Origin of the sequence: Paenarthrobacter sp. NPDC089307, from assembly GCF_040685055.1 — a bacterium.
Classification (GTDB): domain Bacteria; phylum Actinomycetota; class Actinomycetes; order Actinomycetales; family Micrococcaceae; genus Arthrobacter.
In genome coordinates this window covers 284674-340845 of record NZ_JBFBHE010000007.1, presented here as the reverse complement: position 1 = coordinate 340845, position 56172 = coordinate 284674, and the positions used below count along the sequence as shown (strand labels likewise).

The following is a 56172-nucleotide window of genomic DNA, read 5'->3' as shown; positions in this document are numbered from 1 at the left end:
CTCGGAGCAGACGGCTTCGGCTTCTCCGACACCCGCCAAGCCGCCCGCCGCTACTTCAAAAACGACACCCACTCCATCGTCGCCAAAACCCTGCAGATGCTGGCGGCGAGGGGCGAGGTCGAGGAGGGCGCGCCGTCGTACGCCATTGACCGCTACAAGCTGCTCGATGTCAACGCCGGCACCACCGGCGGAGCAGGCGGAGACGCCTGACAGGTCCTGACAACGAAATTGGCGGCAATGTTCTTCATGAACATTGCCGCCAATTGTCGTTTTACCCGGTCAATCCGGGAAGAGGGCATCAGGTGCCCAGGTTCCTCCGGTCGACCACGAATCCTGTTGCCGCGTTTTCGCGAACTGCGTTGATGCCGGCAACTACTGCCTTCAGGTTTGGAAATTGTGGTGACACTGCCACAACAGTGCCATCTTCTGCGGTGAGCCGGAACCGGAATGAGTTGGTGCCTGCCTTGAGAATCTCGAAACTGCCCGCCATGTCCCCTGTTCTTTCACGCGTCGTTGCGTCGTCGAGCTGACTTCATAACTCCCTCATCGACCCTAACGGCCATTTCGTGGGGCTAACAGCCCTACTCAGCAGTAGTTTGAAACCGATATAGGTAGATCAAATGGAAAGCCGCCAAGGAGCTAGAGACCGCATGCACCCCCGCGCGTATGGTGAGGATATGACTCAATCCGGCCCGCCCACCACGGGCGTCCTGCTCGCTGCGGGCGCCGGCACCCGCCTGGGGCGTGGCCCGAAGGCGCTGCTGCCCTTCCGCGGCCGCACGCTGGTGGAAGTTCTGGCCGACACACTGTTCGACGGCGGTTGCAGCGAGGTGGTGGTGGTCCTCGGTGCCGAAGCCGACCGTGTCCGCAGCACCACGGAGCTGGGCACGCACATGGTGGTGGAGAACCCTGGCTGGGCCAAGGGCATGGCTGGCTCGTTCCGCGCGGGTATCGACGCCGCCGCCCCCGGCAACAGCATCATGGTGGCCTTGGTTGACCAGCCCGGATTGACTCCGACGGCGGTGAGCAGGTTGCTGGGCAGCCACCGTTCCGGCCGGGTCACCGCAGCTGCTTACCCTGATGAGTCAGGCCGGCTGAAGCGTCGGCACCCGGTGATTTTCGACGTCGGCCTCCGCGGTGAAGCGGCGGCCGCCGCCCAAGGCGACACGGGCGCGCGCTCGTTCCTCAAAGCGCATCCGGGGTTGGTGGACCTGGTGGACTGCAGTGATCTGTGCTCGGGCGAAGACCTGGATACCAAGGATCAGCTGCATCTTCTGGATGGGTAGCAGCCGGTAGATTAGGGGCCATGATCCGCATCGAGACTGACGATCCCGCACGCCCTGACGTCCACGCTCTTCTGAGTGAGCACTTGGCCGACATGTTCGCCACGTCTCCGGCGGAGAGTGTCCATGCTTTGGACCACTCGGCCTTGTCCCACGAATCGATCACGTTCTGGACTGCCCGGGAGGACGGCGTCTTGCTGGGATGCGGAGCGCTGAAGATGCTCTCCAGCGGGCATGCCGAGATTAAGTCCATGCGCACAACGGCGAGTGCCCGGGGGCGTGGAGTGGCCACCCGGATGCTGGAGCACATTGTGGCCGAGGCAGGACGGCGGGGTTACGAACGGCTCAGCCTGGAAACCGGCACTGAGGACTACTTCGCCCCGGCCAGGCGTTTGTACGCGCGGCACGGATTCACGGAGTGCCCGCCGTTCGCGGACTACGCGCTGGACCCGAACAGCGTATTCATGGAACTCACCCTCGCACCCAAGTAGGGGACAGCAAACGTCGCTATGAGGGCTCATAGCGACGTTTGCTGTCCCCTAGTTGGGTTAAACGGGGGCTGTGGTGCGGTCGCGCAGGGCCAGGTAGATCTTGTCCCGGGCGATGGGCAGCTCAGCAAAGCGGACGCCCGTTGCGTTGCGGATCGCGTTGGCCAGCGCGGGGGCCACCGGGTTGAACGGACTCTCACTCATGGACTTGGCGCCCAGCGGCCCCGTGGAGTCGTTGGTCTTTGCGAAATAGACCTCACTCCGGGGCACGTCGGCAAACGACGGGATGTGGTACTGCCGCAGGATGTCCGTGGTGACCCGGCCAGCGTCGTCAACTTTCACTTCCTCGTACAGCACCGCTCCGAGCGCCTGCGCAATGCCGCCCTCGATCTGGCCTCGGCATTGGCGCGGGTTGACCACCACACCGGCGTCGGCAGCCTGGACACTTTGCAGGATCCGCAGCTCGCCCGTTCCCGTATTAACAGCCACACGGAAACCGTGGACGTTGAAGGCAACCGAGCGCGGCGTCCCACCCCAGTTCCCATCGGTGGCGAGCCGAACGCCCTGCAGGCGCGCGGCGTCGACGATTTCCTGCAGCGGAACCACGCGGACGCCACAGTCCACAGCGCCGTCCACCAGGCGGCAGTCGGACAACGCTGCCCCGGTCAGGGACGCTGCAACGGTCTGGATGCGGGTGGCGAGTTCAAGCGCGGCGCCCAGTGTCGCCTTGCCGGCCACCACGGTTCCTGCCGAACCGAATGCGCCGGTGTCGTGCTCCACCAGATCCGTGTCCGACTGCCGCACTGTCACCTTGGACGCCGACGTTGCAAGCGCTGTGGCCGCCAACTGCGCGTGGACGGTAGTGGTGCCGTTCCCGAATTCCGCAGTACCGACGTCGACGGCGAACCTTCCGTCCGCTTCCAAGCCCACCCGGGTATGGGCGAAGTGGCCGCGCGGCGGGACGGTGTCGATCATGGACAGGGCCGAGCCCTCCCCGACCACCCACTCGGGCCCGAGGTCATCGAGCCCGGCGGCACGGTACCGTTCCTTGCCGCGGTCCAAAGCGTCCCGCACCAACGCCACGCACTGGTCCAGGCCGTAGCTTCCGTAGTGGACGTCTTCCTCGGGCTCGGGAGTGGTGGAGAGCATGTGATCGCCGGGCCGGACCATGTTTTTGAGCCGGAACTCCAAAGGGTCCATGCCGATCCCGATAGCCAACTCATCGATGGCGGACTCGATCGCGAAAATCATCTGGCTCAGCCCATAGCCCCGGAACGCACCGGCCGGAACAGTGTTGGTGTACACCGCGTGGGCGTCCACTTTCTTGTTCACGCACTTGTAAACGGCCAGGGACTCGCCGCAGCCGTGGAACATCACCCCAGGGGCGTGGTTACCGTAGGCCCCCGTGTTAGTGAGGACATGCAGCTGCAGCGCTGTGAGCGAGCCGTCACGGCTGGCACCGGCCTTCAGGTGGATGGTGAACGGGTGCCGCGTGGTGGTGGCAGTGAATTGTTCGGTCCGGGTGAACTCCAGCTGGACGGGCCGGCGGAGCGCCAAGGCGGCCAGGGCCACGAGGTCCTCCGTGAGGACTTCCTGCTTGCCGCCGAACCCACCGCCCACGCGCCCGGCGACCACGCGGATGGTCTCCGGCGCCAGGTTGAACAATCGGCTCAACGTCCTCTTGACCAGGAAGGGAACCTGCGTGGAAGAGCGCACCATCAGGCGTCCATCCTCGTCCACCCAGGCAATGGAGGCGTGCGTTTCCATGGCCACGTGCTGCACACGCTGGGTTTGGTACGTGTGCTCGTGGATGAAATCGGCGGCCGCGAATCCCTCCTCTACACTGCCGAGTTCGGCGTGAACCTCAGCCACAACGTTCTGCAGGGGCCTGGAGATGCGGGAGAAGACACCGTCCTTTTCGCCGTGGATCGCCGGAGCGCCGGGCAGGATGGCCTCCTGCGGAGTGAACACCGGTTCCAGCAGTTCGTACTGCACCTCCAGTGCGCGGGCCCCGGCCTCTGCCGCGCCCACCGATTCGGCAACGACGGCGGCAACCCGCTGGCCGATGAAGCGCACCACGTTGTCCAGGACACGCGTGTCATCGGGATCGTCAGTGAAGTTTTCGTGTTGCGCAGTGGAGAAGAGTTGCTGCGGAGCGTCCTCGTGGGTGAAGACCGCCACCACGCCTGGAATCGCCAACGCCGGGGCTTTGTCGATGGAGACGATCCGGGCATGGGGGTGCGGCGAACGCAGGAGCTTCATGTGCAACAACCCGGGGAGTTGCCCGGCCGGGACGTCGAGTGAGTAGCGGGCGGTCCCTGTGACCACTGCCTGGCCCGCAGGTGCGGGGACGTCGTCGCCAAGCTGGCCCGGCGTGGCGGGAACAGCGGCGGGTGGCTGTGCCCCCGAAACGTCGGCTCCGGCGTCGTGCGTGTGATCGCTGCCGTGGCCGCAGACGGCGTCCGCGATTGCGCGGTAGCCGGTGCATCGGCAGAGGTTTCCCTTGAGGTTGCGGGGCAGGTTGGCGCGCTGTTCGTCGTCGAACGTTGCTGCCGTCATCATCATCCCGGCGCTGCAGAAGCCGCACTGGAAGCCTTGCGCTTCGAGGAACTGTTCCTGCACAGGGTGCAGGCCTTCCCCGGACGCGAGGCCTTCGATGGTGGTGACTGCCTTGCCCTCGGCACGGACGGCCGGGTAGATGCAGCTGTGGACGGGCGTGCCGTCCACGTGGACCGTGCAGGCGCCGCAGTCGCCGCCATCGCAGCCCTTTTTGACGCCGAAGTTGCCCTGCTCCCGAAGGAACGTGCGCAGGCACTGGCCGGGTCGGGGTGTGGCCTGCGAAGCAGCGCCGTTGATCTCAATTGCCATGGGAGGCCTCCTTGTGGGTGCCTGGTGTTTCGGGTTGCGTGGACGGCTGGGGCGATGTGGCGTGCGGCGGCCAGAAATCGCCGGACACTGTGATCGACTCATCCAGCAGCTCGGCCCTGATCTCTTCGGCGAGCTTGAAGGTCATGTCGCGGCGCCATGCCGGAAGGCCGTGGATGTCGTCGTGGTACAGCGGCCAGGGGATGGAACGCTCGACGGCGTCGGCCAGCGCTGCTGCGTCGGGAACCTGATCAGCGGGGAACCTGAGCTGTACCGGCCTTTTGGTGGAGGCGGTGACTGTGATGACCAGCCCAAAAACGGGATCGAGCCTGCCGATCAGCAGCACTCCGGAACGGCCGAGGTTGCTGAGCGACAAACGCCGGAACGCCACACGGGCGGAGAGTGCTTCGGCAGGAAGTTGGATGCTGCGGAGCAACTCGCCCGGCGCCAGGACTGTCTGCATGTCGCCCACCACGACGTCGGCCACTGGAACCGTGCGGCTGCTGCCGTCAGGGCTGAGGATGGTGGCCACGCCGTCGAGTCCCGCGCAGAGGGACGTCATGGGGCCAGCCGGCAGTCCCGTGCAGATGTTGCCGCCCACGGTGGACATGTTCCAGATCTTGAACGAGGCCACGAACGAGTCGCAGCACGGCCGGATCAGGGCCAGCCCGGGCCACTCGCGATGCGCTGCCTCGGTGGAAACGGGCAGCGCATAGAGCTCTGCCACAGTGCAGGTGGAGGCCAGTTCGATGCCGTCATCAGTGATGGTGATGGATGGCCAGTCCGCCTGGCCGAGGTCCAGCAGCCGCTTGAGCACGCTACTTCCGTAGGAGAAAAGGACCGTACCACCGGCGAGCCAGGCATCGCCGTCGCGCCATTGTGAAGGGTCCGTGGTGGGCACCACGGCCTCGATGGTGTTCATGTCCATGGGTCCTCCTGAGTGAGGTGTTGAGGTACTGGGTGAGTCGGAGCCGGGTGTATGGGACCCGCGCCGTCCTTGAGGGAAGGAAACCCGGTCTTGTTCTGGCCGGCCCCACGTTCCGCGATGATTTCGGCCGTGACGGAGACGGCGACTTCGGCTGGCGTCACGGCTCCAAGGTCCAGCCCGATGGGTGAATGCAGCCGGTTCAAGGACTCCGCGGGAGTCCCTGCCTGGAGCAACGCATCCACACGTTGCCTGTGGCTTCGGCGCGAACCCATGGCACCGACATACGCCAGGTTCAGCCGCAGCGCGGTTTGGAGCAAGGGGATGTCGAATTTGGGGTCGTGGGTGAGGACGCACACCACGGTGCGGGAGTCGATACGGCCGCCCGCGGCCTCGGATTCGAGGTACCGGTGTGGCCAGTCGGTCACCAGCTGATCGGCGCCGGCGAACCGGGTCTGGGAAGCGAATGCGGGCCGTGCATCGCAGAGGGTGACGTTGTAGCCAAGGAGCTGGCCGGCCGGCAACAGGGCTGCGCCGAAGTCATTGGCCCCAAAGACAAGCATCCGAGCCGCCGGCAAGCGACTTTCCACGAACAGCGTGATGGGCTGCGGTTCTTCCTCTTCCCGGGGTGGGGCTGCCAGTCTCTCGGTGGTGACCCAACCGTCGATGCAACCCTCCGGAGGGGCCAGCCGGACCAAGCCTGCACGGCCACCCTGGAGCAGGGGCTCCACTTGGGCAGCTGCCGCAAAGAGTGTGGAGGGATGGTCGCCCAGCAGTTTCGCCAATTCCGGTGATTCCATGGCCCGGAACCGCATGGGATCATCAACCACCATCACCCCTCCCCCGGCGTCGAGCCGACGAATCAACGCCGCAGGACGTTGCGCCCCGGCAAACACTGACAGTTCGGGAGAATCCGCGCCGAAAGGCTGGATGTGGACTTCCAGCTCGCCGCCGCACGTAAGTCCGACGGCGAACGCGTCCTCGGCACTGTAGCCGTAGGACTCAATGCGCGGACCGCCGTCGCGCATGGCTTCCAAGGCGGCCTCCACTACGGCGCCCTCGACGCAACCTCCGGACAAACTGCCCAGGATGTCGCCGTTTTCGGAGACCATCATGGAGGTCCCCAGAGGCCGCGGCACCGAGCCGCCGCTCCCTACGATCGTGGCCACGGCCAATCGTTGGCCGGAAACCGCAGGCCGCCAGCTGCCCAGTGAAGGCATCAGATCCAGCATGGCAACACGTCCTTTTTCCAGGTGTCCCGGCCGGGATGGCCCGGCCGGAGCAGTGCGCGATCTTGCCTCATATTCTCATTACCTGAGGTTGTTGAGGGGTAGTCGCGGCTATTCGATAAGAGTTCATAGGAACGGGGGCAAGGGCTTCATCTCCCTGCCCCCGTTCCCTGACGGAGCGTCGGCGACCAGCCGCCGCCCGCCGTCGTGCCTGTTCACCAGGGACGACGACGGCGGACGCCTATTCGTGCGGTGGGTACCGACGGACCGTCGATCGGAGTGCCGGATGGGACCCGCCGGCGCGGGGTTGGCTCCCGGTCAGACGCCCATCAGGGCGTTGATCGGGCCGCGGGCGAAGTAGATGATGAAGCCTGCCGTGACCACCCACATCAAGGGGTGGACCTTCTTGGCTTTGCCGGACGCCGCGCTGATCACCGCAAAGGAGATGAAGCCGACGCCGATTCCGTTGGCGATGGAGTACGTCAGCGGCATGGTCACGATGGTGAGGAACGCAGGGAGCGCGATGGAGAACTTGGTGAACTTGATCTCGCGGATCTGCGCCATCATCATCGCACCCACCACAACCAAGGCTGCTGCAGCTACTTCAAGCGGAACCACCGACGTGAGCGGCGTGAAGAACATCGAACCCAGGAACAGCAGGCCGGTCACCACCGAGGCCAGGCCGGTCCGTGCGCCCTCGCCGATGCCCGCCGCTGAGTCGATGTACACAGTGTTGGATGAACCGGACGTTGCCCCGCCCACCACCGCGCCCATGCCTTCAACAATGAAGGCCGACTTCAGCTTGGGGAACGTGCCGTCCTTGTGGGCCACGCCTGCGCTCTTGGCCAGGCCGGTCATGGTGCCCATGGCGTCGAAGAAGTTGGTGAACACCAGGGTGAAGACCAGCATGGTGGCAGCGAGGCCGCCGATCCTTGCAAAGGCACCGAAGAGGTCGAATTGGCCAACAAGGCTGAGATCCGGGACGGACACCAACTGGCTGGACAAGATGGGGACGTTCAGGTGCCAACCGCCGGGGTTGGTGGCGCTGCCCGGTCCGATGTGGAAGATAGCCTCGACAACTGCGGCGAGGACAGTCGTGGCGACGATGCCGATAAGCAGGCCGCCCTGGATTTTGCGTGCCACGAGGATACCCATGGCCAGCAAACCAACAATGAAGACGAGGGTGGGGATGGACGTGATGGAGCCGTCGTTGCCCAACTGAACCGGTGGGCCGCCCGCAGTGGGACGGACGAAGCCCGAATCTACAAAGCCAATGAAGGCAATGAACAGGCCGATGCCAACGGTGATGGCGGCCTTGAGTTCCTTGGGGACCGCCTTGAAGATCGCTGTCCGGGCACCCGTGGCACCGAAGAGGACGATCAGGATGCCGTTGATGACCACCAGGCCCATGGCTTCCGGCCACGTGACTTCCTGGATGACTGCTACAGCCAGGAAGGAGTTGATGCCGAGGCCGGCGGCGAGGCCGAAGGGCAGGTTGGCGATCAGGCCGAAAACTATGGTCATGACGCCGGCGGTCAAGCCCGTGACAGCGCCAACCTGTGCTGCTGAGAGCCACCCGCCTGCCACATCCGTGGGGGCGTTCTCTGCCGAGAAGCCACCCAGGATCAGCGGGTTCAGGATGACGATGTACGCCATGGTGAAGAACGTGACCAGGCCGCCCCGGAATTCCCGGGCCAGCGTGGATCCGCGCTTGGAGATCTGGAAGAACTTGTCCAGGAAGGAGTTCGACACCGGTGGCTTGCTGTTGCCGGTTGCCGTGTGCTTTGCCGCTGTGGGCTCTGCGCTGTTGTCTCCGTTGGGGAGGAGCGCAGCCTGCTTCTCAGCGGCTGTCTGCTTTTCAGCGCTATCTTGCATGTCTGCGGTATCCAGGATTTCCATGTCAGCCACCGGGCCCTAGTAGTCAATCCTGGAATCAAGCGTGTTCCATGTGTTGAACGGCTGGAGGGCCTCCGGAGCCTGGGGGTCGCCCAGTTCCAGCTTGGCTACCGGCATCAGCGCGTCCCGGTTGTCGTTCTCGAAGTACTCGTAGAAGACAGCGTCATCGAAGCCAACGGATGCGGCGTCGTGGCGGTCTGCGGCAAAGAACACGCGGTCTACGCGTGCCCAGAGTGCGGAAGCCAGGCACATGGGGCACGGCTCGCAGCTGGTGTAGAGGGTTGCTCCGCTCAGATCGAAGGTTCCCAGTTCGCGGCAGGCGTTACGGATGGCCGTGACTTCTGCGTGGGCGGTGGGATCGTTCGTGGCGGTGACGCGGTTGACGCCTTCGAAGGCTCGCCCATCCGCGGTGACAATGACGGCCCCGAACGGGCCCCCACTGTTAAGGACATTGGCTGTAGCCAGCTCAATGGATGTGGCCAGGAATTGCTCGGCCGTGACGGTTGTACTCATGTTGCGACTTCCTTAGTGCTGTGGAAGCCGGGTGACCTGTTTGGGGGCGCTACAGAGAGGAGCTCCAGTTAGCTTGGTTACCAGGCTTCAGCATGTGCGATGAAGGTTAAGTTGCGCCTGGTAGATAGCTTCCCGAGGTCCGGGTGCCCGCCTTTGGCAGTTAGAGCGTAGCACCACGTTTGTGAGCCGCGCCATAGTTTTTTGAAAACTTTATTTCGTCATGTGAAATTACTTAATCGGGCCGCGTGCTGCCCGAATGTGACCGCCCACGGGCGTTGACTGCCGCCGTCGGGCCTCTTACGCTTTTCTGACCGGCCGCTTTGGCCGCCGGAACCTGGATCAGCAGACAGGGCCTAACTGAGCTGGAACGCATACATGCCGACCAGACAAGGAACCGTCCATGCTTTGGATCAAAAACCCATTGGGTATCTTCACCGGGAACGACCTCGACGCCGGAAACGGCCTGGTAGTTTCCGACCACGGAACGATCGTGGAACTCGTGCCCGCCGGGGCGCAGCCCTCCGTGCCGTGTTCCGTGTTCGATGCCTCCGCCCACGTGGTGCTTCCCGGGCTGATCAACACGCACCACCACTTCTACCAAACCCTCACCCGCGCCTGGGGGCCGGTGGCCAATGTGCCATTGTTCCCCTGGCTGCAGAACCTCTACCCGGTGTGGGCCCGGCTCACTCCCCGCAGCCTCGAGCTCGCAGTGCAGGTCGCACTGGCGGAGCTGCTGCTGTCCGGCTGCACCACCGCCGCCGACCACCACTACCTCTTCCCCGACGGCATGGAAGACGCGATTGATATCGAGGTCTCCGCCGTACGCTCCATGGGAATGCGGGCCACGTTGACCCGCGGGTCCATGACCCTGGGAGAGGACGACGGCGGGCTGCCGCCCAGGACCACGGTCCAGTCGCCCGAGGCGATCCTCGCGGACAGCGAACGGCTGATTCGTTCGTATCACGAGACCGGTGACGGGGCCGTTGTGCAGATCGCCCTGGCTCCGTGCTCGCCCTTCTCCGTGACCAAGGAGATCATGGCAGAATCCGCCGTCATGGCCGAGCGGTATGACGTCCGGCTGCACACCCATCTTGCCGAAACCATCGACGAGGAAGACTTCTGCCGGTCCATGTTCGGCCTGCGGACCGTTGATTACCTGGAATCGGTTGGTTGGCTGGGAAACCGTACCTGGCTTGGCCACGGCATCCACTTCAACGACGAGGAGATCGCCAGGCTGGGAGCCGCGGGCACCGCCGTCGCGCATTGCCCGACATCGAACATGCGGCTCGCCTCCGGGACCGCGCGCGTCCTGGAACTTGAGGCAGCGGGCGTGCCGGTGGGGCTGGGAGTTGACGGATCGGCGTCGAACGATGCCTCCAACATGATCCTTGAGGCACGGCAGGCCCTGTACCTGCAACGGCTCCGGTACGGGGCTTCCGTGCCCGTATCCCGGGCGCTTGGCTGGGCTACACGTGGGTCTGCCGCAGTGCTTGGGCGTTCGGACATCGGGCAATTGGCCCCCGGTCTTCAGGCGGATCTGGCCATGTTCAAGCTGGACTCACTGCGGTTCTCCGGAAGCCACGACCCCGTAGCCGCCCTGCTGCTGTGCGGGGCAGACCGGGCCGATCGCGTGATGGTGGGCGGGCAGTGGCGCGTTGTTGACGGGGCGATTCCGGATCTTGACGTGGCAGGGCTCATCGCGGAGCACTCGGCGGCGGCGCGGAAGCTCGTGTCCGGGTAGCTTGTGGTTTCTCCGGGCCTGGCTGGCTGGCCCGTTTCGTGGCTTCGCTGCGCACCATGCCATGCGCGCGGCACAGCGCGCAGCGATCCAACGAAACGGGCTCTCCCAGCCTCCGGTCCCGCGCGTCATTCTCCAGCAATGACGCGGAATACCCTTCGGCTAGATGGTGATTTTGTAGACGTGGTGCGTGTATTCGTTGGCAAACGAATCAGTAAACGCGCCGTTTTGGACGGCAATAGTCCTGTTCTCACCGACGACTTCCACCTGCGTGCCGGTAATCCCGGCCGGAAGGGTGAAGGTCCTGGATCCCGTGGTGCCATCCTTGCCCATGGCGAAGATGTACGCTGATCCATCGTTGGCCTTCAGCATGGAATCAATGCCGTCACCAAAGTTCCATACATACGACTGCGTGTTGATCACTGGCGCCAGGGCCTTGATCTCGTTGTTCACCGCACCGGCTGCCGCCACCTGGTCCTTGAGGCACGGAGTGGCTTTCAGCCGTGCATCCGCGAAGGCATCCCCGCTGATGCAGTCATTGATGTTCTGCTGATCCGGCGACTGACTGAACCATACAATCCCCCGGGCCTCGTGAATGATGCTCGCCCATACCTGGGCCTTGGTTTGCTCGGGAGTGAGTTGCCTGTAACCGCCCGTTGAGCCACCCGTCGACACCACGGTTGGAAGGGCCCAGATGGGAGCCTGGACATTGCGGGCCGCATTGACCTCCTCCTGCAGGGAAATGATCTTTCCGTAGCTCGACGCCGTCCGGCAGTTCGCCGTCACGATCGGGGACTGCCCCGCCGGCGTGCGCCACCGGAGTTGGTTGTCACCCCAGTCGCACTGGGGTACGGCGTAGAAGTACTGATCCACGCTATTGACGTTGGCCGTGTTGTAGTAATCCGTGCTGAAACCCATGGACCGGTCGTAGGTGAGAATTCCGGACGTCCAGTTGGAGTACGTGAACCGTCCGGTTTTTGCGGGGTCGAACTGCGCCGCAAGCTCCCGCATGTGCGCCAGGCCCGATGCCGTATCGAAGCGTCCGTCAACTTCATCGTCCAGGAGTGTTCCCACTTGGTTGGCCCAATTCGCGGGAGCATCACTGGGCGAGAACAAGGTGAACATGCCGTTTGCTGTGATGCCCGCCGAGGGTGTTGCGGGGTTGCCTTGGGCGTAGGTGTTGATCCCGAGAGCCTTGTCATACTTCAGCTGCGCATCGCTTCCGGGCGCGCCATACCAAACCACGATGGGCAGGAACGCGGGATCGTCCCAGCCGGCGGCGTCAGCCTTCGGGAACTTCTTCCAATAGCTGGGACCGCCATCCCAGGGGACCCTGGCCAGGTTGGCGAGGGTGCCGGTGGTTGGGGGCGTGGTGGGGGTCGGGGTTGGGGTTGGGGTGGCCGTCGGGGTTGGGGGCGTGGTGGGGGTCGGCTCCGAAGTGGGCTCCGCCGTCGCGGTGGCCGTCGGGGTCGTGGTAACCGTCGGCTCCGAAGTAGGCTCCGCCGTCGCGGTGGCCGTCGGTGTTGGGGTCGCGGTAACCGTCGGCTCCGAAGTGGGCTCCGCCGTCGCGGTGGCCGTCGGTGTTGGGGTCGCGGTAACCGTCGGCTCCGAGGTGGGCTCCGCCGTCGACGTCGCGGTTGGGCTTTCGGTGGGCTGCGGTGTCCCGGGGTCCGTGCAGCCGGCCAAGGCCAACGCGAACACCGCCCCCAGCGTAACGAAGGTGCGTTTCATGACATTGTTTTCCTTTGGGGAGGCAGCCTGAATGCTGCTGCTGCGGCGCCAGACCCCCAGTTCCGGCTTTTCTTTCACCTGCCGCGGCAAGTGTTATCCGCCGGGCTTCCATGTCCCGGCATGGCTCGATGACGAGCGCCAATCAATGCTTGGCATGCTGCGGTGCGACGCCTGCGGACATTCGTCCGGCGCCATCGAGCCAGCAAGTGCGGCCCACGTGGGGGTCGCGTCGACCTTTAAGACCCGAAGGGTGGCCGTCGGCCCAGCTTACGTGACATACGCCACACTCCGGCTGAATGTGACGTCGCCCCATTTCGGCCATTTCGTTGCTTTGCTGCGCAGTGCGCCGCGCGCCCGGTACGTTCCGCAGCAAGGCCACGAACCGGGTTTGTCCACATAGGGGAACGGGGACCTGTTTGTCTCCACCCACGCATTCGAGGCTGTTTTGATGACGAAGAAATCCCCTCCCAAGCTTCCCGATGGCCCGAATCTCTGGCGAACCGACCAACTACACCAAGCCGGCTTCAACGACAGGAAGATTGCCGCGTTAGTTCGCAGTGGCGAGCTGATCAGGCTACGCCGCGGCTGCTACGTCCGCGGAAGCAAGTGGACCGCCCAAAATCCCTACGTCCGCAGCCTGCAACTGATTGCCGCGCATGCGCATGGAACACTCACGACGTCGGCACGCGGCTTTGTCTACAGCCACACCTCCGCGGCGCGACTGCATGGGTTGTTCCTGTTGGGCGTTGATGACCGCGTGCACGTCACCACTCCAACAACGGCATCGCGCTCTTCCCATGGGGCTGATGTTGTTGCGCATACGCGTGAGCTGGAACCCGGCGACGTCCAAACAAGGCGCGGAATGCTGTGCACGTCCCTTGAACGAACGGTTGTAGACAGTTGCCTCATGCTGAATGACAGGCAATCCCTGGTCCTGATGGATCACGCCCTCCGATTAGGCGCTGATAGGGCGCAACTCCAGCGGATGTGCGAGCTCCTCAAGGGACGCAACGGAGTGATCGCCCTTCGCAAGGCGCTGGAGAACGCTGATCCGAGGTCGGAATCACCCGGCGAGACGCTCGCCCGTGAGTTGCTTAAGCGACTCCGGATCGGAATGCCGGATCTGCAGGTCGAGGTTTCATCCGCGGAGGGGAAGCACCGGATGGACATGGCTTGGCGCGCAAAGAAGGTTGCACTTGAGTTCGATGGAAAGGCCAAATACTTCGATTACGCACCCACGGCGGAGGTGCTCTACCAGGAGCGGCAGCGAGAGAAGGCCCTGACCGAGCTGGGCTGGACGTTCATTCGCATCCAATGGCGGGATCTCTTCAGGGAGAAGGAATTCAAAATGCGGGTGCTACGTGTGTTGAACCGATGACATGGAGGCCCATTTCGTGGGCTTACTGCGGATTCGATGCTGCGCGTGGCACGGTGCGCAGCGGGGCAACGAATCGGCCGGCGGGCGCGGCGGGGCGGGGCGGGCGCGGGAGACAGGGCCGGCGCCGCGCGGGAGAGGGACCGGGGGGCGGGTGCAACAAAGCGGGCGACACCTCCCCAGGTGCCGCCCGCCCTTGGCTCTGTTGCGCAGAGTCCGCGCCCCTGTTGCAGATCAGGGGCGCTGCCGACCGAACACCGGAAGCGCGCGGAGCCACCGGGAGAACCCGCCGGCTTTGCGGTCGCAGTCGGCCGGAATGTAGAAGTCCGGATCCGTGGCACCGAAAGGCAGGTACAGTTCCTGGCCCGGTGCGGGGAATTCCACGACGCTGTTCGTATCCTTCGAGTCCATCTGTTCCTCCTCTTTCTTGCGCACAGTTTCCGCTCTTCGGAAAACTTTTATTGTTATGTGGAAAGTCTATGCAGCGGAGAAACGAACCGTCAAGACCCCTTTGCGGCCGGACGGAGTATCCCCGGTCACATTCGGGTAGTTCATAACGATCACCGAAAACCCATATACACAACTCGAAACCATGCGCTACTCTCGAATGAGTTCGTGGCGTAGGTCACGTAACCTGAGAGCAGCAGGCAGGGTCGTAATGAGCTGGCATCCATGGATGCCGGCTCTTTTTTGTTGGGTCGGCTCCACCAGAAACGCAGTGGAAACACGCGCTTAATTTCATTGATGGAACGTAGGTTCCACCTCACAGAAGTTGGGATATGACCATGAGCAACAACATCGTCCTCGGCGAAAACCAGTACGGCAAAGCAGAAGTCCGCGTCGTCAAGGTCACTCGGGATACAGACCGCCACCACATCGAAGACCTGAATGTCACCTCGCAGCTGCGTGGCGACTTCCAGGCAGCACACCTCGAAGGCGATAACGGCCACGTGGTCGCCACCGATACGCAGAAGAACACTGTCTACGCATTCGCACGTGAGGGCATCGGCTCGCCCGAAGCTTTCCTCCTGCGCCTTGCCGATCACTTCACCGGTGGGTTCGACTGGGTAACTGGCGGCCGCTGGGAAGCCGAGGCCTACAGCTGGGACCGCATCCAGGCCCACGGCGAGGGACATGACCACAGCTTCGTCCGCAACGGACAAGAGGTGCGTACCGCCGTCGTCGTCCGTGATGGCGCAACCACCCACGTAATTTCCGGCCTCAAGGACCTGACGGTCCTCAAAACCACGCAGTCCGGCTTCGTCGGCTATCCGCGCGACAAGTACACCACCCTGCCGGAGACCACCGACCGCATCCTGGCCACCGACGTATCCGCCCGCTGGCGCTACAACACCAACCTGGACGTGGCCGGCACGGACTTCAACAAGAGCTACGACGACATCAAGGCGCTCCTGCTGGAAGGCTTCACCGAGAACTACTCCCACGCCTTGCAGCAGACGCTGTTCGACATGGGCAAGAAAGTCCTGGAAGCACACAGCGAAGTGGCCGAGATCAAGTTCTCCATGCCCAACAAGCACCACTTCCTGGTTGACCTGAGCCCGTTCGGCCTGGACAACCCCAACGAGGTCTTCTTCGCTGCCGACCGCCCGTACGGCCTCATCGAAGCAACTGTCCAGCGCGAGAACATCGAGGCTGCACCGGTTGCCTGGAGCGGCATCGCCGGCTTCTGCTAAACCACAGCACTCACATCACATCGGAGTTTGTGTACAGGTTCTGCCCTCAAGGGCCCCCTTTAAGGGCATTACCTGTACACAAACCCGACCCTCCAACCCCAAAGATTTTGTTAGCCAGACACAGTTAGCCAGACGAAGACGTCTGCCATGAACCCAGAAAGTCTGCCATGAACATCAAGAAGAAATCCCGCCCTGCGAATACCACCTCGTCCCAGTCGCACCGCCCGGAGCGGCCTGAGGACAAGCGCCTATCCATCGGCAGCACGTTCGCGTACGGCTTCCAGCACGTCCTCACCATGTACGGCGGAATCATTGCGCCGCCGCTGATCATCGGTGCAGCCGCAGGCATGTCCTCCCAGGACATCGGCCTCCTGATCGCCGCCTGTTTGTTCGTCGGCGGCCTGGCTACCATCCTCCAGACGGTCGGCATCCCGTGGTTCGGTTCGCAGCTGCCGCTGGTGCAGGGTGTGTCCTTCGCCGGGGTCTCCACCATGGTGGCGATCGTCCAAGGCGGTGGCGGGATCCAGGCAGTGTTCGGTTCGGTGATCGTGGCCTCACTGATTGGCCTGGCAATCACTCCCCTGTTCTCCAAGATCATCAAGTTCTTCCCGCCGGTTGTCACGGGCACGGTCATCACCACCATCGGCCTCACGCTGATGCCGGTGGCCGCGAACTGGGCCATGGGTGGCAACGCCAAGGCCGACAACTACGGCAGCATGGCCAACATCGGCCTCGCAGCGGCGACGATGGGCGTAGTCCTGCTCCTGAGCAAGGTTGGCAACGCCGCCATTTCCCGGCTCTCGATCCTGCTGGCCATGATCATCGGCACCATCATCGCGCTCATTGCGGGCATGGCTGACTTCTCCAAGGTGGGCCAGGGCGATGTTGTCGCTTTCCCCACGCCCTTCGCATTCGGCGCCCCGACCTTTGAAATTGCCGCGATCATCTCCATGCTGATCGTCATCCTGGTTACGCTGACGGAGACCTCCGCGGACATCATTGCCGTGGGCGAGATCGTGGATACCAAGGTTGATTCCCGCCGCATCGGCGACGGCCTCCGCGCAGACATGCTCTCCAGCGCCATCTCCCCGCTGTTCAACTCCTTCACTCAAAGCGCCTTCGCCCAGAACGTCGGCCTCGTGGCCATCACGGGCATCAAGAGCCGTTTCGTGGTCAGCGCCGGCGGGCTCATCCTGGTGATCCTCGGCCTCCTGCCGATCCTGGGCCGGGTTGTCGCAGCGGTTCCGACGCCCGTATTGGGTGGTGCCGGCGTCGTACTGTTCGGTACGGTGGCCGCCAGCGGCATCCGGACCTTGGCCAAGGTTGAGTACAAGAACAACATGAACCTGATCATCGTGGCGGCGTCCATCGGCTTCGGCATGATCCCGATCGCCGCCCCCAAGTTCTACGACCAGTTCCCGTCCTGGTTCTCCACGATCTTCCACTCCGGCATCAGCTCGGCAGCCGTCATGGCGATCCTGCTGAACATCCTGTTCAACCACTTCAAGGCCGGCAACTCGGACAACCAGTCGGTGTTCGTGGCCGGAACCGACAGGATTGTCAGCGAGGAAGACATCAAGTGCCTCAGCGAAGGCGACCGCTTCGAGAACGGCAAGCTGATCGACGCGGACGGCAACGAGGTCCCGCTCAAGACCTCCAGCGCCTCAGAGCACTAGCTCCGGCTCACAGATGACAAAAGGCGGCAGTGTTTCCTTGGGGGACACTGCCGCCTTTTCGCTTTTCGCCGAGATGACAAAAGATGGCAATGTTTCAGGGAAACATTGCCATCTAATGCCAACTCGGCGGGGAAAGTCAGTTCTGGTTGAGCTCCGCGGAGATCGCTTTGGCAGCCTCGCGCAGCATCGGCACGGCGCGGTCGGCGAAGCTTTGGTCGACGCGGGTGATGGGGCCGGAGACGGAGATCGCGGTGGGCGTCGGAGCGTTGGGAACGGCCATTGCAAAGCAGCGCACGCCGAGCTCCTGCTCTTCTTCGTCAATGGAGTAGCCGCGCTCACGGATCAGCTTAAGGTCAGCCAGCAGGGAGTCGATGTCACCGATGCTCTTGGCCGTTGGAGTCGGCATGCCGGTGCGGGCCACGATGCCGCGGACAACGTCATCATCCAGCTGGGCCAGGATCGCCTTGCCCACGCCGGTATCGTGCGTGTGGGCGCGGCGGCCTACCTCGGTGAACATGCGCATGGAGTGCATGGACGGGACCTGGGCCACGTAGATGACCATGTCGGAATCGAGGACGGCCATGTTGGAGGTTTCGCCGAGCCGTTCCACCAGGGTCTTGAGCTGCGGACGTGCCACGGCACCGAGCTGCTTGCTGGCACCTTCGCCGAGCCGGATGAGCCGGGGGCCCAAAGCGTAGCGCCGGTTGGGCAGCTGGCGGATATAGCCAAGGGAGACCAAAGTGCGCAGCAGGCGGTGGATAGTGGGCAAGGGCAGGTCAGTGGACGACGACAGCTCGCTCAGAGTGACGTCGCCACCCGCATCCGTGATCAGTTCCAGCAGTTCAAAGACGCGCTCAACGGACTGCACGCCTCCGGAGGCTTTTTCAGCCATTCCCTTGTCTCCAATGACTCAGATTCCGACAACTCTTATCCGCATCGTGAAAAGAATTGCTTAGAACACCCAAGATACAGCACGCCGGCCCCATGCGCGATGACACCGAAGATGACCGAGCAGGGGGTTGTATTTCCACTTTGTAGATAATAATATCCATAATACGAAAACATTCAGTTTGGAACGGCGGCCCGGGAACGGGCCTAACAGGAGGAATTTCAATGGCGAATCCGAGCCCCGGAAACTCGATCACCCTGCGCGTCGCCGCACCGTCCAGCTTCACAGCTACGAGCGAACTGGCAGCAGCCGTCGGCGCAGCCGGTGCAGCAATCACCGCGCTGGACGTCACGGAATCCCACCACGAGACGATCGTTGTTGACGTCACCTGCAACACCACGGACGACGCCCACGCAGCCCGTGTGAAGGATGCCCTTAACGCCCTCGACGGCGTGACCGTCCAGCACGTCTCGGACCGCACCTTCCTCATGCACCTGGGCGGCAAGCTCGAGGTCGTCCCCAAGGTAGCCCTCCGCAACCGTGACGATCTGTCCCGCGCCTACACGCCCGGCGTCGCGCGCGTCTGCTTGGCGATCGCCGAAGACCCCGCCGCCGCCCGCAACCTGACGGTCAAGCGCAACACCATCGCAGTCCTCACCGACGGTTCGGCCGTTCTAGGCCTGGGCAACATCGGCCCCGCCGCGGCCCTCCCGGTCATGGAAGGAAAGGCCGCGCTGTTCAAGCAGTTCGCCAACGTTGACGCCTGGCCGGTCTGCCTGGACACGCAGGACACCGAAGAAATCATCATGATCGCCAAGGCCATGGCCCCCGTCTACGGCGGCATCAACCTCGAAGATATTGCCGCCCCGCGCTGCTTCGAGATCGAAAACCGCCTCCGCGAAGAACTCGACATCCCGGTGTTCCACGACGACCAGCACGGCACCGCAATCGTCACCCTCGCCGCATTGGTTAACGCACTGCGCGTGGTGGACAAGAAGCTCTCCGAGGTCAAGATCGTTGTCTCAGGCGTCGGCGCTGCCGGCTCTGCCATCATCCAGCTCCTCAAGGCCCAGGGCGCGCAGCACATCATCGCAGCCGGTCGCTCGGGCGCCATCCACTCGGGCGAGAAGTACGACGACGAGCACCGCAGCTGGATTGCCGCGAACACCAATGAAGAAGGCTTCGCCGGAACCCTGCATGACGCCCTCAAGGGAGCGGACGTGTTCATCGGTGTCAGCGCTCCGCACGTGATCGGCGAGGAGCAGGTTGGTTCCATGGCCGAGAACGCTATCGTGTTTGCCATGGCGAACCCGACGCCGGAAATCGATCCCGTCATCGCTTCCAAGCACGCAGCCGTGGTTGCCACGGGTCGCAGCGACTTCCCCAACCAGATCAACAACGTGCTGGCCTTCCCCGGCTTCTTCCGCGGACTGCTGGATGCTGGAGCATCTGACATCACTCCGGACATGCTGGTGGCCGCTGCGGAGGCAATTGCCAACCGGGTGGCTGACGATGAGCTGAACGCGAGTTACATTATCCCCAGCGTCTTCGATCCCCATGTTGCCGCCGATGTGGCCAGTGCCGTAGCAGCAGCTGCGCACGCCAACGCCGCCAGCGCACTCTAGAAAAGGACACCGCCAAATGGCTATCACAGTCACTGATCCCCGGCCGATCGATCGCGCCGAGGAGATCCTCACCCCCAAGGCATTGGCCTTCATCGAGGAACTGCACAAGCGCTTCGCCGGCACCCGTGCCGAGTTGCTGGAGGCCCGCAAAGCCAAGCGCCAGAAGGTTGCGGACACCAGCCGCCTGGACTTTCTCCCGGAGACCCAGGAAATCCGCGACGGCGACTGGAAGGTCGCGGAGGCACCGGCGGCCCTGCAGGACCGCCGCGTTGAGATGACCGGTCCGGCAACCCCTGCCAAGATGGCCATCAACGCGCTCAACTCCGGTGCCAAGGTGTGGCTCGCGGACCTCGAAGACGCCAGCACTCCCACGTGGCCCAACGTCATTGACGCGATCCTCAACCTCCGCGACGCCGCCCAGGGAACCCTGAGCTACACGTCGCCGGAAGGCAAGGAGTACCGTCTGCGCACGGACGCTCCTTTGGCTGTTGTTGTTGCCCGTCCGCGCGGCTGGCACATGGAAGAGAACCACCTGCTCATCGACGGCGAACCTGCGGTGGGCGCGCTGGTGGACTTTGGCTTGCACTTCTTCCACATCGCCAAGCAGTTGCTCCTGAACGGCCATGGCCCTTACTACTACCTGCCCAAGATGGAGAGCCACCTTGAGGCCCGCCTCTGGAACGACGTTTTCGTCTTTGCCCAGGACTTCCTCGGCATCCCGCAGGGCAGCATCCGCGCCACGGTCCTCATCGAGACCATCCCGGCCGCGTTTGAAATGGACGAAATCCTCTACGAGCTGCGCGACCACGCATCCGGCCTGAACGCCGGCCGCTGGGACTACCTGTTCAGCATCATCAAGTACTTCCGTGATGCCGGCGAAGAGTTCGTCCTCCCGGACCGCGCCACCGTTGCCATGACCGCACCGTTCATGCGCGCCTACACCGAGCTCCTGGTCAAGACCTGCCACAAGCGCGGCGCCTTCGCCATGGGTGGCATGGCTGCTGTCATCCCGAACCGCAAGCAGCCCGACGTCACCGCTGCGGCCTTCGACAAGGTCCGTGCCGACAAGACCCGCGAGGCGAACGACGGCTTCGACGGTTCCTGGGTTGCGCACCCGGACCTCGTTTCGACGTGCCGCGAAGTGTTCGATTCGGTACTGGGCGACCGCCCCAACCAGTTGGACAAGCAGCGCCCCGAGGTGAACGTCACGGCTGAGCAGCTGATCGACGTCGCCTCCGCCGGCGGCACCGTGACAGAGGCAGGCCTGCGGCTGAACCTCTACGTCGCCGTCGCGTACACGGGCGTTTGGATCTCCGGCAGCGGTGCCGTTGCCATCCACAACCTCATGGAAGATGCCGCGACCGCGGAAATCTCCCGCTCGCAGGTGTGGCAGCAGATCCGCAACAAGTCCGTCCTCGCGGACACGGGCAACACGGTGACCCGCGAACTCGTCACCCGGATCCTCGGCGAAGAAACCGAGCGCTTGCGCATCGAATTCGGCGACGAGAACTTCACCAAGTACTACGAGCCGGCGTCCAAGCTGATCGAAGACATCTGCCTGTCGGACGACTACACCGACTTCCTCACAACACCCGCTTACGAGCTGGTGGGCTGAGATGGGTTCATTCTCTTCCTCTGATCTGGCTCACATCGAGTCCCAGCTTGAGGCGACGGACCAACTCCTGGACCGCAACTACCCCGGCGACGACGGCTCACGCCAGCCCATCCACACCGTCTACATCCCGGCGGACCGCTTCACGCCGTCATTTGCGGCGGAGTGGGGCGCCCAGGCGCTCGCGACGGCGGAAGCCCACGGAGGCCTGGAAAAGCTCGGCCAGCTGTTGGGTCAGGAGCCTCATTTAGCTGCCGCTGTTGCCTCCCGGGTGGCGGCGAAACTCTCCTCCGAACCGATCGAGGACCTCCGCCTGGACTTCGAGGACGGCTACGGGGACCGCGGCGATGAGGCAGAAGACGCCGACGCCGTTGCTGCCGCCAACGCTGTTGCTGCTGCGGTTGCGGCTGGGACTGCTCCGCCGTTCATCGGCATCCGCTTCAAGTGCTTCGAAGCAGCCACCCGGACCCGCGGACTGCGTACTTTGGACCTGTTCGTCTCCACGCTCGCTGCCGCCGGGGAACTCCCGACCGGACTGATCCTCACCCTGCCCAAAGTGACCACAGTGGCCCAGGTTCAGGCCATGGACTTCGCGGTCTCGCGCCTCGAGGAAGTCCACGGGCTTCCCGCGGGGAGGCTCCGGTTCGAGGTACAGGTGGAAACGCCGCAGCTCATTCTCGGTGCCGACGGAACCTCTCCCGTAGCCCAACTCCCCCACGTTGTTCCGGGCCGCATCAGCGCCCTGCACTACGGGACGTACGACTACAGTGCTTCCTTGGGCATCTCCGCTGAATACCAGTCCATGGAACACCCGGTGGCGGACTTCGCCAAGGAAGTCATGCAGCTCGCTGTTGCAGGAACGGGCATCCGCCTCTCTGACGGCTCCACCAACATCATCCCCGTGGGCGATGCCGTGGAAGACGCCTGGAAGCTGCACGGACGCCTGGTCCGCCGTTCCCTGGAAAACGGCTACTACCAGGGCTGGGACCTCCACGCCGCCCAGCTGCCCAGCCGCTTCTCGGCGTCGTACGCTTTCTACCGCGAAGGCCTCCCCGCCGCGGCGCTGCGCCTGCGCAACTATGTCGAACGCACCGAAGGCGGCGTCATGGATGAGCCCGCCACCGCCCGCGCCCTGGCCGGCTTCGTGCTCCGCGGCGTCCAGTGCGGCGCAGTGGGGACCGACGAGGTCAAGGCGCTTGCCGGCGTCGAACTTTCACAGCTGACCGCACTGGCGCACCCGCGGCTCGCACAACCGACTTCCCACTGATAGGAGCATCCCCCATGGGCAAGTACTACTACCCGCAAGGTGGCCTGCCGCCGCAGACCCACCTGACCACCGAACGGGCCATCGTCACCGAGGCCTACACGGTAATCCCCAAGGGCGTGATGACGGACATCGTCACCAGCAACCTGCCGGGGTTCTCCAACACCCGCTCCTGGATCATCGCGCGGCCGATCTCCGGCTTCGCCACCACGTTCTCCCAGCTCATTGTGGAGATCGGCCCGGGTGGCGGCGCACCGAAAGCCGAGTTCGAGTCCGGTGTGGAAGGCGTCATTTTCGTGACCAAGGGACAGGTCAACCTGACCCTCGACGGCGAACTGCACCACCTCGAGGAGGGCGGCTATGCCTACCTCGCGGCCGGCGCGGAGTGGGGCCTGGAGAACGTCTCCGACGACATCGTGTCCTTCCACTGGATCCGCAAGGCCTACGAACGCCTTGAGGGTTTTGAGGCGAAGTCATTCGTCACCAACGAGAAGGACGTGGAGCCCACCTCCATGCCGGACACCAACGACGTCTGGAAGACCACCCGCTTCACGGATTCCAGCGACCTGGCGCACGACATGCAGGTCAACATCGTCACGTTCCAGCCCGGCGGCGTGATCCCCTTCCCGGAGACCCACGTCATGGAGCACGGCTTGTACGTGCTTGAGGGCAAGGCCATGTACTTGCTCAACAATGACTGGGTTGAAGTGGAGGCCGGCGACTTCATGTGGCTGCGCGCGTTCTGCCCGCAGGCTTGCTACGCCGGTGGTCCGGGCGAGTTCCGGTACCTGCTGTACAAGGACATGAACCGCCAGGTGAAGCTCACCTAGTCTCACCGCTCGCCGGGATCGCCGGATGGCTCCAGTTCGCTGGAGCTATCCGGCGATTTCGTCGTTTTATGGCGGGTCCGGCGGATTCAGCGGTTTCGCCGGCCCACAGCTAGCCCCGCCCGGAACGCGAGGATCAGCAGGCCTATGACAGTCACCGTAAGCCCGAGCTGCGTCCCTTGGCTGACCATGGTCACACCGTTGCCCAGGAAGAGTACGTCGCTCAGCGGCGCATAGGCGACGAAGCCAAAGTCCGTGCTTTGGTTGCTCCACGCCACGATCAGCCCGACGATCACCGCGAGCAGCCCCAGCAAAGGCACGACGACGGCAGTCACTTTCCGTCCAGGCTGCGGTGTGTTGTGTTCCCCAAATGTGTTGTTATCCCCCATGCCAGAGAGTCTAGCGTCCGCCCCGGAGCCCTTCGGTAGAGTGCTCCCATGGATGACAAAGCGACGTTGCTCAACTATCTCCGGACCCGCCGGCAGGACTTGCTCGGCAAAGTGGAAGGCCTCACCGAATACGACGCCCGCCGGCCAATGACCCCCACGGGAACCAACCTTCTTGGCCTGGTGAAACATGTGGCCAGTGTTGAGCTGGGGTATTTCGGCGAAACTTTCGGGCGGCCCAACGGACGGGAACTCCCTTGGTACGCGGATGACGCCGAGCCTGACGCGGACATGTGGGTCCCGGCTGATGAGAGCATGCAGGACATCATCGATCTACACCACTTCTCCGCCAAGCACAGCGACGAAACCATCGAGGCCTTGCCCCTCGACGCGCCCGGCGTGGTTCCTTGGTGGTCCGACGAAAAGAAGAACGTCACCTTGCACCAGATCCTGGTTCACATGTGCGTCGAAACTGCCCGCCACGCTGGCCATGCGGACATCATTCGGGAACTCATTGACGGCCAGGCAGGCCAGCGGCCCGACGATCCCAACATCCCCCGGAGGACGCCCGAAGAGCTTTCCGGGCACCGCCAGCGCATCGAACAGGCAGCCATGGAAGCATCGGCCCCTGCCACGCAAACTTGATGCGAACTTGAGCCAATCGAAAAGGTTCCTTGATACAACGGCGCCACGCTGGAATCAGGCGGAAGACCAATACCGAGGCCTTCCGACAACGAATTTCCGGTATGGAACACGACGATGTGGGGGAACCAATGGAACAGTCAGCAGCCGTCGACGAGGTGGTGGCCGTAAAGGGCATCATCCAGGACCAGCACCCCGTGGATTTCTATGCGCTGGGTGTGGCAGGATGCATTGACCGTCTCGCCGCACCGCTCCGCCGCGCCGGTGTCACGGTCCATTGGCACACTCCCCACCACGGCATCGAGATCTCGTCCTCCGCGGCGGGCCTCCTCTACCACGTGGCGCAGGAAGCCTTCAGCAACACCCTGAACTACGCGAACGCCAGCGAACTCACCATCCGGCTCAACGCCGTTTACCACGGCATCCAACTCACCATCACGGACGACGGCGCCGGCTTCGAGATCCATGCTGCCCCCAGTGGCCGACGGCACGGTTTCGGCCTGCTTCTGATGTCCATCGCAGTGCACGACGCCGGCGGGACAGTGGACATCGACTCCGCCGTTGGGCGGGGCACCAGTGTGAGGGTGACGCTGCCGCTGGATTGAGTCCGATTTGGGACCTTTATTGGGTACCTGACCCATGGAAGAACCGACGATCCGGACGTATTCTGTAGCTACTTTTCAGCCTGGCATCCCTACGGATTGGCACGAAAATGGCACGGAACAACAGACGGTCGCTGGGTCTGGGCAAGGTCCTGCTGCGGATCTTCGGGTTCTTCTTCGTGAGCCTGATGTGCGGGGTGTTGATCTCCGGCTTCGTGGTCCCGGTGGTCGCCTTCACCAGCGCCACGGTGGGTGGTTCCATAGGGTTCTACGAAAGCCTGCCCAGCCAGCTCGACGTCGATTCTCCGTCCCTTTCCAGCAAGGTGGTCACTGCCGACGGGCAGCTCATCGCCACGTTTTACGCGGAAAACAGGGTAAAGGTTCCCCTGGAGGACATGTCGCCGTTCATCCGTGAAGCAATCGTGGCAATCGAAGACAGCCGTTTCTACGAGCATGCTGGTGTGGATGCTCATGGCATCATGCGTGCTCTGACGTCCAACCTGACCAAGGGAACCAAGCAAGGAGCCTCCACCCTGACGCAGCAGTACGTCACCAACGTCCTCAACGAATCGCGGCTCTCACAAGGCCGCCCCGAGGACGTAGTGCTCAGCGGCGAGAAGACCGTGGGAGACAAACTGCGGGAAATCAAGCTTGCCTTGGAACTGGAGAAGCGCTTCAGCAAAGAGCAGATCCTGGAGGGCTACCTGAACATCGTGTTCTTCAACCGGAACGCCTACGGCATCGAAGCCGCCTCCCGTTACTTCTTCAGCACTTCCGCTGCGGACCTGACATTGCCCCAGGCTGCACTGTTGGCCGGCCTGGTGAACGGACCCAGCATCTACGACCCCACGGTTGACCCCGCTGCTGCGTTGGCCCGGCGGAACCTGGTGCTGGACCGCATGCTGGAACAGGGAAAAATCACCGCGGTGGACCACGGCGTAGCCGTCGCAACCCCGGTGGAACTCAAAATCACCCCGTCCCTCCAAGGGTGTGCCGGGGCTCCGATCGCTACCTACTTCTGTGATTATGTCTCGCACCTCATCCTCAATAACGAGGCGTACGGCCCAACTGTCCAGGATCGGGAACGGCTCCTTTACCGTGGCGGCCTCACCATCACCACCACACTGGACAGCAGGCTCCAGGTAGTCGCCCAGCAGCAAGTGGACGCATCGGCCGGAGATAATCCGGACAAATGGGGCGCGGCCATGACCACTGTGCAGCCTGGCACAGGCAAGATCCTTGCCATGGCCCAAAACACTGTCTTCGTTCCTCAAGACGGCAAGTTCGATACACAGCTGAATTTCAACGTGGACGCCAAGGACGAGAACGGCTATGACCTGAACGGCGCCGGAGGTTTCCAGCCCGGTTCCACCATGAAGCCCTTTATATATGCGGAGTGGCTCAATGAGGGCAAGAACCCCACTGCCGTAGTGGATGCTTCCCGGCGGGTTTACCCGGTGGGCTTCCCGTGGCGTTCAAGTTGCGGCAAGGTGTTGGGCGGCTACAGCACGGCGCAGAAGGCCCAGAACCTTGGCGCGGATGACGATCTGCAGAACAACGACCCCGGCTACTACCGTCCCATGCCCATCAACTACGGCTTGTACAACTCCATCAACACGGCAACCTTCGCAACAGCGGCGCAGCTGGACTTCTGCGGAATCCAGCGGATGGTGGACACCGTAGGCCTGCACAGTGGCTTGGACAATGCACCGATCAACATGCACCAGATCGGCAATCTCCTGGGCTCGATCGGCGTCGCACCGCTTGTGTTGGCGAGCGCCTACGCCACGTTCGCCAACGACGGCACTTACTGCAAGCCGATCGCCATCACGGAAATCAGCGACTCCCAAGGCAGGCAATACGAAGCCCAGACGCCGGAATGCCGCGACGCCGTAAAACCGGCTGTGGCGCGGGGCGTGAATGCCGTGCTGCAGGATGTCCTCAAGCTGGGTTCCGGCGTCTACATCGAACCCAAAGTCCAGAGCAAGGTCCCTGTAGCGGCCAAAACAGGCACGTCCAACAACAACGGAGCCACGTGGGTGGCCGGTTTCACCACGACGCTCGCCACGGCGTCCTTCTTCGGGGACACGACGGCGGGACAACAGCGCGCGGGTCAAGGCGTCACCATCAATGGCAAGTTCTACAAGTCATTGGACGGTTACATGATCGCCGGTCCACAGTGGGCGAATTACATGATGGAGGCCACGGCCCTCTACCCGAGTGGTCCCTTCCCAGCGCCGCCTCCCCCACCGGCATCACAGCCCAGCACCAGCCCTGCGGCACCACGGTAGGCCCCCACAACTAGCGGGCGTATAGCTTGGTGAAGTTCCTGAGCACGCGCATGGGCTCCGTAACGGACGAGCTCCGGGCAGCGGCAATGAGTTCATCGGCCTCGTAGGGTGGGAAGTACCCGGCGTCCTTGTAGATATTGATGCGTGTGACCAGGCCGTCGGCGTCAAGCTCCGGGTGGAACTGGGTTGCATAAAGGTTGTTCTTGATGCGGAACATGTGGACGGGGCAGGCTTCGGAACTGGCAAGCAATACTGCGTTCGGGGGAAGTTCGCTGCAGGCTTCCTTATGCCCCACGAATGCCTCGAACGTAGGCGGGAGGCCTTGCAGCAGCGGATCGCGCTCCCCTTCCGCGGTGAGCGTGATCCGGGTGGAACCCACTGGTTCGCCGAAGCGCCGGTCGATGACGGCCCCCTGGTGCACGCCCAGGGTGCCAACGCCATAGCAGGCGCCAAGGAACGGGAAGTCCTCAGCCACGATCCGGTCCAGCAATGCTGAGAGCTCGGCCTCCACCCGGATCTGCTCGGCGCTCTTCTCCTCCACAGGATCGCTGGACGTGTAAGGGCTGCCGCCGACAATGACTCCGGAGTAGTCGGATAGTTCCAGTGGCGGCAACGGTTCAGATTCAAGCCGGAAGCGGATCAGCTCTTCAGGTTCCAAACCGCAATACCGCAAGTAGGCCTGGTACTCGTCGTCAGCGGCAGCGTCTTCGGCGCGGGTGGCCAGCAAAAGGAACGGTTTCACAGGGCCAGTCTGAGGGAGGACGCCTTCAGATTCCAAGTGGATGGGTGGGTCTGACAGACACTCCCTCCGTGGGAAGAAATTGCGTAGCGTTGAAATTGTTCACGCTAACGTCCCCACACGTGACACATCCCAAAGGAGCCATTCTTGAAGCAGGACCCTGCCGTGGTCGAATCCAAGGAAACCCAACAGGCACAGTCGCAGGAAACAGCCAAGGTGCACGCCCCAAAGAAAATTCCGTGGGGCGGCCTGTTGGTGCTGGCTGCAGCAGGCTTCACGGCTGTGACCACGGAGCTCCTTCCCTCCGGCCTGCTTCCCCAGATCAGCCGGGACCTCGGAGTGGACGAGTCGGCGGTTGGTTCTCTGACCGCCGTGTATGCGGCCATCATCGTCTTCACGGCCCTGCCCCTCTCGAGGTTTCTGGCCGGGCGGGTTCCCCGGAAGACCTTGCTGATCGCTACGGTGCTGGCCTTTGCCCTCAGCAATGTCCTGCTGGCGTTGAGCCCGGGCCTGGGTTGGGCCATCGGCGCACGGCTCCTGGGCGGCATCGCGCACGGCATGCTGTGGTCGAGCATGGCGCCGTATGTGGCAAGGATCGTGCCGGCGCACTCCGTAGGCAAAGCCATGGCCGTTGTATTCAGCGGCAACAGCATCGCGCTGGCCGTAGGAGCGCCCATCGGCACACTGATGGGATCGCTCATGAGCTGGCGGACTTCATTCCTGGTGCTCGCCGGAGCAGGTGCGCTCCTGGCCGTTTTGGCTTTTTGGCTTCTTCCCGGCGCTCACGAGCAAGCCAGCCAAAGGACACCGTCCTTACGCGCAGCAATGAAACTGCCCGGAGTGATCGCTGTGGCCATTGCGTGGCCGCTGCTCCTCCTGGCCCACTTCACGCTGTTCACTTATGTGGCCCCGTTCCTGCTGGCATCCGGGCTTCCGGAGTCGGCCACCAGCCTTTCCCTTTCGGTGGTGGGTGTTGCCAGCCTGGTGGGCATCTGGATTGCCGGGATGACCGCCGACGCCCGCCCGCGCACATCGGTGATTGCCGCCGTCGGACTCTTGACCCTGACGTTTGCCCTGCTGCCGGCGCTTGGCGGCACCTGGGTGGGGGCTTTCGCCCTGATGACTCTCTGGGGAATCGCGTTCGGTGCGGTGGGCATCTACAACCAGGCGGCCATTCTGCGGGCCGGAGGTGAACACAAGGACGCCGCCAACGGCCTCACCGTGGTGACGATCCAGTTGGGCATCGCGGTGGGAGCAGTTTATGGTGCCTTCGCCCTCACCACTCTGGGGGCGCAGTTGGTGCCCTTGGCCGCTGCCCTGCCCACGGCGGTCTCGCTGGTAATCATCATCGCCAGCAGGCGCGGAGGCTACCCGGCTGGTCCTCGGGAGAAGCGCCGTTAACATTGCCGAAACATGCCAGTGACGTGATCTTCACGAACGGGAGATTTCTGTAACTTCCCTGCAACTTAGCTCTTCTGAGTCGGAAACATAGCTCACCGAATATTGATCGGGGGGCTAGTGAGGGCCGGATTAATTCGGGCCCGTTTCGGACAGGCTTGATAAGAAGGGAACGCAGGTGGAGATCTCTGCGCAGAACGTCTGGATGATGTTGTCGGCGGCAATGGTGCTCTTCATGACCCCTGGCCTCGGCCTGTTCTACGGCGGCATGACCCGCGCCAAGGCAGCACTGAACATGATCATGATGAGCTTCATCTCCGCAGGAATCGTGGGCGTGGTGTGGGTCCTGTGGGGCTATTCGATGACGACGGGCGATGGTTTCCTGGGACTGTTCGGTAACCCCTTCGCGCACTTCGGCCTGCAGGACCTCATGGGCTCGCCAGATCTGATCAAGGCCACCTTCGCAGCCACGTTCGCCATCATCACCGTGGCCCTCATCAGCGGCGCAATCGCCGACCGCGCCAAGTTCGGCGCCTGGGCGTTGTTCGTCCCCATCTGGGTAACCGTGGTCTACTGCCCCTTGGCTTACATGGTGTGGGGCGGCGGCCTCATGAGCGCCGGCGGTGCCGTGACTGAAGTGTTCGGCCAGGTGATCGACTTTGCAGGTGGCGCAGTGGTGGAGGTCAGCTCGGGTACTGCCGCTTTCGTCCTCGCATTGATCGTGGGAAAGCGTCATGGATTCGCCAAGGACCCCAACCACCGCCCGCACAATGTCCCGTTCATCATGATCGGCGCAGCAATCCTGTGGTTTGGCTGGTTCGGCTTCAACGGAGGCGCGGCCACCACTGCCGCACAGGCCGGCCTGATCTGGGTCAACACCTTGGTAACCCCCGCTGCGGCCATGCTCAGCTGGCTGGTGGTTGAAAAGATCCGCCACGGGCACCCCACTTCCCTGGGTGCGGCATCCGGTGTCGTGGCAGGCCTCGTGGCCATCACGCCGTCCTGCGCCAACATCACCCCCCTTGCCGCTCTTGGCTTGGGACTTGTGGCCGGTGCTGCCTGTGCTGTGTTCGTCGACCTGAAGTACAAGTTCGGATTCGATGACTCGCTGGACGTGGTGGGTGTGCACTTCGGGGCGGGCGTCATCGGTACCCTTTCCCTGGGCTTCATCGCCTTCCCTGTTGACGGGGTTGGCGGCGGCCTCCTCTACGGCGGCGGTCCGCAGCAGCTCATCGCGCAAATCGTGGCTGTCCTGATCACCATTGCCCTCTCCGGCCTTGGCACCCTGGTCATCGGCCGAATCATCAACAAGACCATCGGCTTCCGCGTTCCGTACGAGCACGAAATCACCGGCGTAGACCTCACCCAGCACGCTGAGTCCGCCTACGAATTCGGCCTCACCGCGCACGGCCACTTCCGCCAGCAGCAGGCACACCTGTCGGCGTTGATCACCCGAAAGCCCGCCGCGGCCACTCCGGAGGCAAAGGAAGACAGCTTCGCCTAAGGGCGCCACAACCGAACAGCAGCCGACGGCGGGACCCGGGTTCCGCCGTCGGCTGCTTTTTTGCGCCTCCCACCCAACTAAGTAGCAGATAACGCCGTTTTGAGCGCTCAGAACGGCATCATCTGCGACCCAGTTGGGTCAGCCGGAGCCGTTCCAGAGCCGCTGCCACCAGGTTCGGTTACCCGGCGCCTGCGGTTCCGGATCAGGAGGAGCGGTTGCGGCGCGCCGTTCCCGCCACCGTTCGATCTCGGCGTCCACGTCCCTGAGCTTGGTGATTACCGGAGGGCCACCCTGCAACTGCCTCCGGGCCTCGATGACCCTCTTGTTGAAGTCGTCCAGAATGTCCCTGACCTGCTTTTCGGTGTACTGCTGGTCCAGCTTTGCGTCCAGTTCGGCGTCTTCAATCCGCAGCAGAATGGCCGGAGGGCCTATCCCGCTCAGCTGCTCGCGCTGGATCAGCCCTTTGACCCACCAGTCGGGATCGTAGTGCTCGCCGAGCCCGGGTATCGGTTTGCCCGCGTACTTCAGGTTGTCGAATTTTCCTTGGCTCATGGCGTCGCGGATCAGGTACTCAACACGGGCGGCGTCGTCAACCTTCCGGCGCTTCTCGCGTTCTTCAGCCTCCGCAGCCTCGAGTTCGGCATCTTCCTGCGCATTGCCGCCCCACCCGCGTACGGCGCGGAGTTCCGCCCCACGCTCGAGCTTCCGCCTGAAAGCGTTGTTCCCGGCACTCATTTGTGTCCGCCACCTCCTCGAACGGCAGCTCTCGCCTGCCGGAATTCGTGGTCCTACGTCCAGTATTCCGCACCTTTCAATGCTTAGTCCCGTACCCCGCGCCACGTCATCGAAACTCCCTGAGTGGCGGTGCTAGCGGACGGCCATGCTGGGATCGAGTTGTTCGATGCCCTCGGGAGTCACCAGGACCACGCGGGCCGTGCAGATGTCGTAGAACAGACCCGTCGCCTGCACTTTGCCGGATGCCAAGGCTGGCCCAGTGACGTGGTGCTCGGACAACTTCCCCAACTGGATTGCCACGTTCACCATGCTGAGTTGATCCAGGCGGCTGAAACCCTCAGCTTCGGCGGCGCGGGCTACGGGATGTCCTGCGAGCAGCGCCTGGTAGCTGGGCCTTGCGTGCTCGAGCCAGCTGTCGAAGCCGCGGCCGAGCTCGGGAGCTGACCCCTCCGCGTCGGCGATCACTGCCTTCATGGCTCCGCAATTGGAGTGACCGCAAACCACGATGGAATCCACTGACAAGGCCTTCACGGCAAAAGCCAGAGTTGAGTCAATCGAGGCGTCGTGGTCATCGCTGCAGACCACGTTGCCGATGTTCCTGAGGGTCAGGAGGTCACCGGGACCACTGCTGGTGATCAGGTTCGGGTTCACCCGCGAATCGACGCAAGCAACAAACAACGTGTCCGGATTTTGTCCCTCGGTGAGGTCCTGGACCAGCGGCCGGACCTTGTCCGCGTGGCGGCGATGGTACTTGTCGATGCCCAGGAGGATCGACCGCAGCGGCGGGTGCGGGTCGCCGTCGTCGTGGTTTGCCGCCTCGGCGGGCTGCCACGTCGTGCGCGGCGGCAGCGGAAACTCGCGCGGTTCCTGGCGCTGAGGCGTGTTGTCCTCGGCGTCACTGAAAGCGGTGGTGCCGTGTTCTTCCACCACCACGGTTGCGCCGCTGTTCCGCTGCTGCTTCTCCCACGCCACCAGGGCTTCGCGGAAGGCGTGGTCGAGGTAGTCGGCGTTGAGCTCCACTACGGCGTCCTGGCCTTCGGGCACGGAATGGAGGACGCGGTTGAGCCGGGGCAGCGCGAAGAAGCTGCACGAGCCGGCGATGGTCACGCGCCAGGCCAGCCCGCTTCCGGCGGGGCCGTGCGCCTGGATCTGGGCGCGGAGCACCCGCCACAGCACGCAGAGAGCGGCCAAGGCCAGCCCGATGATGACGCCCTCCAGGAGGTTGAGGGCCACGACGCACAGGAGCGTGACGGCGTAGACCAGGAGGTCTCCGGTGCGAAGACTGGTGCGGATATCGGCCACTTTGATGAGCTTGGCGCCGATCACCAACAGCAAACCGGCCAGCACGGACAGCGGGATCAACTGGATGAGGCCGGCGAACAGTGCGGAGAACACCAGGACCCACACGCCGTGCAGGATGGCGGACGTCCTGCTTTTCGCGCCGGCTTCAACATTGGTGGCGCTGCGGACGATGACCCCGGTGACCGGCAGGCCACCGAGCATGCCGGACACCATGTTCGCGGAGCCCTGGCCCACGAGTTCGCGGTTGAGGTTGGTGCGGATACCGCCATGCATCTTGTCCACGGCAACGGCGGACAGCAGCGACTCGATGCTGGCGATAAGGGCCACGGTGATGACGGCCATGACTGCGGCGCGCCAGTTGCCGTCGGGCAGGCTGGGCAGCGCGACGGCGTCGAAGATGGAACCACTGAAGCTGATCCGCTCCACGCCCGGCGCCACCGCAACGGACAGCGCAGTCACGGCAACGACGGCGGCCAGGGGCCCCGGCACTTTGCGCACCGCTGCGGGGAGGAACTTCCAGGTCAGAAGGATCGCGACGACGGCCAACCCCAGCAGTGCCGAATGCAGCTCAACGTTGGTGACGGCGGCAGGAAGCGCAGCGAGGTTCTCGACCGCGGAGCCCGCAGCCTGCCCCCCGAGCAGCACATGGAGTTGCTGCAGAATAATGGTGATTCCAATGCCCGCGAGCATCGCCTTGACCACCACCGGCGACACCGCCAGCGCGGCCCGGCCAATGCGGCTGACACCCATGAGCAGCTGCACGACGCCGGCGCCGACCGTAATCGCGCAGGTCACCTGCCAGCCGAACTCGGCTACCAAACCGGCGACGACGACGGTCAGCCCGGCGGCCGGGCCGCTCACCTGCAAGGGGGAACCACCCAGGCTACCGGCCACGATGCCGCCCACGGCGGCGGCGATGAGGCCCGCCAGGATGGGCGCTCCGGAAGCGGCGGCGATGCCCAGGGACAGCGGGAGGGCTACGAGGAACACCACCAGTGACGCGGGCAGATCGGCACCGAGGTTGCTGAGGAAGCTGGGCTTCTTGGTTCCATGGCCCGGCGGGCTGTGGGAGTCGGTGGGGATGGTGGCGGATTCATTGGACTGTGGCATCGGGTTCTCCTGGCTCGGATGTGCTTACCTCTCCAAGCTACGGAACTTGTCACGGGCGGTGACAACAAGATGTGACACGTATGACAAAAGTTGTGAACAGGCGGCTTCATGTAGCGACTCGGGGGAACTTTTGCCGGGGGTGGGCTCGTTGGGGGCCGTTGGCCTTTGAGTACTCGAGGGACACAATGCGTCCTGGATCTCGCGAGTGTCGACGACGGCGGGAACCCCCCGCCGTCGTTGTCTTTTCCGCCCGCAGCTAAACTAAGGCTCCTTAGAATAGGCTTGCTCCATGAGCGCACCCGACCCCCAGCCCGTACGCATCAGCTCGGTCCCTGTACAGCTCCAGGCCTTGGAGCCAGCCATGGAAAAGATCCAGGCCGCCGTGGGCGATGTCCCGGCCCTCCTCGCCATTGCCGAGGAAATCGGTCAAACGGCCCCCATGCCGGGCGAGGGCAACACGGCCAAGCTCTGGGAACTGCTCGCCTCAGTGACCGCCGTGGATGTTGCCGCAGGGCGAGTACTTGAACCCCATCTGGACGCGCTTGCGATCCTGTCCCAGTCCGGCACTCAAATCGAAGGTACGGGAGCATGGGGAGTCTTCGCTGCCGAGGGCCTGGGCATGAAGCTTGAAGCCAAGCGCACCGCAAACGGCAGCTATGTCCTCAACGGTTCGAAACCGTGGTGTTCCCTGGCGCAGCAGCTGGACGGCGCCGTGATCACCGCTCACCTTTCGGACACCGGCGGGCGGGCCGCCTTCGCCGTAAACCTGAAAGACCCCTGCGTGACAGCAGAGACGCCGGCTTGGACCAGCCGCGGTCTGGAGGAAATCCCCAGTGGCACGGTCCACTTCGACAATGTCCCTGCCACCCCCGTGGGCGGCGAGGGCTGGTACTTCAAGCGGCCCGGCTTCGCGTGGGGCGGCATGGGCGTGGCCGCGTGCTGGCTGGGCGGAGCCATCGCCTTGGCCCGGGACTACGCAACCGCACTGAGCAAGGCCGCCGAAACCAGCCGCGAACCCGACCAAATCGCCTTGGCCTCTATGGGAGAAATCGACCGCATTATCAGCACAGCCACCGGCTACCTCGCCCAATCTGCGGAACGGATCGACGGCGGCGAACTGGAAGCCTCCGACGACGCAGGAGCCGACGACTCTACCGCGTGGAGCGACGCCCTGCGCGTCCGCGGAACGGTAGCCGCCGCCGTCGAACGCGTCCAAACCCTGGTGACGCAGAACCTGGGTCCCGGCCCGCTCGCGTTCAACGAGACCTACGGAAAGCGCATGGCGGACCTGTCCCTGTATATCCGGCAGCATCACGCCATGCGGGACGACGCGCAGCTGGGCGCCCTGACATTGAAGGGGGACCGCAGTTGGTGACCTTTACGCACGCGGATGCCGGCACGGCCGAGGCCGACTGGGCGCGCATCGGCGTCGCCGCCCTGCCCGAATTGCCGCTGAGCACCGACGAACTGGCAGCCATGACGTTCGTGGTGCTGGCAGCCCATCCGGATGATGAAACCCTCGGTGCCGGCGGTTTCCTCGCCAAACTTCACGATGCCGGCGCGGACGTCAAGGTCCTGCTCTGCACGGCCGGGGAGGCGTCCCACCCGGAATCACCAACGACGACGCCGGATCAGCTTGCCGCTGTCAGGCTCGCAGAGTTTGACGCGGCTGTGTCCGGGCTGGCTCCCAGCGCGACATGGCGGTTCCTGGAGCTGCCCGATGGCAAGCTCGCAGCGAACGTGGAGAGGATCGCGGAGGCCGTTCGCGAGGTCATTGCCGGCTCAGAAAGACCGGCCGGGAACGTGGCAATCGTGGCTCCCTACCGCGCGGACGGACACACGGACCACGATGCCCTCGGCTCCACGGCCGCGGAGGTCGCGGCCGCGGGTGGCTACACCTTGTTGGAATACCCCATCTGGTACTGGTTGTGGGCCCGGCCGGACGATGAAACCTGGCGGAACTGGGTGCGGGTTCCACTCACTGCGGCGGAGCAGGAAGCGAAAGCGAAAGCCATGATCGCCCACGCCTCGCAAACGGAACCCCTGTCCCAGGAGCCCGGGGATGAGACCCTGCTTTCGAGCACCTTCCTGAAGCACTTCGAAAGGCCATGGGAAACCTTCGCCTGGCACCCCTCGACGACGGGCAACAACAGCGCCAAGGATGCGGAGCGGATTTTCGACGAGATCCATTCCAAGGAAGATGACCCCTGGAGCTACACCACCAGTTGGTATGAACGCCGCAAAAGGGCCCTGACTTTGGCGGCCCTCCCCCGGGAATCCTACGAGTCGGGGCTGGAGCTGGGGTGTTCCATTGGCACGCTGAGCGAGGAACTCGCCAAGCGCTGCCGGGCATTCCTCGGTGTGGATGCCAGCAGCACCGCCCTCCGGGAGGCCGCAAAGCGCCTCTCGGGCTACGCTTCCGCCACAGTCCGTCACCTCACCATCCCGCATGAGTGGCCCGAGGGTACCTTCGACCTCGTGGTGCTGTCCGAGACGGGCTACTACCTTTCGCCGGACGAACTCAACGAACTCCTGGCAAGAATCCAAGCGTCCACCCGGCCCGGCGGAACATTGCTCCTCTGCCACTGGCGGCACCCGATCTCGGGCTGGCAGCTTGATGCAGAAGCGGTGCATGCGCTGGCCCGCACCCAATTGCAGTGGCCCACACATGGGCTATACCGGGAGAAGGACTTCATTTTGGAGGTCCTTGTCGCTCCAGGCGGGGCCACATGACGGACCCGGCAGCGCGCATCCGCCATGTGGCAGTAGTGATGCCCGCCCATAATGAAGACCACCACATCGGCAACGCACTGGCAGCACTCCGCACGGCCGCTGACGTGCTGCACAGGAAATATCCGGAGGTCCAGGCCAGCATCGCCGTGGTGCTGGATAGCTGCACCGACCGCTCTGCGGAGATCACCGCCGCCTACGTGAACGCCGATTCCAGGTTCAGCTCCTTGACCGTGTCGTTGCGGAACGCCGGTGCCAGCCGCGGTTTTGGCATCCGGTCCGCATTTGCTTCCCGGCACCCCCTCGACGCCGCCCGCATCTGGTTTGCCAACACCGACGCCGATTCCACGGTTCCGGAGAACTGGCTGACGCGCCAGGTTGAACTCGCCGACCTCGGAGCGGACGCCATCCTGGGCTCCGTTGAGCCCGACCCCAACGATGTGGATCCGGCGGTGCTGGCGCGGTGGCTGGAACTCCACCCGTTCCGCGAGGACCACCCCCACATTTATGGTGCCAACTTCGGCGTCCGTGGCTCTGCTTACCTCACTGTCGGCGGATTTCCCAGGCTGCGGGCGCATGAGGACCGGGCCTTGGTGGAGAGACTCCGAAACCAAGGCTTCCGTGTGGTTGCTACGGACTCTCTTCGCGTCCTGACCTCCGGGCGGACCCGCGCCCGCGCACCGGAAGGATTCGCAGCCTACCTGCGCGCCCTCGCTGCGGAGGCCTCTGCGATTGGCTAAGCGGCCAAGGCTCCCTCGACGGCGGAAATGGCGGCGCTTGTGATCCTCTCCCGCTCGCCTGATCCGTCAATGGTGAGCACGATCCCCCGCTGGGTGTAGGCCGTCAGTACCGCCTGGGTCTCATCCCGGTACAACTCCAACCGGCGCTGGATCACGTCCTCAGTATCGTCGCTACGGCCTTGCTCGCGGGCGCGCAGCAGCATGCGGGCAACCAACTCGTCGTCCGGCACATCCAGCGCGAGGACGGCTTCCAGGGGTTGGCCCCTGGCCGCGAGCAACTCATCCAGTGCTCCTACTTGAATCACGGTCCGCGGATAGCCGTCCAGGAGGAAACCGTTGGCGGCGTCGGGCACTTGCAGCCGCTGTTTGAGCATGTCCGTGGTGACGTGATCCGGCACGAACTCGCCGCGATCCATGTAGCCACCGGCTTCCATGCCCAGCTCGGTTTTGTCGCGGACGTGGGCCCGGAAAAGGTCTCCCGTGGAGATGGTGGGGATGCCAAAATGCTTGGCGATGTGAACGGCCTGCGTGCCCTTGCCGCAACCAGGAGGGCCCATGATGATTATTCGTGCCATGACACAGGTCCGTTTCGAGAGGCGGCCGGTCCTTCAACCATACGCCGGGATGCAACCCGGGGTCACTTATGGCCCATCTGAGTGGCAAACATGGGCCATAAGTGACCCCGGGTTGCTCTTGGCAGGGTGGATACCCCTTGCGGCTTGCGCGGCCCGGGGGTAAGTTATTGAAACGTCTCAAGAAAGCGCTTTCCAACCTTAGGTGGACTCAGCATGACTCAAGCCAGGATCTCGTGGATCGATGACGAACCGCCTGCCAGGCTCAATATCGGCACCACGTGGGGGATGCCGTTCCAGCGAGGCACGGTGCAGGACGCCGCCGAACTGACCGTCCTCGATCCCAGGGGAAATTCCGTCAACGCCCAAGCCTGGCCGTTGGCCACCTGGCCCGATGGTTCCCTCAAATGGGCGGGCATCGCCCTGGGCGCTACGGACCACCCAGCTCCGCACTACGACGTCACCACCACACCGGAAGCAGACGACGCCGGCCCGGCAGCCGCCGTCGAAACCTCACCCGCGGTGACGGTCAACGAGACCGAACAGACAGTAACCGTCAGCACCGGAAGCCTGGACATGGTCCTGCACCGCAGCGGCTCGAGCCTTTTCGGCGAGCTGCGGCGCGACGGCGAAGTGGTGGCGCGGGACGCACGGCTGGTGAGCCTGTTGCAAAAGGGCATGGCCGAGGGTGCAGGAACCTCGGAGCGTGAAGGTTTCACCGGGCACACCACCCGCGTGACCGTGGAGCAGCGTGGGCCGGTCCGCGCCGTCGTCCGGGTCGAAGGACAGCACCGCGCAGATACAGGCGAGCGCGGATGGCTCCCGTTCACTGTTCGTTTCTACTTCTACGCCGGCGCCCGGAATGTCCGGATGGTGCACTCGTTCATCTGGGACGGCAACGCCGAAGAGGATTTCCTTGCCGGGCTGGGCGTGCGGTTCACCGTCCCGCTGGCCAGTGAACTGCACGACAGGCACATCCGAATCGCCGGTGCGGACGGCGGTTTCCTGGTGGAAGCAGTCCGTGGGCTGACCGGCCTACGGCGCGACCCGGGCGAAGCCGTCAGGCGGGCCCAGATCTCCGGGCAGCCCACGCCCCCGCTCAGCGAGTGGAGTCCGCTGGTCTCAGAACGCCTCCACCTGATCCCGGCGTGGAACGACTACACGCTGACCCAACTGACGGCCGACGGTTTTGACCTCCGCAAACGAACAGCTGCCGGCCACGGGTGGGTGGGCATATCGGGTGGCACGAGGTCAGCCGGTTTCTGCTCGCTCAGCGACCTGAGGGGCGGTTTTGGTATTGGGGTAAAGGACTTCTGGCAGTCCCACCCCGGCCAGCTGGACATCCGGGGTGCCGCCTCGACGGAAGCAACGGTCACGGCCTGGCTCTACTCCCCCGAAGCCCAAGCAATGGATCTCCGCTTCTACCATGATGGATTGGGCCAGGACACCTTCGAAGAGCAGCTTGAAGGCCTGGAGATCACATATGAGGACTACGAACCCGGCTTCGGCAATCCCACGGGAATCGCCCGCACGCATGAGCTGACACTGTTTGCCTATGACTCCACGCCGTCCACGGAAAGCCTCGCCGATGACGCACATGCCGCGTCCGCTCCCCCGGTGCTGCAGCCGTCGCCGTCGTACCTCCACTCGGCCGGAGTCTTCGGCGACTGGGACCCGGTGGACCGCAGCACCCCGGCCCGCGCGGAGCTCGAGGACAAGCTGGATTTCCTCTTCGACTTCTACCAAGGCCAAACAGAGCAGCGACGGTGGTACGGGTTCTGGAACTACGGCGACGTGATGCACACCTACGACACGGACCGGCACGTGTGGCGTTACGACGTGGGCGGCTATGCCTGGGACAACTCCGAACTGTCCCCCGATCTCTGGCTCTGGTACATGTACCTGCGCACCGGCCGGGCCGACGTCTTCCGCTTCGCCGAGGCCATGACCCGCCACACCGGCGAAGTCGACGTTTACCATGTGGGCCCATGGCGTGGCCTGGGCTCACGGCACAATGTGCAGCACTGGGGCTGCAGCGCCAAGCAGCTTCGCATCAGCACCCCCGCCTACAGGCGGTTCTACTACTACCTGACCGCGGACGAACGAACCGGCGACCTCCTGACCGATCTCGTGGACAGCGACCAGAACTTCCTTGGGTTGGACCCGGTGCGGAAGGTCAGGCCCGACGCCGATACCTACCGCCCGGATCGCGGCGCCTTGGGAGTCGGGCTAGGTACGGATTGGGGCTCGTTGGCAGCCACCTGGCTCACCGACTGGGAGCGCACAGGCAACGCCCGCTCGCGCGACCGCCTGCTGGGCACCATGGCAGATATCGGCGCCCTCAAGTACGGCTTCCTTACCGGCGAGGCCCTCTACGACCTGGACCAGGGAAGGTTCGACGCCGGCCGCGAAGCCATCAGCGTCTCGCACCTGAGCGCCGTGTTCGGCTTGGTGGAAATCTGCAGCGAACTGATCAGTTTGGTACCGGACGCCGCCTTCGAGAAAGCGTGGATGCAGTATTGCCGGCTGTTCCTTGCCTCCCCGGATGAGCAGGCCGCGGAAGTTGGCCAACCCTTGGCAGGCATCTACCTCACGCAGGCCCACAGCCGCCTCACCGCCTATGCTGCGGCGAAACTTGGGTCTCCGGAGCTGGCGACCTTGGCGTGGGAAAGTTTCGCCGAAGGTGGGGAAAACCTGAATCACACCGAGGCTTTCACCCTGAAGAAGATCCTGCCGCCTTACGTGCTCCAGCCCGTCGACGAGGCCCCAACAGTCTCCACCAACGACACCGCCCAATTCGGCCTCGCCGTCATCCAAAACCTGGCCCTCATCGGCGGCGAGTTGCCCGCCGGGGAGGTCCCGGCGTCGTAATTCCTGTTGGCTCCTGACCCTCTTTGCCGCCGCGGCCAGCGGAATGCAACCCAACGGGGTTGCTTTTGGATGCACTGGCGCCCAAAGAGGGTCAGGATGCCACGGCCTTAGGAAGTGGAGCGCGGATGCATGATCCGCATCTGGTCCCATGTCCGCTCTGACGCTGCGATGTTCTGGTTGGACCGCTCACGGTCCAGGGAAGCGAGTTCGACGGCGATCGCCTGGACTGCGGACACCGCACCTGTGAGTGATGGGAAGAAGCCGGCACCTTCCGTGGGCACCACGATCCGGTGCTCGGCATGCACTGCTACTGGCGATCCTGCGCTGTCCGTGATGGAGGCTATGGGCGTGCCCAGGTTGTGCGCGATCTCGACCGCCCGCATGGTGCTGTCATAGACGCGCCAGAGACTGATTGCGATGACCAGGTCCTCTGCACCAAGCCGTGCAATGGCGTTGGTGAGGGCGGCGACGTCGGCATCGAGGAGCCGGACGTTGTAGCCGGCGATGATCGCGTTGTGCTCCAGTGCTTTGCCCGGGATGGCATAGCTGCCCGCTGCGACTATGAAGGTTTGCCGCGCCCCCGCAATCGCCTTCGCAATGTCGTGAAGGGTGTTCGCATCCAGGGTCCGCTCAAAATGGGCCAGGTTGGCCCGATCCGTGGAGACTGCGGCCTGCGCGGGGCTGTTGATATGTCCGTTGTGTTCCGCAGCCACTTCGACAGCGCTCAGTGAAGCCAGGAACCGCGACCTGAGCTCGAATTGGAAGTCGGCCCATCCTTTGAATCCCAGTGTTTGCGCCGTTCTGGTCACCGTGGAGGCGTTCGAAGCGGCCGCTCCGGCGATGTCGCTGACAGAGCCGTAGGAAGCCAGCCTGGGCTGGGATCGAAGGATGCCTACCACCTGGAGTTGGCGCGCCGCGAGCTTCCGGCCTTGGACACGGCTGTCCAGCCACTCGGTCAATGTTGACGCGTCGAAATCTTCTTCCACCTATTGACCTACCTCACATTTGGCCGTAACTTCGAAACATCACTTCTGCACAGATCCGTGCATATTCTCATAAATGTACAACTTGGCCCATCCCTTGGCAGGAATCACCATGTCTCTCACAGCACGCTTGGATCGCCTGGCCCTCAGTCGACCACACTACAAGCTTCTCCTCATCGGCGGCCTCGGCTACTCATTCGACGGCATGGACGGGGCGGTTGTCGCGTTCCTGCTCCCGCGAATCCAGGAATTGTGGGGTCTCAGCACCGCCAGCCTTGGCCTGGTGGGATCAGCGGCCCCGCTCGGATTCTTCTTCGGCGCCATCCTGTCCGGGTGGATGGGTGACCGCTTTGGCCGCAAGAAGGTCATGCTTTGGGCATTGGCCTTCTACTGCCTCATGTCCATCGTCGCGGCCATGGCACCGAACTTTGAGATCTTCCTGATTGCACGGGTCTTTGCAGGACTGGGCGCCGGCGCGGAGAGCGTCATCATTGCGCCGTTCCTGTCGGAGTTCATCCCACCCAAGCGCAGGGGCTGGTTCATCGGCACCCTGGCCGGCTTCTTCTCCTTCGGATTCGTAGGTGCTGCGCTGATCGGCCGGTTCATCGTTCCCTTGGGCGAAGACGGTTGGCGCTGGGCCCAGGTGGTTACTGCCGTACCTATCCTGCTCCTGCTCTGGTGGCGGCGCAGCCTCCCGGAATCTCCGCGTTTCCTGATGAGCCGAGGACGCATCGCAGAAGCAACGGACGTTGTTGAACGGTTCGAACAGAGCGTCAGGGATGCCACCGGCAAGGAACTTCCTCCCGTCCCGAGCGACCCGACGGCCCAGCAGGAGATCACCAAGCACGAGCAGAAGATCAGCATCTGGAACGCACTGAAGTTCATGTGGTCCAGGGCCATGCGGCGCCGGACGGCCGTCATCTGGTTGATCTGGTTCGTGATCACGTTCTCTTACTACGGCTTCTTCTCCTGGATTCCCACCCTCCTTGTGGGCCGGGGCATCACCATCACCAAGAGCTTCGAATATTCAATCATCATCTATCTCGCGCAAATCCCCGGCTACTTCTCAGCCGCGTGGCTGTGCGACAGGATCGACCGCAAGAACACCATCGCCCTGTACCTGGCCGGTTCCGCACTCAGTGCATTCTGGCTGAGCCAATCCAGCGATTCCGGCATGATCCTGATCGCCGCTGCAACGTTGTCCTTCTTCCTCAACGGAACCTACGCCGGCGTGTATGCCTACACCCCCGAGCTCTTCCCCACCTGGATGCGAGCCACAGGCGTCGGCCTGGCAAGTGCAGTGGGCCGAATCGGCAGCATCCTCGCACCGTCCATCATCGGCGTGTTCGCAGCCTCCCTCGGCTTCGGCGGCGTCTTCACCATGACAACAGTGGTGCTGACCATCGGAGTCCTGGGCGTCGTGGTCTTCGGAGCATCCACTGCAGGCAAATCGCTGGAGGACATCAACGCCCGAGCCGAGCACGACGCAGCATCAGCAAGGACCGCAAGCAAATGAACACAAACTTCATGAAAACCGACATCACTTTCCAGCAGGTATTCGACGATCTGCAGCGGGACCCAGGTGTCATCCTCTTCACCGCGCTCCAATGGATCCCGCAGCGCTCAGGCCTGCGGCGGCTGTTTACGAGCCACCCAGCGGAGTACCCGGTAGGCGGAGAAAAGACCGTGGAGATCTCCCCCGGCTGGCTGGGAACGGTGATCGAAGACAAGAAACCGTTCCTGGCCCCGGACCTGGCCGCGCTCCGGGAAGTCTTCTCGGATTCCGAACTAATCCAGCAACTCGGTTGTGGCGGCGTCATCAACGTGCCGGTCCTCGATCCCCAATCCAACGTCGTAGGCGTCCTGGCACTCCTGGATGCTGAAGGCAAGTACACGCAGCAAAGCGTGGACACCGCCGTCGGGACCATCAACCGGAACCTGGCCGCACTGGTCCAAGCCTTCGAAGCCCATCCCACCGAAGTACCCGAAGTCCCCGAAGTCCCCGGGAAGGACACTGTTTAACGTGAGCACCACTCTTGAAACCCCGCCCCTCGTTATCCGCAACGCAAACGTCCTGGACGTGGGCGCAGGCACCTACTCAACTGCCGACGTCGTCAGTATTAAAGGGAAGATCAGCAGCGTCGGGCCGAATGCCGAGGCACCCAACGGTGCCCGGGTCATCGACGGCACGGGCAAGTTCGTCATTCCCGGGCTGATCGATGCGCACGTCCACGTGGTGGCATCGAGCGCCGACTTCCGCTCCCTGACGTATACGCCGGCGTCGTATGTCTACGCGCAGACTGCCCGGATCATGGGAGAGATGCTGCACCGGGGCTTCACTACGGTCCGCGACCTGTCCGGCGCAGATTTCGGACTGGCAATGGCGCAGGAGGAGGGCCTGCTTGAGGGTCCAAAGATCCACTTCTGCGGCCATGCCCTCAGCCAGACCGGCGGCCACGGCGACATGCGCCTGCCCGGTGAAGACCATGACCCCAACGGCCGCGGTTGCTGCGGAATCGGCCGTGTGGCCGATGGCGTGGACGCGGTCCGGGCAGCTGCCCGGGATGAGATCCGCAAAGGCGCCCACCACATCAAGATCATGGCGTCCGGCGGCGTGTCCTCCCCCACGGACCGTATCGACTCCACTCAGTACTCCATGGAAGAGATGCGTGCCGCGGTGGAGGAAGCGGAGGCTGCCAACCGATACGTGGCGGCCCACGCCTACACCGCCCGCGCCATCAACCGCGCACTGGAAGCCGGCGTACGCTCGATCGAACACGGCAACCTCCTGGACGACGAAAGCCTGCGCCTCTTCCTGGAGAAGGACGCCTTCCTGGTTCCCACGCTGGTGACCTATTGGGCTCTAAAGGAAGAGGGCAAGGAATTCGGGCTGACAGAGGAGATGTGGGCCAAAGTGGACGCCGTGCTCACCAGCGGACTCGAAGCCATTTCGCGAGCCCACCAGGCCGGCGTGAAAATGGCCTTCGGCTCCGATCTCCTGGGCGGCATGCACCGCCACCAGAACGAACAGTTCAGGCTGCTGGGCAAAGTCCAGCCCGCCATCGACGCCATCCGTTCAGCCACCACGACGGCGGCGATGCTGCTTGAGCGCGAAGGTGAACTTGGCGTGATCGCGCCTGGCGCCGACGCCGACATGCTGGTGCTGGGCGCAGACCCCGTGGAAGACATCTCCGTGCTGGCGGACATCTCCGAGCACCTGGAGTTCCTCGTCCAAAACGGTCGCGTGATCTCCTGATTCCGATGCCCCCAGGGCTGTGATTCCCCCTCAAAAAGCTCGATAATGTAAGCATGCTTATCAATATCGAATCGAGCAGGAGGAGGACATGGTGACCACGAAAGTGAACAAGACAATCATGGTCAACGTTCCGGTCAGTACGGCCTACAGGCAATGGACACAGTTCGAGGAATTCCCGCACTTCATGGGCGGCGTGCAACGTGTGACCCGGCTTGGCGATGACCGCCTTGAATGGGTGGCCGAGATCGCGGGCGTCCACCGGACCTGGGAAGCCAAGATAGTCCAGCAGGACGTCAACCGGGCGGTGGCGTGGGCCGCCGTCGAGGGTGTCAAGAACGCAGGTTGGGTGGAGTTCAAGGAAGCCGGGCCCAGCCAGACGTCCCTGCACCTGACCTTGGAATACGAACCCCACGGCGTCCTGGAATTCCTGGGGGACAAATTGCACATTGTTGAGAGGCAGGCTGAGTCGGACTTGAAGAAGTTCAAGGAGTACATCGAGAAGCAGGCACCAGAGACCGGCACTGCCGGGCATTCAACAGACGCCTCGGAGACCACTCCGATCGTCGACCCCATCAACCACCCGTTCGACCAGACCAACGGCCTGGCGGACGTCGACGGCGACTCGGACGGCACCGCCGAAAGCGATACGCGCAGCAAGGCCGAACGCAAGGACGGGGACGGTCCCGGAGCCATCCCACCGTTGGGTGGAACGCTCGGCCAACACTGACAACCCAACGCGGGGTCACATTTCGCCCATAAAGGGCGTCCCAAAGGGCCAAATGTGACCCCGCGTTGCCCTACTTACGGCCGGTATAGACGACAGCGGGCGCAGCCGGGGCCTGCATGCCCTCACCGATGAAGAAGCTCGGGTGAGGCGGCTGGTTGTAGGCCACGTTTTCCCGTGCGACGGCCGTGCGGTACACGGTGTCGTGCATCAAGGTCCGCAGTCGAACCTCGGTGGGAGACGTGGTGGTGTAGATCCGCAGCTCGGTGCTGTCCGTGGACGGCCACGCGATTTCTTCGCGCCAGTCACCCAGGATGTCCGCCTGGATGGAGGGATTGCCTTTGGTGGTGTTGTTGCTGCGTGCGCCATCCGCGGTCAGGAGGCGGTCACTGGTTTCGGTTACCCAATTCCACTTGCTGATGGTTGGCACTCCACGGGAGACCGTCGCGTCGTAATCGTGGTCGACGATCTCGCGGAGCAGGTCCCCGTCCCACCATGCCAGGAAGTTCGCGGCCGGGATGTTCTCAGCAATCAGCTCACCCTTGGCCGACATCAGCTGACCGACGGGCGAGTCCCAGGCAGCGGAACCGCCCACGGCCCAGCCTTCGGCACCTTCATAGCGCGGATCAATGTCACCGGCGGCACCACGGCCCGTGTCCTTGATGGCCGGGATGCTCCACAGCACTTCTCCCGTGGCGGCGTCGCGGAAGGTCGCGCCACGATTGCCGCTTTGGCTCATGGACTCGTGGACGGCGAACGTCTCCAGCCCGGGACGGGACGGGTCAAGGTCCCCCGTGTGGATGGCGTCGCCGTGGCCCAGCTTGGTGTTGTAGAGCGGCTGTCCGTTGTCATCGATGGCCATGGAGCCGAAGACGAACTCGTCCTTGCCGTCCTGGTCCACGTCGGCCACGGAGAGGTTGTGGTTGCCCTGGCCCTTGTACTCGTCGCCGGCCTGGTTGGAATCGAAGGTCCAGCGCTTCACGAGCTTGCCGTTCACGAAGTCGTAGGTCACCAGCACCGTGCGGGTGTAGTAGCCGCGGCTGAACATCAGCGAGGGGTGTTCGCCGTCGAGATATGCCACGGCGGCCAGGAAGCGATCCACGCGGTTGCCGTAATTGTCACCCCATCCGGCCACGGATCCACGGGCAGGCTCGTAGGCAACCGTGTCCAGGATGGTGCCGGTCTCGCCCTTGAAGACCGTGAGGAATTCGGGGCCGGCCAGCACGTAGCCGGCACTGTTGCGGTAGTCCGCGTTGCCGTCGCCGATCACCGTGCCGGCCGCGTCCGTGGTGCCATCTGCCGTCTTGAACGAGACCTCCGCTTTGCCGTCCCCGTCGAAGTCGTACGCCAAAACCTGGGTGTAGTGCGCGCCGGCGCGGATGTTGCGGCCCAAGTCGATGCGCCACAGCTTGGTGCCGTCCAGCTTGTAGGCGTCCACATAGACGTTGCCCGTGTAGCCGGATTGCGAGTTGTCCTTCGCGTTCGACGGCGACCACGTCTGGATGACCTCGTACTTGCCGTCGCCGTCGAGGTCGGCCACTGTGGCATCGTTGGCCGAGTAGGTGTAGGCCTTGCCGTCCGGGGTAACGCCGTCGGCCGGCTTGTCCAGCTTGATGGCCAGGTAGTTCTGAGCGAGCGGGGTGACGGCCTCGGTCAGCTTGTCCTGCCCCTGTCCGTTGCCGACGGTCTTGATCACGTAGCTCGACGTCGCAGTGCCGGCAGGGTCCACGAACATGGTTGAGTTGCGGACGGGTTCGGGGGTGATGTTGACGCCGTCGCGCAACACCTGGAAGCCGACGCTGTCCTTGTCCAGGCCCAGCATGCGCCAACTCACCGTAACGCCCTGGTCGGTCAGCACCGCAACTGGCGCCCGGTCCAGGTTCTCCACCTGCCGCTTCAGGGATGCAGGATCCTTCGCGGAAGGGACGACGGCGGGAAGGTTGCCTTGCGTCGTGGGCGCGGTTGCTGCCTGAGCCAAGGGAACGCCCGTGAAGACGAGGGCTGCTGCCGCGAGGGAAGTAGTGGCCGCCAGCGGCAAGACCTTTGCACGGCGGGGTTTCGGGGAACATTTCAAGGGGTAAGCCATAGAACATCTCCTTTGATGCCGGGTTGCAGTGGGTCTGCAACCTCGCAGATTGGAACGTTTCATTCATATTCGCCGACGAACCCTACTTGTGCGAGTTGGGGGTCTTCGGGAGCTGAAAACGCTTTCCGACATCAAGGTCTACCAGCGTTTCAACTGGGCGGTCAAGGGTGTGACAGGAAATAACTGTGAGCTTCCGTTTCTTGATGTTCACTTTTGTACCCCACCCCCGACAACCTTCACGCACATCCCTCGACCTTCCCCCAAACCTTCACTCACATCCCACCACCTTCCCCTCAACCCTCACGCACATCCCACCACCTTCCCCACCAACCCTCACGCACGAAGACAAGCGAACGAGCGTCTGCCCCAAACGGACGGGACGTGAACGAGGATCCGCCCCAAACCAACGGGACGTGAACGAGCGTGCGCCCCAAGCCAACCGGACGTGAGCGAGGATCAGGAACTGGGATGGGAAAACCGGCCGGGCGTTGGCGACGCGCTGCCGCTGCCCACCGGACAATTCGTCTGGATGGCGTCCCGCATAGTCCCCGGAGTGGAGCCCTTGTGACGGTCCGTTTCGCAGGATTTCGCAGGATTTAGCCCGGTTGAGCGAGGTGACGGATCGGCTTGGGCCCGGGCTCCGCGCTCCGTAGTGTCGTGCCATGCCAAAGGGCTTCCGGCTACTCGAGGTACTGGCTGGCGGAGCACCACCTCAACACTGACCCCGCCGACCGGCAGAACTCCTACCAGTTGCTGGCCGAGGCCTGGGGTCTCTAGCCTTTTCGATTTCACCCACCACCTATATAAGGGAGCACCATGTCCATCGAAACCGCCGTACACGAAACCGAAGTCCAAGACACCCAGCTGGTCACCGCCGATGCCGCCGCCAAGCTCATCGAAGAAGGCGCCCTGCTGATCGACGTCCGCAGCGAAGGCGGCCGCGCCAGCACCGGCGCAGTCCCCGGCGCTGTGGTGGTGAACCGCGAGCACGTGGAGGAGGACTTCAGCCCGGAATCCGCCCACAGGCTTGCCCAGGTCACCGGCACCGACCAGAAAATCGTGGTGTTCTGCGGCTCTGTGAACGGTTCACGACCCGTCGCGCAGAAGCTCCAGGTCCTCGGCTACGCCAACGCTGTCCACGTGGATGGCGGCTTCCCGGCCCTCCGCGACGCCGGCGTCCCCACCACCGGGCCCACCGCACCGCCCGTCGAACCGGCACCGCCCGTCGCCACCGCTCAGGCGTCCACCGAATCGGTGGCGTCCGAGCGCTGAGTACCTGCCGCCGTCGGGCCTTTCGGCGGCAGCACCACCGCCACCTCGGACTCGATCCGCAGGCGAAAGGACAACCATGACCACCACACCAACGGTCGCCACCGGCACCTTCGTGATCCGCCAGGCGCGCCCCGAGGAGTACGACGCCGTGGGGCGGCTGACGTACGAAGGCTTCGGCCATCACCTTCCGGGCGCGCGTCATCCCGACGAGCAGCGGCTCGGCCTCCTCCTCGACGCGGCCGCGAGGGCGCAGGAAGGCGTATTGCTGGTCGCCGAGAACGCAGAGACCGGGCGACTGGTGGGCACTGCCAGCCTCCTGCCCTTTGGCTCACGCCTCAGCCGGCAAGCAGAAGAAGGGGAGGTGGAACTCAGGTTGCTCGCCGTGCTGCCGGAGGCACGCCGGACAGGCCTTGGCCAGAGACTCCTGGACGAGTCCGCCCGCCTTGCCGCAGACCGGGGCGCGGTACGGCTGGTACTGGACACCGCCGTCGACAATGAGCCGTCCCAACGCCTCTACCGCCGGCTGGGCTACGTCCGGCGGCCCGAGCGTGAGAAGGAGCGGCCCGCACCGAAGGTGCAGCTGGTGGTCTATACCTTGGACCTCCCGGCCAGGGGATAGCTCTCAAGGCTTGGAAAGCCCCGGGAGCCAACTCTGGGCGTAAAGGTCTCATCAAGAATCTTCCCCTTCCCCTGCCAAGCAACCCGCGCGGTGCTAAGTTCAGCTCAGATCGACGAATGCAGGGCTGGGAGGGCACCCATGACCACCTTGAGCAGGCCGCCGGCAGACCCCTCGGCACCCAGGCCGGGGGGCTGGACATCATTCCGGACGTGGCTGCTGTTCGGCCTCCAGGACAGCAAAGGGCGCCATCAAGGCCCCGGCGGCGTCATTGCCGCCCACGAGAAGAAGCACCACTGGTGGCAGGTCATGTGCCTCACGGGCGTGGACTACTTCTCCACCCTGGGTTACCAACCAGCCATTGCCGCTTTGGCCGCGGGCGTGATCTCACCGTTGGCCACCATAGTCCTTGTTGCCGTGACCTTGCTCGGCGCTCTCCCCGTCTATCGCAGGGTGGCGGGCGAGAGCCCCCGGGGTGAGGGTTCCATAGCCATGCTGGAGCGACTCCTCCCCCGGTGGAGCGGCAAGCTGCTGGTCCTGGTCCTGTTGGGTTTCGCCGCCACTGACTTCATGATCACCATGACCCTTTCGGCGGCGGATGCCACGGCCCACCTGATCCAAAACCCCGTGATGCCCTCCTGGCTGCAGGGACAAAACGTAGCCGTGACGTTGTTCCTCCTGGCCCTCCTGGCCGCCGTGTTCCTGCGTGGTTTCAAGGAGGCGATCGGCGTCGCCGTCGTGCTTGTGGTCCTTTATTTGGGCTTGAATGTGGTGGTGGTCGCTACCACCGTGGTGGAGGTCCTCACGCACCCAACTGCCGTGGGCGATTGGTGGCAACTGCTGTGGACATCGCACGGCAACCCCCTCATGGCCGTGGCCATCGCGTTGATCGTCTTTCCGAAACTCGCTTTGGGCCTTTCCGGGTTTGAAACCGGCGTAGCCGTCATGCCGCAGGTAGAGGGCGACCCTGACGACACCGATGCCAAGCCAACCGGCCGCATCCGGGGAACCCGTCGAATGCTCACCACAGCTGCGCTGATCATGAGCTCGTTCCTCATCACGTCCAGCTTCACCACCGTGGTCCTCATCCCGGGCCATGAATTCGAGCCCGGCGGACAGGCGAACGGTCGGGCCCTGGCGTTCCTTGCCCACGAGTACCTGGGACTCGGTTTTGGCACGGTGTATGACATCAGCACCATCGGCATCCTGTGGTTCGCCGGCGCTTCCGCCATGGCCGGCCTGCTCAACCTGGTCCCGCGCTATCTCCCCCGCTACGGAATGGCCCCCGACTGGGCCAAGGCTGTCCGACCCCTTGTTCTCGTGTTTACGCTGGTGGGATTCTTCATCACCGTTGCCTTCAATGCCGACGTCGACGCCCAGGGCGGTGCCTACGCCACCGGCGTCCTGGTGCTCATGACGTCGGCCGCCCTCGCGGTGACACTGTCCGCCCGCCGTCGTCATCAGCGCAAACGCATGCTCAGCTTCGGTGCCATTGCCGCCGTCTTCGTGTACACAACCGTGGCCAACATTGTCGAGCGCCCGGAGGGCATTCGCATCGCTGCTGTCTTCATTGCAGGGATCATCGGCATTTCGCTCCTGTCCCGCGTGCGGAGGTCGTTCGAGCTGCACGCCACGCACGTCCACATGGACCGGAACGCCTTGGAGTTCATCCTGGATGACGGTGCGGGGCCCATCAGGCTCATCGCGCACGAGCCCCGCCGGCTCACCGCTGAGGCTTATCGGGAGAAGCTCTTCTCGGCCATCGAGGTCAGCCACCTGCCCCTCAATTACCACGGGCTGTTCCTTGAGGTAGTGCTGGACGACACCTCCGATTTCGAGACCGAACTCCACGTCAAGGGCATCGAACGCCACGGATACAGGATCCTGGAGGTCCATGGCCCCGTAGTGGCGAACACCATCGCCTCCGTGCTCCTGCACATCCGCGACGTCACCGGCCTGATGCCGCACATCTACTTCCGCTGGACCGAGGGCAATCCCATCACCAACCTGCTGCGTTTCCTGTTCCTGGGCGAAGGTGAGATCGCTCCGGTGACCCGCGAGGTCCTGAGGGAGGCCGAACCGGACGTGAGCCGGCGGCCGTGGGTCCACGTCGGCTGACAAGGGAGGCACTGCCAATACCTGCACAGGGCGTCACTCCCGCGGCGCCCGGGAGTAGCGTTCAGTGGGATAGGTCGCCCATGAAAGGAACATCATGAAAACCTGGCTCATCACAGGCTGCTCCACCGGACTTGGCCGCGCGCTGGCCCAAGCGGTCCTCGCGAAAGGCGATAACGCCGTCATCACCGCCCGCGACACCGCGAGCCTGCAGGACCTCGCCACTGAATTCCCGACGACGGCACTGGCCGTAACGCTCGACGTCACCGAACAGGCGCAGGTGGATGCGGCCGTTCAGCAGGCCGAAGAGCGCTTCGGCGTCGTGGACGTGCTGGTGAACAATGCCGGCTACGGTTACCGCGCTGCGATTGAGGAGGGCGACGACGCCGATGTCCGGACCCTGTTCGACACCAATGTGTTCGGTCCTGTCGCCATGATCAAGGCCGTCCTGCCCGGCATGCGTTCCCGGCGTTCGGGCGCGATCGTAAACATCTCCTCGATCGGTGCCCGCATCTGCCCGCCGGGTTCGGGCTATTACGCAGCAACCAAGGCCGCACTGGAAGGCATCTCCGGTTCGCTGCAGAAGGAACTGGCCCCCTTGGGGATCTCCGTGACGGCCGTGGAACCTGGCGGTTTCCGGACGGATTTCGCGGGACGCTCCCTCACCCAGTCCGCCGAGGCGATCGACGACTATGCGGGGACCGCCGGCAAGCGGCGCAAGGAAAACGACACCGTCCACGGCACCCAGCAAGGCGATCCGGACAAGGCTGCGGAGGTCATCATCAGCGCTGTGGAGGCTGAGGAAACACCTGCGTTTCTTTTGCTGGGCGCCGACGCCATGTATGCGTACAACGCCGTGGAGGAGGCCATGCGGGCGGAGGTTGAGCGTTGGCGGGAGCGCAGCATCAGCACCGGTTACACAGAGTAATGAAGAACGTGTAATCGGTCACACTTGGCTGGATTCGCTTGTCAATCACGGTGGGCAGCATGAACCATGAATGAGGGAATCCGTTCCCATACAAGCTGAATCAGCAATCCTCACCGACGAGGATGCGGCCCCGGGCGAAGAGGCTTGGGGCTGTCAACAGCCTGAGTGAAAGTACTGACAATGACGACACATACTGACTCCATCACGCTGAAAATCTGGGACAAGTCGGCTATCGACCACACCATCGATGCCGCCATCCAGTCCCTCTCACACCGCGCCGCCGCAGAAAACTGCGGAATCGCGGTAACCCTCAGCGGACCGAAAACCTTCACGGTCAGCCTGAGCCGCTAAGAAGCTCGAAACGAACGCAAGAGGACGACGCCGGGACCTCCCGACGTCGTCCTCTTGCTTTTAAGCTGCGGTACCGGACCCCCGGATTGCGTGACGATTCAAGCAAATGCTGAGCAAACCTTGATTTTCCCTTGACGCTTTGCCTGGGCATTTCTTGCGTTGGCGTTGGAACTCTAAATGAGACAACGCTTTCAACGCAGGAACGGAGGGGTCACCATGCTCACCGAGAACACGGTCCAGGCATACGCACCGGATACGGCCGCGGCGCCGCGCGGATCCCACCGCGCCGCCGGCGGCGTAGTGACAGTCCTGGTTCCGGCCCACAACGAATCCGCCGGTATCACCGAAACCCTCGTTTCCCTGAACAACCAGACCCGCCGCCCTGACCGCGTGATCGTGGTGGCTGACAACTGCACGGACGACACCGAAGAGCTCGCGCTGGCGCAGGGGGCCGAGGTCATCCGCACTGCGGGAAACAAGGATAAGAAGGCCGGGGCCCTGAACTTCGCCCTCAGCCGGCTTCTTCCCGACGCCGACCCGGAGGACCTGATCCTGGTCCAGGATGCCGACTCCCAGCTCGCCCTTGACTTCATACAGAACGCCACCGAAAACCTGCTCACCGACGACCTCCTTGGCGCCGTAGGCGGGGTCTTCAGTGGCGGCCCTGGAGGCGGTTTCGTGGGGCACCTCCAGCGAAACGAATATGCCCGCTATGCCCGCGACGTGAAGCGCCTCCACGGCAAGTGCTTGGTGGTTACCGGCACGGCAGCATTGTTCCGCGTCAAGACACTTCGCGACGTCGCCGCCGCCCGTCTCAAGGGCACCCTCCCTCCCGGGAACGGCACGGGCGGCATCTACGATACGTCCGTCCTCACGGAGGACAACGAACTCTCCTTCGCCCTGCTGACGCTGGGCTACCGCATCGCCTCCCCGGCCAACTGCACGCTGGTCACCGAGGTGATGCCCACCTGGCGCGAACTGTGGGCGCAACGGCTCCGGTGGAAGCGCGGCGCGGTGGAGAACTGCGTGCAATACGGATGGACCAAAGTGACCAGGCCTTACTGGGGCCGGCAATTCCTTTCCATGATCGGCGTTCTCGTGACGCTGGCCTACTTTGGCTCCATCCTGTTCGCGCTTATTTCAGGGATGGGATTGAACCTCCAGCCCTTCTGGGTTGCGGTCACCGGCATCTTCATCCTGGAACGCATCATCACGGTGCGGTTCCGGGGCTGGAGGTACATGATGCTGGCCGCAACCATGTACGAAACAGTGATCGACGTCTTCCTCCAGGCTGTCCACGCCAAGGCCTACCTGGATGCAGCACTTAATAGAAAGAAAGTTTGGTAAATCGACTCATGTACAACAGCCCCGTAACCCCCGCAGCTGGAGCAGCGGCAGCCGGAATGGGATCCGGAACGCTCGCCATGACCGGAGCAGGCGACCTTTTCTGGTTCGCCTTGGCCGCCTTCGCCATGCTGGCATTGGGACTCGCGATCAAGAGGATTGTTCCCGTCCGGGCACAGAAGAACCTGCCGACAGCCTCCTAGGGAATCACAGCGGTGTTGGCGGAAGTCCTGGATACCGTGGTGTAGCCGGCCTTGGTTCCGGTGACCTTGACGCTCATGGTGTCTGCCTGGTCGGCGCTCACGAGCTTGTAGGTCTTGGACGTCGCTCCGGCAATCGCAGCGCCGGACCGGTACCACTGGTACGTCAGCGTGGTGCCGGAAGTCCAGGTTCCGGGATTGGCCGTCAGTGTTGAACCAACCGTGAGGGTCCCGCTGATAGTGGGGGTCGGGGCGACCAATGTCCCGGCCACCACTGCCGGCGTCGGGCTGGACTCCTTGGTGGCAGAGGCGTATCCGGTCAGGCTCCCGGTGACACGGACCGTCAGGGTTGAGCCCTGATCCGCGGCCGCCAGGACGCGGATGGGGCCAGTGGCTCCGGAAACCGCGCTGCCATTCCTGAACCATTGGTAGGTGAGGGCAGTCCCGGCGGGCCAGGTCCCCGGGACAGCTGTCAGCGTTGATCCAACAGCCGCCGTGCCCGTGATGGTGGGAGTCGGTCCGCTGAGCTGGTTTGCCGGAACAAAGGAGAAGTCGCGGATGGTGACTGACTCCGGTGCAACATGTGCCGCATCACCGCCACCGCCACCAGTGACCCACAGGTTGAAGTGGATCTGCTCCTTGGCAGGAGTCGGAACCGTGGACCCCTCCAGAACTGTTCTCTTCAGAAGCGGCCCATCGTAGCCCTCCCCCGCGAACGTCTCGAAAGTCAGCTTGCCCGGCTCCCAGACCATCCGGTGGGTCAGGATCGGCGCATTCGTGACGTCGAAATTGACGGTGTTATTACCCTGCCCTGGAGGCAATGTGGCATCGAACCAGTACCCATGCCCCTGGGTGACCGGCCAGTTTTCGCCATAGGCAGCGCCGCCACCCCACGCAGACGCTTCACAAAGGTCGATTTCCGTGTAGCCAGGGGTGGCATTGGGGTCGTATGTGAAAAGGCAACCCCACACCACTTCCTTTTGGAGTGCACTGACGTCCTTCTCCACCGTGGTGCTGTAAGTCCCGTAGCCGAAACCTTCCCGGG

49 protein-coding genes (1 of these 49 only partly in view) are annotated in these 56172 nt (G+C 63.7%); 32 read left to right on the top strand and 17 right to left on the bottom strand.

Annotated elements, in window-relative coordinates; translation table 11 throughout:
• A partial coding sequence (locus AB0N72_RS18615) for a hypothetical protein (RefSeq protein WP_364081378.1) occupies positions 1 to 210 on the top strand: 210 nt, incomplete at its 5' end.
• A gap of 88 nt (positions 211 to 298) precedes the next feature.
• Here the strand turns inward: AB0N72_RS18615 and AB0N72_RS18610 are convergent.
• On the bottom strand, positions 299 to 490 hold the full coding sequence (locus AB0N72_RS18610; protein ID WP_044569301.1) for a DUF1508 domain-containing protein: 192 nt from the start codon (positions 488 to 490) through the stop codon (positions 299 to 301).
• A gap of 160 nt (positions 491 to 650) precedes the next feature.
• Between AB0N72_RS18610 and nboR the strand changes: the two genes are divergently transcribed.
• A complete protein-coding gene (gene nboR, locus AB0N72_RS18605) occupies positions 651 to 1286 on the top strand; it encodes a nicotine blue oxidoreductase (protein ID WP_363933843.1) in 636 nt (211 codons plus the stop codon).
• A gap of 20 nt (positions 1287 to 1306) precedes the next feature.
• Positions 1307 to 1774 carry a GNAT family N-acetyltransferase gene (locus AB0N72_RS18600; protein ID WP_363933841.1) on the top strand — a complete coding sequence of 156 codons (468 nt, stop codon included), beginning with the start codon at positions 1307 to 1309 and terminating at the stop codon, positions 1772 to 1774.
• Between the two features lie 57 nt (positions 1775 to 1831).
• On the opposite strand, the gene AB0N72_RS18595 is transcribed toward AB0N72_RS18600, so the two are convergent.
• The 5 genes from AB0N72_RS18595 to AB0N72_RS18575 form a co-directional block, all read right to left on the bottom strand.
• Entirely contained in the window at positions 1832 to 4639 is a 2808-nt protein-coding gene (locus tag AB0N72_RS18595) for a molybdopterin cofactor-binding domain-containing protein (protein ID WP_363933839.1), read from the bottom strand.
• Complete coding sequence (locus AB0N72_RS18590) at positions 4629 to 5564, bottom strand: FAD binding domain-containing protein (protein WP_363933836.1); 936 nt, start codon at positions 5562 to 5564, stop codon at positions 4629 to 4631. Before AB0N72_RS18590 ends, AB0N72_RS18595 begins: the two co-directional genes overlap by 11 nt.
• Positions 5555 to 6793, bottom strand: a complete 1239-nt coding sequence (locus AB0N72_RS18585; RefSeq protein WP_363933835.1) for an XdhC family protein — start codon at positions 6791 to 6793, stop codon at positions 5555 to 5557. The genes AB0N72_RS18590 and AB0N72_RS18585 overlap by 10 nt, the downstream gene beginning before the upstream one ends.
• A 315-nt stretch (positions 6794 to 7108) precedes the next feature.
• Complete coding sequence (locus tag AB0N72_RS18580; RefSeq protein ID WP_363933833.1) at positions 7109 to 8698, bottom strand: NCS2 family permease; 1590 nt, start codon at positions 8696 to 8698, stop codon at positions 7109 to 7111.
• A 6-nt stretch (positions 8699 to 8704) separates the two neighbouring features.
• Complete coding sequence (locus AB0N72_RS18575; protein ID WP_011776019.1) at positions 8705 to 9199, bottom strand: nucleoside deaminase; 495 nt, start codon at positions 9197 to 9199, stop codon at positions 8705 to 8707.
• Between the two features lie 400 nt (positions 9200 to 9599).
• On the opposite strand from AB0N72_RS18575, the gene AB0N72_RS18570 reads away from it, so the two are divergent.
• Entirely contained in the window at positions 9600 to 10940 is a 1341-nt protein-coding gene (locus tag AB0N72_RS18570) for an 8-oxoguanine deaminase (RefSeq protein WP_363933831.1), read from the top strand.
• Between the two features lie 159 nt (positions 10941 to 11099).
• Here AB0N72_RS18570 and AB0N72_RS18565 read toward each other — a convergent pair whose 3' ends face one another.
• Positions 11100 to 12668 carry a hypothetical protein gene (locus AB0N72_RS18565; protein WP_364081374.1) on the bottom strand — a complete coding sequence of 523 codons (1569 nt, stop codon included), beginning with the start codon at positions 12666 to 12668 and terminating at the stop codon, positions 11100 to 11102.
• Between the two features lie 448 nt (positions 12669 to 13116).
• Here AB0N72_RS18565 and AB0N72_RS18560 point away from each other — a divergent pair, with 448 nt between their 5' ends.
• Positions 13117 to 14046, top strand: coding sequence for a type IV toxin-antitoxin system AbiEi family antitoxin domain-containing protein (locus AB0N72_RS18560; RefSeq protein WP_363933824.1), 930 nt, complete (start codon positions 13117 to 13119; stop codon positions 14044 to 14046).
• Between the two features lie 231 nt (positions 14047 to 14277).
• Here AB0N72_RS18560 and AB0N72_RS18555 read toward each other — a convergent pair whose 3' ends face one another.
• Positions 14278 to 14454 carry a hypothetical protein gene (locus tag AB0N72_RS18555; RefSeq protein ID WP_018778855.1) on the bottom strand — a complete coding sequence of 59 codons (177 nt, stop codon included), beginning with the start codon at positions 14452 to 14454 and terminating at the stop codon, positions 14278 to 14280.
• Positions 14455 to 14822: 368 nt separating this feature from the next.
• On the opposite strand from AB0N72_RS18555, the gene pucL reads away from it, so the two are divergent.
• Entirely contained in the window at positions 14823 to 15737 is a 915-nt protein-coding gene (gene pucL, locus AB0N72_RS18550; protein WP_363933822.1) for a factor-independent urate hydroxylase, read from the top strand.
• 167 nt (positions 15738 to 15904) lie between these two features.
• On the top strand, positions 15905 to 17413 hold the full coding sequence (locus AB0N72_RS18545) for a nucleobase:cation symporter-2 family protein (RefSeq protein WP_363933820.1): 1509 nt from the start codon (positions 15905 to 15907) through the stop codon (positions 17411 to 17413).
• Between the two features lie 136 nt (positions 17414 to 17549).
• On the opposite strand, the gene AB0N72_RS18540 is transcribed toward AB0N72_RS18545, so the two are convergent.
• Positions 17550 to 18305 carry an IclR family transcriptional regulator gene (locus AB0N72_RS18540; protein ID WP_363933819.1) on the bottom strand — a complete coding sequence of 252 codons (756 nt, stop codon included), beginning with the start codon at positions 18303 to 18305 and terminating at the stop codon, positions 17550 to 17552.
• Between the two features lie 221 nt (positions 18306 to 18526).
• Here AB0N72_RS18540 and AB0N72_RS18535 point away from each other — a divergent pair, with 221 nt between their 5' ends.
• From AB0N72_RS18535 to AB0N72_RS18520, 4 genes are read left to right on the top strand one after another with little or no spacing between them, the layout of a single operon-like run.
• Positions 18527 to 19927 (top strand): NAD-dependent malic enzyme, encoded by a 1401-nt coding sequence (locus AB0N72_RS18535; RefSeq protein ID WP_363933817.1) that lies wholly within the window; start codon positions 18527 to 18529, stop codon positions 19925 to 19927.
• A gap of 16 nt (positions 19928 to 19943) precedes the next feature.
• A complete protein-coding gene (gene aceB / locus AB0N72_RS18530; RefSeq protein ID WP_224088898.1) occupies positions 19944 to 21542 on the top strand; it encodes a malate synthase A in 1599 nt (532 codons plus the stop codon).
• Position 21543: 1 nt separating this feature from the next.
• Positions 21544 to 22806 (top strand): aldolase, encoded by a 1263-nt coding sequence (locus AB0N72_RS18525; protein WP_363933815.1) that lies wholly within the window; start codon positions 21544 to 21546, stop codon positions 22804 to 22806.
• A 14-nt stretch (positions 22807 to 22820) separates the two neighbouring features.
• A complete protein-coding gene (locus AB0N72_RS18520) occupies positions 22821 to 23633 on the top strand; it encodes a bifunctional allantoicase/(S)-ureidoglycine aminohydrolase (protein ID WP_363933814.1) in 813 nt (270 codons plus the stop codon).
• An 86-nt stretch (positions 23634 to 23719) separates the two neighbouring features.
• Here the strand turns inward: AB0N72_RS18520 and AB0N72_RS18515 are convergent, their stop codons facing one another.
• Positions 23720 to 24019 (bottom strand): hypothetical protein, encoded by a 300-nt coding sequence (locus AB0N72_RS18515; RefSeq protein WP_363933812.1) that lies wholly within the window; start codon positions 24017 to 24019, stop codon positions 23720 to 23722.
• Between the two features lie 48 nt (positions 24020 to 24067).
• Between AB0N72_RS18515 and AB0N72_RS18510 the strand changes: the two genes are divergently transcribed.
• The 3 genes from AB0N72_RS18510 to AB0N72_RS18500 all read left to right on the top strand — a co-directional run bounded on the left by AB0N72_RS18510 (position 24068) and on the right by AB0N72_RS18500 (position 27551).
• Positions 24068 to 24661: a DinB family protein gene (locus tag AB0N72_RS18510; protein ID WP_363933810.1), complete on the top strand. Its 594-nt coding sequence runs from the start codon at positions 24068 to 24070 to the stop codon at positions 24659 to 24661.
• Positions 24662 to 24789: 128 nt separating this feature from the next.
• The gene (locus AB0N72_RS18505; protein ID WP_363933808.1) at positions 24790 to 25263 is read left to right on the top strand and encodes an ATP-binding protein; all 474 of its coding nucleotides are present in this window, start codon (positions 24790 to 24792) and stop codon (positions 25261 to 25263) included.
• Between the two features lie 107 nt (positions 25264 to 25370).
• Positions 25371 to 27551, top strand: coding sequence for a transglycosylase domain-containing protein (locus tag AB0N72_RS18500; protein WP_363933806.1), 2181 nt, complete (start codon positions 25371 to 25373; stop codon positions 27549 to 27551).
• 10 nt (positions 27552 to 27561) lie between these two features.
• On the opposite strand, the gene AB0N72_RS18495 is transcribed toward AB0N72_RS18500, so the two are convergent.
• Positions 27562 to 28293, bottom strand: a complete 732-nt coding sequence (locus AB0N72_RS18495; RefSeq protein WP_363933804.1) for a glutamine amidotransferase — start codon at positions 28291 to 28293, stop codon at positions 27562 to 27564.
• Between the two features lie 144 nt (positions 28294 to 28437).
• Here AB0N72_RS18495 and AB0N72_RS18490 point away from each other — a divergent pair, with 144 nt between their 5' ends.
• A complete protein-coding gene (locus AB0N72_RS18490; RefSeq protein ID WP_363933802.1) occupies positions 28438 to 29691 on the top strand; it encodes an MFS transporter in 1254 nt (417 codons plus the stop codon).
• Between the two features lie 175 nt (positions 29692 to 29866).
• A complete protein-coding gene (locus AB0N72_RS18485) occupies positions 29867 to 31192 on the top strand; it encodes an ammonium transporter (protein WP_363933800.1) in 1326 nt (441 codons plus the stop codon).
• Positions 31193 to 31330: 138 nt separating this feature from the next.
• Here AB0N72_RS18485 and AB0N72_RS18480 read toward each other — a convergent pair whose 3' ends face one another.
• Positions 31331 to 31927 (bottom strand): DUF1992 domain-containing protein, encoded by a 597-nt coding sequence (locus AB0N72_RS18480; RefSeq protein ID WP_363933798.1) that lies wholly within the window; start codon positions 31925 to 31927, stop codon positions 31331 to 31333.
• A 132-nt stretch (positions 31928 to 32059) separates the two neighbouring features.
• Positions 32060 to 34339 carry a bifunctional SulP family inorganic anion transporter/carbonic anhydrase gene (locus tag AB0N72_RS18475; protein ID WP_363933796.1) on the bottom strand — a complete coding sequence of 760 codons (2280 nt, stop codon included), beginning with the start codon at positions 34337 to 34339 and terminating at the stop codon, positions 32060 to 32062.
• Between the two features lie 289 nt (positions 34340 to 34628).
• On the opposite strand from AB0N72_RS18475, the gene AB0N72_RS18470 reads away from it, so the two are divergent.
• Genes AB0N72_RS18470 through AB0N72_RS18460 form a run of 3 tightly spaced genes read left to right on the top strand, consistent with a single transcriptional unit; the run spans position 34629 to position 37809 of the window.
• Entirely contained in the window at positions 34629 to 35714 is a 1086-nt protein-coding gene (locus AB0N72_RS18470; RefSeq protein ID WP_363933795.1) for an acyl-CoA dehydrogenase family protein, read from the top strand.
• The gene (locus tag AB0N72_RS18465; protein ID WP_363933793.1) at positions 35708 to 37072 is read left to right on the top strand and encodes a bifunctional PIG-L family deacetylase/class I SAM-dependent methyltransferase; all 1365 of its coding nucleotides are present in this window, start codon (positions 35708 to 35710) and stop codon (positions 37070 to 37072) included. Before AB0N72_RS18470 ends, AB0N72_RS18465 begins: the two co-directional genes overlap by 7 nt.
• Positions 37069 to 37809: a glycosyltransferase gene (locus AB0N72_RS18460; protein WP_363933791.1), complete on the top strand. Its 741-nt coding sequence runs from the start codon at positions 37069 to 37071 to the stop codon at positions 37807 to 37809. Before AB0N72_RS18465 ends, AB0N72_RS18460 begins: the two co-directional genes overlap by 4 nt.
• Here the strand turns inward: AB0N72_RS18460 and AB0N72_RS18455 are convergent.
• On the bottom strand, positions 37806 to 38384 hold the full coding sequence (locus tag AB0N72_RS18455; protein ID WP_363933789.1) for an adenylate kinase: 579 nt from the start codon (positions 38382 to 38384) through the stop codon (positions 37806 to 37808). The genes AB0N72_RS18460 and AB0N72_RS18455 overlap by 4 nt on opposite strands.
• Before the next feature lie 213 nt (positions 38385 to 38597).
• On the opposite strand from AB0N72_RS18455, the gene AB0N72_RS18450 reads away from it, so the two are divergent.
• On the top strand, positions 38598 to 41252 hold the full coding sequence (locus AB0N72_RS18450; protein WP_363933787.1) for a Tat pathway signal sequence domain protein: 2655 nt from the start codon (positions 38598 to 38600) through the stop codon (positions 41250 to 41252).
• A 107-nt stretch (positions 41253 to 41359) separates the two neighbouring features.
• On the opposite strand, the gene AB0N72_RS18445 is transcribed toward AB0N72_RS18450, so the two are convergent.
• Positions 41360 to 42238: a MurR/RpiR family transcriptional regulator gene (locus AB0N72_RS18445; RefSeq protein WP_363933785.1), complete on the bottom strand. Its 879-nt coding sequence runs from the start codon at positions 42236 to 42238 to the stop codon at positions 41360 to 41362.
• A gap of 109 nt (positions 42239 to 42347) precedes the next feature.
• Here AB0N72_RS18445 and AB0N72_RS18440 point away from each other — a divergent pair, with 109 nt between their 5' ends.
• The 4 genes from AB0N72_RS18440 (at position 42348) to AB0N72_RS18425 (ending at position 46218) form a co-directional block, all read left to right on the top strand.
• Complete coding sequence (locus AB0N72_RS18440; RefSeq protein ID WP_363933784.1) at positions 42348 to 43751, top strand: MFS transporter; 1404 nt, start codon at positions 42348 to 42350, stop codon at positions 43749 to 43751.
• An 11-nt stretch (positions 43752 to 43762) separates the two neighbouring features.
• Entirely contained in the window at positions 43763 to 44257 is a 495-nt protein-coding gene (locus AB0N72_RS18435; RefSeq protein ID WP_363933783.1) for a GAF domain-containing protein, read from the top strand.
• A 1-nt stretch (position 44258) separates the two neighbouring features.
• Entirely contained in the window at positions 44259 to 45491 is a 1233-nt protein-coding gene (locus AB0N72_RS18430) for an amidohydrolase family protein (protein WP_363933782.1), read from the top strand.
• 91 nt (positions 45492 to 45582) lie between these two features.
• Positions 45583 to 46218, top strand: a complete 636-nt coding sequence (locus AB0N72_RS18425; RefSeq protein WP_363933856.1) for an SRPBCC family protein — start codon at positions 45583 to 45585, stop codon at positions 46216 to 46218.
• Between the two features lie 70 nt (positions 46219 to 46288).
• Here AB0N72_RS18425 and AB0N72_RS18420 read toward each other — a convergent pair whose 3' ends face one another.
• Positions 46289 to 48301: a rhamnogalacturonan lyase gene (locus AB0N72_RS18420; protein WP_363933780.1), complete on the bottom strand. Its 2013-nt coding sequence runs from the start codon at positions 48299 to 48301 to the stop codon at positions 46289 to 46291.
• 445 nt (positions 48302 to 48746) lie between these two features.
• Between AB0N72_RS18420 and AB0N72_RS18415 the strand changes: the two genes are divergently transcribed.
• The 8 genes from AB0N72_RS18415 (at position 48747) to AB0N72_RS18380 (ending at position 55130) form a co-directional block, all read left to right on the top strand.
• Positions 48747 to 48869, top strand: coding sequence for a hypothetical protein (locus tag AB0N72_RS18415; protein ID WP_363933778.1), 123 nt, complete (start codon positions 48747 to 48749; stop codon positions 48867 to 48869).
• A gap of 248 nt (positions 48870 to 49117) precedes the next feature.
• A complete protein-coding gene (locus tag AB0N72_RS18410; protein WP_363933776.1) occupies positions 49118 to 49573 on the top strand; it encodes a rhodanese-like domain-containing protein in 456 nt (151 codons plus the stop codon).
• A gap of 76 nt (positions 49574 to 49649) precedes the next feature.
• The gene (locus AB0N72_RS18405; protein WP_363933774.1) at positions 49650 to 50192 is read left to right on the top strand and encodes a GNAT family N-acetyltransferase; all 543 of its coding nucleotides are present in this window, start codon (positions 49650 to 49652) and stop codon (positions 50190 to 50192) included.
• Positions 50193 to 50330: 138 nt separating this feature from the next.
• On the top strand, positions 50331 to 52307 hold the full coding sequence (locus AB0N72_RS18400) for an amino acid transporter (RefSeq protein ID WP_363933772.1): 1977 nt from the start codon (positions 50331 to 50333) through the stop codon (positions 52305 to 52307).
• Positions 52308 to 52401: 94 nt separating this feature from the next.
• Positions 52402 to 53232 (top strand): oxidoreductase, encoded by an 831-nt coding sequence (locus AB0N72_RS18395; protein ID WP_363933770.1) that lies wholly within the window; start codon positions 52402 to 52404, stop codon positions 53230 to 53232.
• A gap of 180 nt (positions 53233 to 53412) precedes the next feature.
• Positions 53413 to 53583: a hypothetical protein gene (locus AB0N72_RS18390; protein ID WP_018778796.1), complete on the top strand. Its 171-nt coding sequence runs from the start codon at positions 53413 to 53415 to the stop codon at positions 53581 to 53583.
• Between the two features lie 216 nt (positions 53584 to 53799).
• Positions 53800 to 54930, top strand: coding sequence for a glycosyltransferase family 2 protein (locus tag AB0N72_RS18385; RefSeq protein WP_363933768.1), 1131 nt, complete (start codon positions 53800 to 53802; stop codon positions 54928 to 54930).
• A gap of 8 nt (positions 54931 to 54938) precedes the next feature.
• Positions 54939 to 55130 (top strand): hypothetical protein, encoded by a 192-nt coding sequence (locus AB0N72_RS18380; protein WP_363933766.1) that lies wholly within the window; start codon positions 54939 to 54941, stop codon positions 55128 to 55130.
• Here the strand turns inward: AB0N72_RS18380 and AB0N72_RS18375 are convergent.
• Positions 55127 to 56172, bottom strand: the 3' portion of a protein-coding gene (locus tag AB0N72_RS18375; protein ID WP_363933764.1) for a hypothetical protein. Its footprint extends 325 nt past the window's final position; only the last 1046 of its 1371 coding nucleotides appear in the window; the start codon falls outside the window, past its right edge; its stop codon occupies positions 55127 to 55129. The genes AB0N72_RS18380 and AB0N72_RS18375 overlap by 4 nt on opposite strands.

Coding starts and splice junctions, on each gene's coding strand:
- AB0N72_RS18450 (WP_363933787.1), top strand. CDS start 38,598: ATGACTCAAGCCAGGATCTCGTGGATCGATGACGAACCGCCTGCCAGG.
- AB0N72_RS18420 (WP_363933780.1), bottom strand. CDS start 48,301: ATGGCTTACCCCTTGAAATGTTCCCCGAAACCCCGCCGTGCAAAGGTC.
- AB0N72_RS18395 (WP_363933770.1), top strand. CDS start 52,402: ATGAAAACCTGGCTCATCACAGGCTGCTCCACCGGACTTGGCCGCGCG.
- nboR (WP_363933843.1), top strand. CDS start 651: ATGCACCCCCGCGCGTATGGTGAGGATATGACTCAATCCGGCCCGCCC.
- AB0N72_RS18480 (WP_363933798.1), bottom strand. CDS start 31,927: ATGAGTGCCGGGAACAACGCTTTCAGGCGGAAGCTCGAGCGTGGGGCG.
- AB0N72_RS18610 (WP_044569301.1), bottom strand. CDS start 490: ATGGCGGGCAGTTTCGAGATTCTCAAGGCAGGCACCAACTCATTCCGG.
- AB0N72_RS18585 (WP_363933835.1), bottom strand. CDS start 6,793: ATGCTGGATCTGATGCCTTCACTGGGCAGCTGGCGGCCTGCGGTTTCC.
- AB0N72_RS18385 (WP_363933768.1), top strand. CDS start 53,800: ATGCTCACCGAGAACACGGTCCAGGCATACGCACCGGATACGGCCGCG.
- AB0N72_RS18590 (WP_363933836.1), bottom strand. CDS start 5,564: ATGGACATGAACACCATCGAGGCCGTGGTGCCCACCACGGACCCTTCA.
- AB0N72_RS18565 (WP_364081374.1), bottom strand. CDS start 12,668: ATGAAACGCACCTTCGTTACGCTGGGGGCGGTGTTCGCGTTGGCCTTG.
- AB0N72_RS18520 (WP_363933814.1), top strand. CDS start 22,821: ATGGGCAAGTACTACTACCCGCAAGGTGGCCTGCCGCCGCAGACCCAC.
- AB0N72_RS18575 (WP_011776019.1), bottom strand. CDS start 9,199: ATGAGTACAACCGTCACGGCCGAGCAATTCCTGGCCACATCCATTGAG.
- AB0N72_RS18560 (WP_363933824.1), top strand. CDS start 13,117: ATGACGAAGAAATCCCCTCCCAAGCTTCCCGATGGCCCGAATCTCTGG.
- AB0N72_RS18400 (WP_363933772.1), top strand. CDS start 50,331: ATGACCACCTTGAGCAGGCCGCCGGCAGACCCCTCGGCACCCAGGCCG.
- AB0N72_RS18455 (WP_363933789.1), bottom strand. CDS start 38,384: ATGGCACGAATAATCATCATGGGCCCTCCTGGTTGCGGCAAGGGCACG.
- AB0N72_RS18540 (WP_363933819.1), bottom strand. CDS start 18,305: ATGGCTGAAAAAGCCTCCGGAGGCGTGCAGTCCGTTGAGCGCGTCTTT.
- aceB (WP_224088898.1), top strand. CDS start 19,944: ATGGCTATCACAGTCACTGATCCCCGGCCGATCGATCGCGCCGAGGAG.
- AB0N72_RS18390 (WP_018778796.1), top strand. CDS start 53,413: ATGACGACACATACTGACTCCATCACGCTGAAAATCTGGGACAAGTCG.
- AB0N72_RS18545 (WP_363933820.1), top strand. CDS start 15,905: ATGAACATCAAGAAGAAATCCCGCCCTGCGAATACCACCTCGTCCCAG.
- AB0N72_RS18440 (WP_363933784.1), top strand. CDS start 42,348: ATGTCTCTCACAGCACGCTTGGATCGCCTGGCCCTCAGTCGACCACAC.
- AB0N72_RS18570 (WP_363933831.1), top strand. CDS start 9,600: ATGCTTTGGATCAAAAACCCATTGGGTATCTTCACCGGGAACGACCTC.
- AB0N72_RS18500 (WP_363933806.1), top strand. CDS start 25,371: ATGGCACGGAACAACAGACGGTCGCTGGGTCTGGGCAAGGTCCTGCTG.
- AB0N72_RS18555 (WP_018778855.1), bottom strand. CDS start 14,454: ATGGACTCGAAGGATACGAACAGCGTCGTGGAATTCCCCGCACCGGGC.
- AB0N72_RS18510 (WP_363933810.1), top strand. CDS start 24,068: ATGGATGACAAAGCGACGTTGCTCAACTATCTCCGGACCCGCCGGCAG.
- AB0N72_RS18380 (WP_363933766.1), top strand. CDS start 54,939: ATGTACAACAGCCCCGTAACCCCCGCAGCTGGAGCAGCGGCAGCCGGA.
- AB0N72_RS18410 (WP_363933776.1), top strand. CDS start 49,118: ATGTCCATCGAAACCGCCGTACACGAAACCGAAGTCCAAGACACCCAG.
- AB0N72_RS18405 (WP_363933774.1), top strand. CDS start 49,650: ATGACCACCACACCAACGGTCGCCACCGGCACCTTCGTGATCCGCCAG.
- AB0N72_RS18595 (WP_363933839.1), bottom strand. CDS start 4,639: ATGGCAATTGAGATCAACGGCGCTGCTTCGCAGGCCACACCCCGACCC.
- AB0N72_RS18515 (WP_363933812.1), bottom strand. CDS start 24,019: ATGGGGGATAACAACACATTTGGGGAACACAACACACCGCAGCCTGGA.
- AB0N72_RS18600 (WP_363933841.1), top strand. CDS start 1,307: ATGATCCGCATCGAGACTGACGATCCCGCACGCCCTGACGTCCACGCT.
- AB0N72_RS18505 (WP_363933808.1), top strand. CDS start 24,790: ATGGAACAGTCAGCAGCCGTCGACGAGGTGGTGGCCGTAAAGGGCATC.
- AB0N72_RS18535 (WP_363933817.1), top strand. CDS start 18,527: ATGGCGAATCCGAGCCCCGGAAACTCGATCACCCTGCGCGTCGCCGCA.
- AB0N72_RS18460 (WP_363933791.1), top strand. CDS start 37,069: ATGACGGACCCGGCAGCGCGCATCCGCCATGTGGCAGTAGTGATGCCC.
- AB0N72_RS18470 (WP_363933795.1), top strand. CDS start 34,629: ATGAGCGCACCCGACCCCCAGCCCGTACGCATCAGCTCGGTCCCTGTA.
- AB0N72_RS18475 (WP_363933796.1), bottom strand. CDS start 34,339: ATGCCACAGTCCAATGAATCCGCCACCATCCCCACCGACTCCCACAGC.
- pucL (WP_363933822.1), top strand. CDS start 14,823: ATGACCATGAGCAACAACATCGTCCTCGGCGAAAACCAGTACGGCAAA.
- AB0N72_RS18435 (WP_363933783.1), top strand. CDS start 43,763: ATGAAAACCGACATCACTTTCCAGCAGGTATTCGACGATCTGCAGCGG.
- AB0N72_RS18525 (WP_363933815.1), top strand. CDS start 21,544: ATGGGTTCATTCTCTTCCTCTGATCTGGCTCACATCGAGTCCCAGCTT.